The 55,850-nt window shown below is 74.2% G+C and carries 58 protein-coding genes and 1 pseudogene; 40 read left to right on the top strand and 19 right to left on the bottom strand.

All coding sequences use genetic code 11. The features are described 5' to 3' along the window. Positions 1–38: 38 nt before the first annotated feature. The gene (locus ABZW17_RS27525; protein ID WP_354820158.1) at positions 39–641 is read right to left on the bottom strand and encodes a response regulator transcription factor; all 603 of its coding nucleotides are present in this window, start codon (positions 639–641) and stop codon (positions 39–41) included. Then, on the bottom strand, positions 638–1,753 hold the full coding sequence (locus tag ABZW17_RS27520) for a histidine kinase (protein WP_354820155.1): 1,116 nt from the start codon (positions 1,751–1,753) through the stop codon (positions 638–640). The genes ABZW17_RS27525 and ABZW17_RS27520 overlap by 4 nt, the downstream gene beginning before the upstream one ends. Positions 1,754–1,907: 154 nt before the next feature. Between ABZW17_RS27520 and ABZW17_RS27515 the strand changes: the two genes are divergently transcribed. From ABZW17_RS27515 to ABZW17_RS27505, 3 genes are read left to right on the top strand one after another with little or no spacing between them, the layout of a single operon-like run. Continuing rightward, positions 1,908–2,792 carry an ABC transporter ATP-binding protein gene (locus tag ABZW17_RS27515; RefSeq protein WP_354820152.1) on the top strand — a complete coding sequence of 295 codons (885 nt, stop codon included), beginning with the start codon at positions 1,908–1,910 and terminating at the stop codon, positions 2,790–2,792. A gap of 10 nt (positions 2,793–2,802) precedes the next feature. Then, entirely contained in the window at positions 2,803–3,522 is a 720-nt protein-coding gene (locus tag ABZW17_RS27510) for an ABC transporter permease (protein ID WP_354820149.1), read from the top strand. Between the two features lie 32 nt (positions 3,523–3,554). Next, the gene (locus ABZW17_RS27505) at positions 3,555–4,991 is read left to right on the top strand and encodes an alpha/beta hydrolase (protein ID WP_354820378.1); all 1,437 of its coding nucleotides are present in this window, start codon (positions 3,555–3,557) and stop codon (positions 4,989–4,991) included. Positions 4,992–5,008: 17 nt separating this feature from the next. On the opposite strand, the gene ABZW17_RS27500 is transcribed toward ABZW17_RS27505, so the two are convergent. Next, entirely contained in the window at positions 5,009–5,431 is a 423-nt protein-coding gene (locus tag ABZW17_RS27500) for an ATP-binding protein (RefSeq protein ID WP_354820146.1), read from the bottom strand. Between the two features lie 36 nt (positions 5,432–5,467). Beyond that, positions 5,468–7,471: a glycosyltransferase family 4 protein gene (locus ABZW17_RS27495; protein ID WP_354820143.1), complete on the bottom strand. Its 2,004-nt coding sequence runs from the start codon at positions 7,469–7,471 to the stop codon at positions 5,468–5,470. Between the two features lie 56 nt (positions 7,472–7,527). Between ABZW17_RS27495 and ABZW17_RS27490 the strand changes: the two genes are divergently transcribed. Further along, a complete protein-coding gene (locus ABZW17_RS27490; protein WP_354820140.1) occupies positions 7,528–8,898 on the top strand; it encodes a glycosyltransferase in 1,371 nt (456 codons plus the stop codon). 191 nt (positions 8,899–9,089) lie between these two features. Then, on the top strand, positions 9,090–9,398 hold the full coding sequence (locus ABZW17_RS27485; protein ID WP_354820137.1) for a VOC family protein: 309 nt from the start codon (positions 9,090–9,092) through the stop codon (positions 9,396–9,398). Positions 9,399–9,402: 4 nt separating this feature from the next. On the opposite strand, the gene ABZW17_RS27480 is transcribed toward ABZW17_RS27485, so the two are convergent. Beyond that, on the bottom strand, positions 9,403–10,077 hold the full coding sequence (locus ABZW17_RS27480; RefSeq protein WP_354820134.1) for a GDSL-type esterase/lipase family protein: 675 nt from the start codon (positions 10,075–10,077) through the stop codon (positions 9,403–9,405). Positions 10,078–10,345: 268 nt separating this feature from the next. Here ABZW17_RS27480 and ABZW17_RS27475 point away from each other — a divergent pair, with 268 nt between their 5' ends. The 5 genes from ABZW17_RS27475 (at position 10,346) to ABZW17_RS27455 (ending at position 15,842) form a co-directional block, all read left to right on the top strand. Further along, positions 10,346–10,633, top strand: a complete 288-nt coding sequence (locus tag ABZW17_RS27475) for a hypothetical protein (RefSeq protein WP_354820131.1) — start codon at positions 10,346–10,348, stop codon at positions 10,631–10,633. A gap of 206 nt (positions 10,634–10,839) precedes the next feature. Then, positions 10,840–13,653: a BTAD domain-containing putative transcriptional regulator gene (locus tag ABZW17_RS27470; protein ID WP_354820128.1), complete on the top strand. Its 2,814-nt coding sequence runs from the start codon at positions 10,840–10,842 to the stop codon at positions 13,651–13,653. A gap of 31 nt (positions 13,654–13,684) precedes the next feature. Further along, positions 13,685–14,128, top strand: a complete 444-nt coding sequence (locus ABZW17_RS27465; RefSeq protein WP_354820125.1) for a MarR family transcriptional regulator — start codon at positions 13,685–13,687, stop codon at positions 14,126–14,128. Further along, entirely contained in the window at positions 14,125–15,525 is a 1,401-nt protein-coding gene (locus tag ABZW17_RS27460; RefSeq protein WP_354820122.1) for an MFS transporter, read from the top strand. Before ABZW17_RS27465 ends, ABZW17_RS27460 begins: the two co-directional genes overlap by 4 nt. A 23-nt stretch (positions 15,526–15,548) precedes the next feature. Further along, the gene (locus ABZW17_RS27455) at positions 15,549–15,842 is read left to right on the top strand and encodes a DUF1330 domain-containing protein (RefSeq protein ID WP_354820119.1); all 294 of its coding nucleotides are present in this window, start codon (positions 15,549–15,551) and stop codon (positions 15,840–15,842) included. Positions 15,843–15,863: 21 nt separating this feature from the next. Here the strand turns inward: ABZW17_RS27455 and ABZW17_RS27450 are convergent, their stop codons facing one another. After that, positions 15,864–17,006 (bottom strand): NAD(P)/FAD-dependent oxidoreductase, encoded by a 1,143-nt coding sequence (locus tag ABZW17_RS27450; protein WP_354820116.1) that lies wholly within the window; start codon positions 17,004–17,006, stop codon positions 15,864–15,866. Then, positions 17,003–17,707 (bottom strand): TetR/AcrR family transcriptional regulator C-terminal domain-containing protein, encoded by a 705-nt coding sequence (locus ABZW17_RS27445; protein WP_354820113.1) that lies wholly within the window; start codon positions 17,705–17,707, stop codon positions 17,003–17,005. The genes ABZW17_RS27450 and ABZW17_RS27445 overlap by 4 nt, the downstream gene beginning before the upstream one ends. 342 nt (positions 17,708–18,049) lie before the next feature. Here ABZW17_RS27445 and ABZW17_RS27440 point away from each other — a divergent pair. The 3 genes and pseudogenes from ABZW17_RS27440 to ABZW17_RS27430 all read left to right on the top strand — a co-directional run. Next, positions 18,050–18,553 (top strand): annotated as a pseudogene (locus ABZW17_RS27440) (discoidin domain-containing protein); the annotation flags it as partial. A gap of 189 nt (positions 18,554–18,742) precedes the next feature. After that, positions 18,743–19,405, top strand: a complete 663-nt coding sequence (locus ABZW17_RS27435) for a glycoside hydrolase family 64 protein (RefSeq protein WP_354820375.1) — start codon at positions 18,743–18,745, stop codon at positions 19,403–19,405. Positions 19,406–19,485: 80 nt separating this feature from the next. Next, positions 19,486–19,941 carry a hypothetical protein gene (locus tag ABZW17_RS27430; RefSeq protein ID WP_354820110.1) on the top strand — a complete coding sequence of 152 codons (456 nt, stop codon included), beginning with the start codon at positions 19,486–19,488 and terminating at the stop codon, positions 19,939–19,941. Here ABZW17_RS27430 and ABZW17_RS27425 read toward each other — a convergent pair whose 3' ends face one another. Then, complete coding sequence (locus tag ABZW17_RS27425; RefSeq protein ID WP_354820107.1) at positions 19,942–20,346, bottom strand: VOC family protein; 405 nt, start codon at positions 20,344–20,346, stop codon at positions 19,942–19,944. A 98-nt stretch (positions 20,347–20,444) separates the two neighbouring features. On the opposite strand from ABZW17_RS27425, the gene ABZW17_RS27420 reads away from it, so the two are divergent. The 3 genes from ABZW17_RS27420 (at position 20,445) to ABZW17_RS27410 (ending at position 23,508) form a co-directional block, all read left to right on the top strand. After that, the gene (locus ABZW17_RS27420) at positions 20,445–21,416 is read left to right on the top strand and encodes a YafY family protein (protein ID WP_354820105.1); all 972 of its coding nucleotides are present in this window, start codon (positions 20,445–20,447) and stop codon (positions 21,414–21,416) included. A 110-nt stretch (positions 21,417–21,526) separates the two neighbouring features. Continuing rightward, complete coding sequence (locus ABZW17_RS27415; RefSeq protein WP_354820102.1) at positions 21,527–22,207, top strand: response regulator transcription factor; 681 nt, start codon at positions 21,527–21,529, stop codon at positions 22,205–22,207. Further along, positions 22,204–23,508: a HAMP domain-containing sensor histidine kinase gene (locus ABZW17_RS27410; RefSeq protein WP_354820099.1), complete on the top strand. Its 1,305-nt coding sequence runs from the start codon at positions 22,204–22,206 to the stop codon at positions 23,506–23,508. The genes ABZW17_RS27415 and ABZW17_RS27410 overlap by 4 nt, the downstream gene beginning before the upstream one ends. Before the next feature lie 3 nt (positions 23,509–23,511). Here the strand turns inward: ABZW17_RS27410 and ABZW17_RS27405 are convergent, their stop codons facing one another. After that, on the bottom strand, positions 23,512–24,720 hold the full coding sequence (locus ABZW17_RS27405) for a DUF1501 domain-containing protein (protein ID WP_354820096.1): 1,209 nt from the start codon (positions 24,718–24,720) through the stop codon (positions 23,512–23,514). After that, positions 24,717–26,018, bottom strand: a complete 1,302-nt coding sequence (locus tag ABZW17_RS27400) for a DUF1800 domain-containing protein (protein WP_354820093.1) — start codon at positions 26,016–26,018, stop codon at positions 24,717–24,719. Before ABZW17_RS27400 ends, ABZW17_RS27405 begins: the two co-directional genes overlap by 4 nt. Positions 26,019–26,138: 120 nt before the next feature. Between ABZW17_RS27400 and ABZW17_RS27395 the strand changes: the two genes are divergently transcribed. After that, entirely contained in the window at positions 26,139–26,699 is a 561-nt protein-coding gene (locus ABZW17_RS27395) for an RDD family protein (RefSeq protein ID WP_354820090.1), read from the top strand. Here ABZW17_RS27395 and ABZW17_RS27390 read toward each other — a convergent pair. Beyond that, complete coding sequence (locus ABZW17_RS27390; protein WP_354820087.1) at positions 26,580–27,230, bottom strand: response regulator transcription factor; 651 nt, start codon at positions 27,228–27,230, stop codon at positions 26,580–26,582. The genes ABZW17_RS27395 and ABZW17_RS27390 overlap by 120 nt on opposite strands. A gap of 20 nt (positions 27,231–27,250) precedes the next feature. Further along, a complete protein-coding gene (locus ABZW17_RS27385; protein WP_354820084.1) occupies positions 27,251–28,420 on the bottom strand; it encodes a histidine kinase in 1,170 nt (389 codons plus the stop codon). A 154-nt stretch (positions 28,421–28,574) separates the two neighbouring features. Between ABZW17_RS27385 and ABZW17_RS27380 the strand changes: the two genes are divergently transcribed. Continuing rightward, positions 28,575–29,045: a hypothetical protein gene (locus ABZW17_RS27380; RefSeq protein WP_354820082.1), complete on the top strand. Its 471-nt coding sequence runs from the start codon at positions 28,575–28,577 to the stop codon at positions 29,043–29,045. An 18-nt stretch (positions 29,046–29,063) separates the two neighbouring features. On the opposite strand, the gene ABZW17_RS27375 is transcribed toward ABZW17_RS27380, so the two are convergent. The 3 genes from ABZW17_RS27375 to ABZW17_RS27365 form a co-directional block, all read right to left on the bottom strand. Further along, the gene (locus ABZW17_RS27375) at positions 29,064–29,903 is read right to left on the bottom strand and encodes an SDR family NAD(P)-dependent oxidoreductase (protein ID WP_354820079.1); all 840 of its coding nucleotides are present in this window, start codon (positions 29,901–29,903) and stop codon (positions 29,064–29,066) included. Between the two features lie 47 nt (positions 29,904–29,950). Next, positions 29,951–30,775, bottom strand: a complete 825-nt coding sequence (locus tag ABZW17_RS27370) for a helix-turn-helix transcriptional regulator (protein WP_354820076.1) — start codon at positions 30,773–30,775, stop codon at positions 29,951–29,953. 105 nt (positions 30,776–30,880) lie between these two features. Continuing rightward, a complete protein-coding gene (locus tag ABZW17_RS27365; protein ID WP_354820073.1) occupies positions 30,881–31,624 on the bottom strand; it encodes an SDR family oxidoreductase in 744 nt (247 codons plus the stop codon). Between the two features lie 92 nt (positions 31,625–31,716). Between ABZW17_RS27365 and ABZW17_RS27360 the strand changes: the two genes are divergently transcribed. Continuing rightward, positions 31,717–32,559, top strand: a complete 843-nt coding sequence (locus tag ABZW17_RS27360) for a LysR family transcriptional regulator (RefSeq protein WP_354820070.1) — start codon at positions 31,717–31,719, stop codon at positions 32,557–32,559. 99 nt (positions 32,560–32,658) lie between these two features. Here the strand turns inward: ABZW17_RS27360 and ABZW17_RS27355 are convergent, their stop codons facing one another. Further along, entirely contained in the window at positions 32,659–32,868 is a 210-nt protein-coding gene (locus ABZW17_RS27355; RefSeq protein WP_354820067.1) for a CsbD family protein, read from the bottom strand. Between the two features lie 184 nt (positions 32,869–33,052). Between ABZW17_RS27355 and ABZW17_RS27350 the strand changes: the two genes are divergently transcribed. Genes ABZW17_RS27350 through ABZW17_RS27330 form a run of 5 tightly spaced genes read left to right on the top strand, consistent with a single transcriptional unit; the run spans position 33,053 to position 35,209 of the window. Next, positions 33,053–33,511, top strand: coding sequence for an Asp23/Gls24 family envelope stress response protein (locus ABZW17_RS27350; protein ID WP_354820064.1), 459 nt, complete (start codon positions 33,053–33,055; stop codon positions 33,509–33,511). 59 nt (positions 33,512–33,570) lie between these two features. Next, on the top strand, positions 33,571–33,747 hold the full coding sequence (locus ABZW17_RS27345) for a hypothetical protein (protein WP_354820061.1): 177 nt from the start codon (positions 33,571–33,573) through the stop codon (positions 33,745–33,747). A 3-nt stretch (positions 33,748–33,750) separates the two neighbouring features. Continuing rightward, positions 33,751–34,125 (top strand): Asp23/Gls24 family envelope stress response protein, encoded by a 375-nt coding sequence (locus tag ABZW17_RS27340; RefSeq protein WP_354820058.1) that lies wholly within the window; start codon positions 33,751–33,753, stop codon positions 34,123–34,125. Then, entirely contained in the window at positions 34,122–34,649 is a 528-nt protein-coding gene (locus ABZW17_RS27335) for a DUF6286 domain-containing protein (RefSeq protein WP_354820055.1), read from the top strand. Before ABZW17_RS27340 ends, ABZW17_RS27335 begins: the two co-directional genes overlap by 4 nt. Beyond that, positions 34,646–35,209: an alkaline shock response membrane anchor protein AmaP gene (locus ABZW17_RS27330; RefSeq protein ID WP_354820052.1), complete on the top strand. Its 564-nt coding sequence runs from the start codon at positions 34,646–34,648 to the stop codon at positions 35,207–35,209. The genes ABZW17_RS27335 and ABZW17_RS27330 overlap by 4 nt, the downstream gene beginning before the upstream one ends. A gap of 20 nt (positions 35,210–35,229) precedes the next feature. Here the strand turns inward: ABZW17_RS27330 and ABZW17_RS27325 are convergent, their stop codons facing one another. Together ABZW17_RS27325 and ABZW17_RS27320 are read right to left on the bottom strand one after the other, a co-directional pair. Continuing rightward, positions 35,230–35,739: a hypothetical protein gene (locus tag ABZW17_RS27325; RefSeq protein ID WP_354820049.1), complete on the bottom strand. Its 510-nt coding sequence runs from the start codon at positions 35,737–35,739 to the stop codon at positions 35,230–35,232. A 94-nt stretch (positions 35,740–35,833) separates the two neighbouring features. Then, entirely contained in the window at positions 35,834–36,571 is a 738-nt protein-coding gene (locus ABZW17_RS27320) for a GAF and ANTAR domain-containing protein (protein WP_354820046.1), read from the bottom strand. A 174-nt stretch (positions 36,572–36,745) separates the two neighbouring features. On the opposite strand from ABZW17_RS27320, the gene ABZW17_RS27315 reads away from it, so the two are divergent. Continuing rightward, positions 36,746–36,910: a hypothetical protein gene (locus ABZW17_RS27315; RefSeq protein ID WP_354820043.1), complete on the top strand. Its 165-nt coding sequence runs from the start codon at positions 36,746–36,748 to the stop codon at positions 36,908–36,910. Positions 36,911–36,979: 69 nt separating this feature from the next. Here the strand turns inward: ABZW17_RS27315 and ABZW17_RS27310 are convergent, their stop codons facing one another. Continuing rightward, positions 36,980–38,272: a condensation domain-containing protein gene (locus ABZW17_RS27310; protein ID WP_354820040.1), complete on the bottom strand. Its 1,293-nt coding sequence runs from the start codon at positions 38,270–38,272 to the stop codon at positions 36,980–36,982. 543 nt (positions 38,273–38,815) lie between these two features. Between ABZW17_RS27310 and ABZW17_RS27305 the strand changes: the two genes are divergently transcribed. The 15 genes from ABZW17_RS27305 to ABZW17_RS27235 all read left to right on the top strand — a co-directional run. Then, on the top strand, positions 38,816–41,779 hold the full coding sequence (locus ABZW17_RS27305; protein WP_354820037.1) for an AMP-binding protein: 2,964 nt from the start codon (positions 38,816–38,818) through the stop codon (positions 41,777–41,779). After that, positions 41,776–43,311, top strand: coding sequence for a histidine ammonia-lyase (hutH, locus tag ABZW17_RS27300; RefSeq protein ID WP_354820034.1), 1,536 nt, complete (start codon positions 41,776–41,778; stop codon positions 43,309–43,311). The genes ABZW17_RS27305 and hutH overlap by 4 nt, the downstream gene beginning before the upstream one ends. Continuing rightward, a complete protein-coding gene (locus ABZW17_RS27295) occupies positions 43,311–43,550 on the top strand; it encodes an acyl carrier protein (protein ID WP_354820031.1) in 240 nt (79 codons plus the stop codon). Before hutH ends, ABZW17_RS27295 begins: the two co-directional genes overlap by 1 nt. Positions 43,551–43,552: 2 nt before the next feature. After that, positions 43,553–44,662 (top strand): hypothetical protein, encoded by a 1,110-nt coding sequence (locus ABZW17_RS27290; RefSeq protein ID WP_354820028.1) that lies wholly within the window; start codon positions 43,553–43,555, stop codon positions 44,660–44,662. After that, positions 44,659–45,585 carry a TauD/TfdA family dioxygenase gene (locus ABZW17_RS27285; RefSeq protein WP_354820025.1) on the top strand — a complete coding sequence of 309 codons (927 nt, stop codon included), beginning with the start codon at positions 44,659–44,661 and terminating at the stop codon, positions 45,583–45,585. The genes ABZW17_RS27290 and ABZW17_RS27285 overlap by 4 nt, the downstream gene beginning before the upstream one ends. Next, positions 45,575–47,041 carry an AMP-binding protein gene (locus ABZW17_RS27280; protein ID WP_354820022.1) on the top strand — a complete coding sequence of 489 codons (1,467 nt, stop codon included), beginning with the start codon at positions 45,575–45,577 and terminating at the stop codon, positions 47,039–47,041. Before ABZW17_RS27285 ends, ABZW17_RS27280 begins: the two co-directional genes overlap by 11 nt. Further along, complete coding sequence (locus tag ABZW17_RS27275) at positions 47,038–47,991, top strand: TauD/TfdA family dioxygenase (protein ID WP_354820019.1); 954 nt, start codon at positions 47,038–47,040, stop codon at positions 47,989–47,991. The genes ABZW17_RS27280 and ABZW17_RS27275 overlap by 4 nt, the downstream gene beginning before the upstream one ends. Next, positions 47,988–49,019, top strand: a complete 1,032-nt coding sequence (locus tag ABZW17_RS27270) for a hypothetical protein (RefSeq protein ID WP_354820016.1) — start codon at positions 47,988–47,990, stop codon at positions 49,017–49,019. Before ABZW17_RS27275 ends, ABZW17_RS27270 begins: the two co-directional genes overlap by 4 nt. Before the next feature lie 17 nt (positions 49,020–49,036). Continuing rightward, entirely contained in the window at positions 49,037–51,028 is a 1,992-nt protein-coding gene (locus tag ABZW17_RS27265) for a carbamoyltransferase C-terminal domain-containing protein (RefSeq protein WP_354820013.1), read from the top strand. Then, entirely contained in the window at positions 51,025–52,425 is a 1,401-nt protein-coding gene (locus ABZW17_RS27260) for a condensation domain-containing protein (protein ID WP_354820010.1), read from the top strand. Before ABZW17_RS27265 ends, ABZW17_RS27260 begins: the two co-directional genes overlap by 4 nt. Next, positions 52,418–53,926: an AMP-binding protein gene (locus tag ABZW17_RS27255; RefSeq protein ID WP_354820007.1), complete on the top strand. Its 1,509-nt coding sequence runs from the start codon at positions 52,418–52,420 to the stop codon at positions 53,924–53,926. Before ABZW17_RS27260 ends, ABZW17_RS27255 begins: the two co-directional genes overlap by 8 nt. After that, positions 53,907–54,131: an acyl carrier protein gene (locus ABZW17_RS27250; protein WP_354820004.1), complete on the top strand. Its 225-nt coding sequence runs from the start codon at positions 53,907–53,909 to the stop codon at positions 54,129–54,131. The genes ABZW17_RS27255 and ABZW17_RS27250 overlap by 20 nt, the downstream gene beginning before the upstream one ends. Beyond that, positions 54,119–55,318: an MFS transporter gene (locus tag ABZW17_RS27245; protein ID WP_354820001.1), complete on the top strand. Its 1,200-nt coding sequence runs from the start codon at positions 54,119–54,121 to the stop codon at positions 55,316–55,318. The genes ABZW17_RS27250 and ABZW17_RS27245 overlap by 13 nt, the downstream gene beginning before the upstream one ends. Continuing rightward, complete coding sequence (locus tag ABZW17_RS27240) at positions 55,315–55,533, top strand: hypothetical protein (RefSeq protein WP_354819998.1); 219 nt, start codon at positions 55,315–55,317, stop codon at positions 55,531–55,533. The genes ABZW17_RS27245 and ABZW17_RS27240 overlap by 4 nt, the downstream gene beginning before the upstream one ends. Positions 55,534–55,621: 88 nt before the next feature. Then, a partial coding sequence (locus ABZW17_RS27235) for a hypothetical protein (protein WP_354819996.1) occupies positions 55,622–55,850 on the top strand: 229 nt, incomplete at its 3' end.

The raw sequence follows: 55,850 nt of genomic DNA, 5'->3' as shown, positions 1-55,850 counted from the left end.
GCGTAACGACAACCAGCCGTACGGCGAACCCGCAAGCCTCACAGCCAGTCGTGCTCATGGGCGTAGCGGGCCGCTTCGTGGCGGGTGCGGGTTTGGGTTTTCCGCATGGCGTTGGACAGGTAATTGCGCACCGTGCCCTCCGCCAGATGCAGCCTGCCCGCGATCTCCGCCACCGAATACCCCTCGCGTGTCGCGCGCAGGACGTCGAGTTCGCGTTCGGTCAGGGGGCAGTCGTCGACCACGGCGAGGGCTGAGACGTCCGGGTCGATCCAGCGCTTGCCCGCGTGCAGGGTGCGGATCACCGCCGTGATGTGCTCGGGTTCCGCGGCCTTGCTGACGAATCCCTGGACGCCCAGCTTCAGCGCCTGCCGCAGCACGCCGGGGCGGGCGTGGCGGGTCAGCATGAGGATGACCTGCCCCGGCCGCGCCCGCCGGATCTGTGCGACCGCTCCCAGACCGTCCACTGTGGGCATTTCGAGGTCGATGACGAGCACGTCGGGCCGGTGCCGCAGGGTGGCCGCCACCGCCTGCTCGCCGTCTTCGGCTTCGGCCAGCACGGTGATCCCGCCCTCCAGCGGCAGCAGGGCCGCCAAGGCCTTGCGCAGCAGGACTTCGTCGTCGGCGAGCACCACGGTCGTCATCGGGCCGCCCCCGCGGGGAACGCCGCCGCCGTCAGGAACCGGCCGTCCTCGTGGGACACCTCGAGCTCGCCGCCGTTCTCCGCCAGCCGGTGCCGCAACGCCGAAAGCCCGCCGAGCGGGCCCGGCTCGGCCGCGCCGTCGTTGACGATCGCGATGCCCGTGCGGCCCAGCGTGATCCGCACGTGCCGGGCCTCGGCGTGCCGCAGGATGTTCGTCGTCGTCTCGCGCAGGACCTGGCCGAGCAGCTCGCCGACGCGCGTGTCCGGCTCGGCTTCCCGGTCGAGGCGCACGTGGATGCCCGCGGCCTCGAACAGGTTCTTCGCGTTTTCCAGCTCCGCGGCCAGGTTGAGCCGCCGCTGGGCGTAGGCCAGCTCCTTGGTCTGGACGATCGTGTCGCCGACGAGCGTGTGCACCTCCCGCAGCTCCTCCCGCGCGCGGCCGGGGTCGGCGTCCAGGAGCTTCTCCGCCAGCGCCACCTTCAGCTTCACCACGTGCAGCGTGTGCCCCTGGATGTCGTGCAGGTCGCTCGCGAAGCGGACGCGCTCGCGGGCGACGGCCAGTTCCGCGTCCCGCTCGCGTGCCTGTTCCAGCTCGGCGACCAGGTCGAACAGCCGCTGGGTGGCGAACATGAACCCGACCGAGATCAGCACGGCGATCGGCGGGACGGCGACGTACTGCAGCAGCCGCGGCCCGGTGGGGCCGGGGTGCACGAGCACGTTGGGCAGGCCCAGCACCGCGACCAGCGCGGCCAGCCCGAAGAGGGCCGCGAGCCGGTGGCGCCGCAGCGGCGGGATGAGGAACGACCCGACGATGGACACGCCGTAGAACGCGGCGGTGTCGTTCGTCAGCGCCCCGGCCAGCCAGACCACGGCGGTGACGGCCAGGCTCGGCCGCGCCACCCGGAGGTAGTCGCCCGCCGTCCAGCGTTCGGCGGTCGCCAGGGCCGCGACGAGCCCGACGACCTGGATGCCCACGTGCCACCAGGACCGGGCGGTGAGCGCCAGCAGCAGCACGCCGACGAACGCCAGCGGCGGCATCGTGGTGATGAGGTTGAGCCGGCGCAGCCGGTCCTGCACGGCTCCGCCGGACCACCTCCGGCGGGTCTCGGACATGGTCCTCCGGGTCGGCGCGGTCTCCCGCCAGCATGCCCCACCGGCCGGGGCCCCACCAGTGACGCCACGTCATGCCTCCGGGGCCGTGATGTCACGGTGCGGTGGTGACGCGGGCGCACTGCCGCCTGGCCGCGATCGGCGCTGGAATGGCCGCATGTCCACGACACCGGTCATCGACGTCGATCGCCTCACCCTCACCTACGGCGGGTTCACCGCCGTGCGGGACCTTTCGTTCCAGGTGGAACGCGGAGAGCTCTACGCCCTGCTCGGCACCAACGGCGCCGGCAAGACCTCCACGCTGGAAACGGTCGAAGGGCACCGCGCGCCCACCTCGGGCGCCGTGCGGGTGTTCGGGAAGGACCCCCGCGACCGCGCCGCCGTCCGCCCGCGGACGGGGATCATGCTGCAGGAGAGCGGGTTCTCCCCGGACCTGACGGTGCGCGAGACCGTCGGCCTGGTCGGGCGGCTCTCCGCACGGTCCGACGACGTCGGCCGTGTGCTCGGCGTCGTCGACCTGACCCGCAAGGCCGGGACCGCGGTCGGCCGGCTCTCCGGCGGCGAGAAGCGGCGGCTGGACTTCGCCACCGCCGTCTACGGCACGCCCGAGCTGGTCTTCCTCGACGAACCGACCACCGGCCTGGACATCCAGTCCCGCGACGCGCTGTGGGACGCCGTGGACCGGCTGCGCGAGGACGGCTCGACCGTCGTGCTGACCACCCACTACCTCGAGGAGGCCCAGCAGCGCGCCGACCGCATCGGGCTGATGCACCAGGGCACCTTCCACCGCGAAGGCACCGTCGCCGAGCTGACCCGCACGCTGCCCGCCACCATCCACTTCGGACTGCCGCCGCACGCGCCGGAGCCGCCGTTGCCGGCTTCGCGGGGCGCGGACGGCCGGTTCCTCGTCGAGACCTTCGGCCTCCAGAAGGACCTGCACACGCTGCTCGGCTGGGCCCAGGACCACGCCGTCGAGCTGCGGGACCTGCAGGCCGGGCCGACGCGGCTCGACGACGTCTTCCGCGCCATCGAACACCCCTGAGAGGGACACCATGCTCACGATCGCTCGTGGCGAGCTGATCCAGATCTTCCGCAACCGCCTGGTGCTGGTCACCGCCCTGGTGCTGCCGGCCGCGCTCAGCGCGTTCTTCATCACCAAGCACGACCTCTTCACCGAGCTCGGCAGCCTCGGCTACATCGCCACCCTCACCCTGTTCTTCGTGGCGGGCATCGGCCTCTACACGACGTCGGTGACCACGCTCGCCTCCCGCCGCCAGAACCTCTTCCTCAAGCGCCTGCGTTCCACCGCGGCGGGTGACGCGGGCATCCTCGCCGGGCTGCTGCTGCCGATCACCGTGCTGTCGGTGGTCCAGATCGCCGTCATCCTCGGCGCACTGGCCGCGGTCGCCGGTACCCCGGCGGATCCGCTGCTGCTGGTCGCGGCGGTGGCGTCGGTCGTGGCCATGATGCTCGCGCTGGGCCTGGCCACCGCCGGCCTGACGAACTCGCCGGAGCACGCGCAGGTCACCACGCTGCCGGTCAGCCTCGGCGTGCTCGCCGTGGCCGGCTGGGTCGGCGTCACCGGCACGGGCGACCTGACGCTGCTCAAGCGCCTGCTGCCGGGCGGGTCGGCGACCGAGCTGGTGCTGAACGCCTGGAACGGCGGTGTCCCCCTCGCCGGCTCGCTCGTCCTCTTCGCACCGACCCTCGCCTGGGTCGTCGTCGCCGTGGCGCTGGCCGCACGGCTCTTCCGCTGGGAACCGCGCCGCTGAGCCCGCGGCCGGACGAAAGGACAACCACGATGCTGCGCAAAACCCTGCTCACCGCCACGGTCGCCGTGCTCGGCGTGACGGCCGTGTCCCCGGCGTCCGCCGCGACCGGCCCGGCCTGGGGCCCGTGCCCGGCCGGCGCCTTCCCGGTCCCGGACCTGCAGTGCACGACGATGAAGGTGCCGCTGGACTACGGCGACCCGGCCGGCGCCACGATCGACCTCGCCGTGTCGCGCATGGCGAGCAAACACCCGGAGAAGCGGCGGGGCGTGCTGTTCACCAACCCGGGCGGCCCCGGCGGAGCGGGCCTGGACTACCCGCAGGTGCTGAAGTACCTGAAGCTGCCCCAGAGCGTCCTGGACGCCTACGACGTCATCGGGTTCGACCCGCGGGGGGTCGGCCGCAGTACGCCGGTGACGTGCGACCTCACCCCGGCGCAGCTGGCGATCGGCAACCTGCCCTACGCCACCGGCCCGGCCGACGTCGTGAAGCAGGCCAAGCTGGCGAAAACCGAGGCGCAGCAGTGCCGGGACGCCGCCACCGGCCCGATGCTGCCGCACGTCACCACCGCGAACACCGCCCGGGACATGGACCGCATCCGCCGGACGCTCGGCGAGTCCACGCTCTCGTACCTCGGCGCGTCCTACGGCACGTACCTTGGCGCGGTGTACACGACGATGTTCCCGGACCGCAGCGACCGCGTCGTGCTCGACAGCAACCTCGGCCCCGGCGGCTACGACCTCACGGCCATGCGCGCCTTCGCGCGGGGCATGGAAGACCGCTTCCCGGACTTCGCGAAGTTCGCCGCGGCGCACCCGGAATACGGCCTCGGCCGCACGCCGGCCGAGGTGACGGCGAAGTTCCACGAGCTGGCGGCGCGCCTGGACCGGGCCACGGTGGCGGAGGTGACGGGCTCGATCTTCCGCGGCCTGACGTTCAGCGGCCTGTACCCGGCGGACCTGACCGGACTCGCCGAGGACTGGCAGGCGCTCGACCAGGGCCGCGCGCCGCAGTCGCCGGCCGAGCCGGGCTCGGTCGAAAACCTCTTCGCGTCCCGGTTCGCGGTCATCTGCGGGGACTCGGCGTGGCCGCGATCGGTGGGGACGTACCAGGTGAACGTGGCCGTCGACCGCCTCCGCTACCCGCTGCTCGGCGCGGCCACGGCGAACATCTCGGCGTGCGCCTACTGGGCGCCGCCGGCCGCGCCGCCGGTGCGGATCACCGACCGCGGCCCGGCGAACGTGCTGATGGTGCAGAACGAACGCGACCCGGGGACGCCGTTGGTCAACGCCCTCGAGCTGCGCTCGGCGTTCGGCGACCGCGCCCGGCTGGTGACCGTCGACCAAGGCGGCCACGGCGTGTACCTGGGCCCCAACCAGTGCGCGAACGCGGCGGTGACGGACTTCCTGGCGACCGGACGGCGGCCCGCGCACGACGGGCACTGCGCGGCTCAGCCCGGCGGGCGTTCCTGAGAGCCGCTCGCCCGGCGCTACAGCGCGGCCGGGAAGCGGTCCAGGGAGACCAGGGCCCACACCACTTTGCCGTCGGAGTCGGCGCGGACGCCCCAGTCCACGGACAACTGGCTCACCAGCCGCAACCCGTATCCGAACGCCCGCGGCCGGACCGCCTCGGTGACCGGGTCGCGGTCGCCGACCTCGATCAGCACGTTTTCGCGAGATCGGCCGACGCGCAGCGACCGCGGCGTCGTCGCGTGCCGGTAGGCGTTGCTCACCAGCTCGTCGACCACGAGGAGGACGGCACCGAAGCGGTCGTCCGGCTCCGCGTCGAGGCTCAGCGTGCCGTCCACCACCGCCCGCACCGCCCGCAGATCCGGCCGGCCGCCGAGGTCGACCTCCGCCTCTTCGGTCGCGCTCGCACCGCGCGTGGTCCCGCTACCGTCGTTGGTCTGCACGCACCCGGTCCTTCCACTCCACCTGCTTCTCTTTCGTCACCGGCGGGGAAGCGGATGGGTGGCCGCCGTGCGCCGGTAGACGTCGGCGAAGCGGGCGGCGACCTGGGTGATGCCGAACCGGCGCCGGACGGTGTCGCGGCCGGCGTCCGCGGCGGCGCGGGCCCGCGCCGGGTCGTCGGCCGCGGCGCGGACGAACGCGCTGAGGGCGTCGCCGAACGGTTCGAGGCCGGAGGTGTCGGCCAGCAGGCCGTTGTGGCCGTGGTCGATGTAGTGCCGGAGCCCGCCGCGGCGCGGGCCGAGCACGAGCAGCCCGGCCTCCATCGCTTCGAGGACCGCGATGCCGAACTCCTCCTTGCGGCTGGGGCAGACGTACAGGTGCGGCGATGGGGCGGGCAGCAGGCGGGTGAGCCCGTGCTCGAGCAACCGGACGTCGTCGTTGCCGAGCGCGGACAGCACCGCCAGCCGGCCGGCCGCCTGCGGGTGCTCCCGGTGCAGCGTGCGGATGCGGTCCAGCATCCGGGCCTCGTCCTCGTTCGGGCGGGCGGTGTCACCGCCGACGAGCACCAGCGCGGCCCGGCGGTGCAGGCCGCGGGTGAGCCAGGCTTCGACCAGGAGGTCCTGCTGCTTGACCGGGTGGAGCCGCCCCACCGACAGCACGATCGGCAGGCCGCGGGCGTCCCGGCCGAGCCGGGGCAGCCGGTCGTCCGGCGCGAACAGCGAGTCGGCGAGCTGCTGCTGCCGGGCCTCGTCGGCGGTGACCCGGGGCAGCACCGTGATCCCTTCGGCCGGGGACTCCGGCTCGGGACGCCCGCGCAGCGCGGGGAAGTACGCGGGCAGTTCACCCGGCGGGCGCCCGGGCAGGCCGAGCAGCGTGTCCGCCGTGGCCACCAGGCGGTCGGCCGCGTACACGCGGTGCAGGTCGGAACGCGCGCTCGCCGAGGACTCGGCGCTGCCGGGGCGGTGCCGCTCGGCGAGGGAGCGGTGGGGATCCGCGGTCAGGGTGAAGACGGTCCGGGCGCCGAGGGCGACGGCGGCGTCGGCGATCGCCCGTGATCCGTCGTCGGAATAGCGGACGTGCACGACGTCGGGGCGGCAGCCGGTCAGCCACAGCAGCCGGCGCGCCAGGAACGTGATCGCCGCGCGGTGCCGGGACAGCTCGAGCTGGGCGGGCGCGGCCGGCGCGTCGACCGGTATCCGCAGCACGACGTGCCCGGCGCCGTCGGCTTCGGCCAGCGCGGGGCGGGCGGCGAGCTCGTCGTGCCCGGCCAGGGTCAGGGTGACGACGCGGGCGATGCCGTCGAGCTGGGGCAGGGCCGTGCCGAGGTGCCGCAGGAGCACGGTCAGCCCGCCGCTCGCCCCGGCGCCGGGCTGGTCGAACGAGCCCAGCAGCATCGACTGGGCGACGACCAGCCCGGCGCGGTCCGCCGGGGGCACCGTCCACAGGGGAGCGTCGGCCGGGGTGGCGCGGCAGATCGCCGCCAGCGCCCGCTCGTACGGGTCCTGGTCGCGCTCGCGCGTGATGGCGCCGGTGTGCCGGGTGAGGTACCGCCACCCGGCGTGCCTCAGGGCGCGGTCGTGCTCGGCGCCGCCGGCCACCTCGGCGGCCGGGAGGCCGCCGATCGCGTGCCGTTCGGCCAGCTCCAGCAGCAGCGCGCGACGGCGTGGCGATGCCGTGCCGAAGGCGGCGCGGATCGCGGTGGCCGCGGCCGTCCGGCCGTGCGCGGCGGTCGCGTCGGAGAAGAGGTCCAGCGCCACGGAGGCGCTCAGGTCCGCGAGCACACCGCCGGCGTCGGGGACGGCGGTCAGCACGTCGGCCGGTGCCGGCGGAACCGGCGCCCGCGCGAAGGCCCGCAACGCGGCCAGTGCCGAGTCCTCGTCGCCCGCCGCCGGGCCGGCACCGGCGTATTCGACCGACGCCGGGACGCCGAACGCCGGGTGGAAGCGGCGGCGGACCTCGTCGAGGCGGGCGGAGCCGGCGTCGGGCGGCGAGTCGCGCAACGCGGTCAACGCGTCGGCGGGGGTGGTGTCGTGGATGATCACGGCAGTACCTCTTGCGATAGGGCCGCCGGGACGGCGACGACGACGGGGAGAAGCGGATGCCGGAAGCGCGGATCGTGGTGGTGAGCCCGCCGTTCGCCTCGCACGCCCAGCCGCTCGCGACGGTGGCGGCGGCGCTCGCGGCCGAGGGCGCGGACGTGACGTTCGCGTGCGACCCGGCGTTCGCGGGCCTCGCCGCGCAGCGGCGGCTGCGGTTCGAGCCGCTGGGGTTCGGGGACAACGCCAACACCGGGATCGCCGAGCGCACCCGACAGCAGGCGGCCGGCGCGCGGCGGCTGACCGAATTCCTCGAGTCCACCCGCGCGGGTGCCGTGCCGGCCCTGCTGACCCAGGCGCGGCACCGCCGGGCGGACATGCTGCCCGACCCCGGCGGCGTCCACGCCGCGGTGCGGCGCCTGGACGACCGGCTGCGGCCGGACTGGTACCTCGTCGACCAGCTGGCCTACGCGGTCACGCTGGCGGTGTACGCGCTGAACCGGCGCTGGGCGGCGTTCTGCCCGGGACACCCCGGCTACGTCCTCGACGGCCCGGGCCGCTTCTTCGGGCTGCCGCCCTACTGGCCGGCCGCGATCACGCCCCCGGCCGCCGGACTGGCGGCCCTGCGGACCGAGGCGGAGGCCAACGACCGCCTGTTCACCGAGCTGTTCGCGCGGTTCCTCGCCGAGCACGCCCCCGGACGGCCGGCCCCGCGCAGCGCCTTCGGCCTGACCTCGCCCGAGGCCGTGCTGTTCAACTACCCGCGGCTGCCGTGGCTGCCGTCGTTGCCGGCCGGACCGGCGCTGCTGTTCGCCGGACACTGCAGTGACGTCGGCGAGGCGGACCTGACCCCGGACTGGCGCGCCCGCGTCGAGCGGCTGACCGGCGGCGGACGGCGGCGGCTCGTCCTCGTTTCGTTCGGTACGTTCCTCTCGGCCCGCGACGACGTGCTCGCCACCGTCGTCCGCGGCCTGGGGGAGGTGCCGGACGTCTCGGTGCTGGTCTCGGCCGGAAACCGGGCGGATGCGCTGAAGGCGGCGTTCGCGGCGGATCGCCGGATCGAGGTCCACGACCACGTGCCGCAGCGGGCCCTCCTGCCGGAGGTGTCCCTGGTCGTGCACCACGGCGGCAACAACACGTTCACCGAATGCCTGGCCGCCGGGGTGCCCGCGATCGCGCTGCCGTTCTCCAGCGACCAGTTCGCGGTCGCTCATGACCTCGAACGCATTCCGGCGGGCCGCGTGCTCGATCCGCACCGCCTGACACCGGCGGCGGTCACCGCGGCCGCGGCCGCCGTGCTTTCGACCGGTGGCCTCGTCCGCGAAACCGCGGCACGGCTCCTGGCCGGGAGCGGGCCGGAGACGGCGGCGCGCGGGGTGCTCACAGCGATGGACCGCCCTCTCGGGATGGATGCACTATCGATGCAAAGCTAGCTCTTCGATCGCTGTCCCGCCGGGGGAGTTGCGGCGGTGAAGGCCCGTCTTCCGGTGAAAAAGTGGTGATCCGGTGCGGTCATCGCAGCTAGGATGCTTTTTCCGGGATCGGTGGACGGCCCGAGAAGGCATCTCCGTTTGCATCGATACTGCATCGCATTGTCGGCCGTCGGCCACGAGAGGAAAGCACCATGGACACCCCCGGCGGGTCCGTCGTCCACTCCGAAGCCCGCCTCGGCTCGGTCGTGCTGATGATCGCCACCGCGGACGCGGAGTACGACCGGCCGCGGCTGCTGGGCCGCAGCACCGGGGACGGGCTCTACCTGTGGTTCGACCGGAGCGACCTGGTGGACGACTGGTGCACGCGGGCCGTCGCCGCCGGGGCGCGGTCGGTGATCGCGCCGGAGGACACCGAGTGGGGCACCCGCCGCGCCCGGGTGCTCGACCCGCAGGGCAAGGAGTGGAGCGCCGGCACGTACCGCCCGGGCGCGAGCTGGTAGGGGATCACCGCGCCGCGGCGCGTACGGGGGCTTCGAACAGGTCCGCGATGCGGGCGTAGCCGACGTCGTTGGGGTGGAACCAGTCGTCGGCGAGACTGCCGCGGACCGGGCTCAGCGCCGGGCCCCGCAGCTCGGCGAGGTGCACGCGCCCTTCGGCGGCCGCGGCGTCGATCAGCGCGTTGACCGCGCGGGCGGCGGTGTTGCCCCGCGGCAGGGTGGCGACCACCGACCGGCCCGGCGGCAGCTGGGCGAGCAGCCGGGCGAACCGGTCCGCGGTCCCGCGGCGGCGGGCCGGCGTGAGCATGTCGTTGGCGCCGACGAGGACGGTCACCAGGGCCGGCGGCGCGGGCAGGGCGAGCATCCGGGGGAGCTGGTGGTCGAGGACGTCGGCGATCCGGGCGCCGGACGCCGACAGGTTGAGCACCGCGAACGGCGGGTCGAGCCGGGCGTTCACCCGGGGAACCCAGCCACCGTCGACGTCGTCGGCGCCGATGCCCTGGGTCATGGAGTCGCCGAGCGCGACCCAGAGCGGCCGGCCCGAGGCGAGGGCGGTGCGGTTGGCTTCGTCCCACGCTCGCGCGAACGGATTCTTCTGCGCTCGGACCCGGCGGACGCCGGGCAGCACGGCGGCGGCAGCGTCGAGCAACCGGCCCGACCACGTCCGGCTCGGCAAGGGCACGTCCTCCTCATCGCCTTTACCCGGCATTCGGAGCCGGCGGCGCCGCGGATGGGAGCGCCATCTTTCTACTGGGATGACCCTCGTTGGTGGATGGGTTCCTCCGTGTGGGTGGCGGCCGCTACACGGTGGTGTGGTTATCGGCCGAGAAGCGCGCAACGACCTGGCCAGGCGAATCCATCGAGGGAATGATGTGGCGACACTGCGTCACGAGAGACGGGAGATCGGCGACCGAAGTCCGGTGGTGTGTCGAGATGATGGAGGGCCCAGGGTGAGCGCACGTCAGCCCCTGTTCGGAATGCTGACCTATCGGCCGCGGCACGCCCGCCCGCACTGGCGGTGGCAGCCCGTGGTGGTGTTGCCGGCCACCGCCGCGGTCATCGGGATCGCGGACACGCCGACGGGAGCCACCGTGTTCGGCGTGACGGCGGCGCTCGGCGCGGGGTTCGGCCTGCTGCGCTGGCGATGGCTGCGAGCGGCGGCGCGGCTCGAGGAGATCATCGAAACCGAACTCGCGGTGCGCGAAACCCCCGGTGCCGCGGGGTCGCCGGAGCTCTGACCCCGATATGTCCACAGTGGACACTGGTGAGCGCCGTTTCCTCGTGGCGGTAAAGGTCTTTTAAAGCAGTGGTCGCGTATTCGCCATCGTCTTGAGCCCGGCGGACCTCGGATTCACCCGGATGGATCATATCTGGTTTTCGATCACCGCCTCCTGTTCGTACCGGCGCAGGCGGGAAGGCCCGGTACGAGCAACGAGGGGGACCGTTGGGCGTCGCCGATCGTCTCGAGTTCCGGTTGCTGGGGCCGGTCGAGGTCTGGCGGGGACCGGAGCGGCTGGCGATTTCCAGCCGGCACCAGCTTTCCGTGGTGGCCGCGCTGGCCCTCCAGCCGGGCCGGGCGGTTTCCGTCAGCGCGCTCGTCGACGCGGTCTGGGAAGCGGAACCGCCGCCTTCGGCACGCCGTCAGGTGATCAAGCTCGTTTCCCGGCTCCGGGGCACGCTCGGGGCCGCGATTACCACCCGCCTGGGCGACTACCTCCTGGATGCCGAGCCGGACCAGGCCGACGCCGGGGTTTTCGACTCGGCGGTGGCGCGGGCCCGGCACCTCGCGGTCACGGACCCGGCGGGTGCGGCCGAGGCGATCCGGCAGGGCCTGCGGCTGTGGCGGGGCCCGGCGCTGAGCGGCGTCACGCCGGGACTCGCGGCCCAGGCGGCGCGGTTGGCCGAAAGCCGCCTCACCGCGCTGGAGGACGGCATCGACTGGGGCCTGGCCGCCGGCGGGCACGCGACGCTGGTGGCCGAGCTGACGGTCCTGGTCGCCGAACACCCGCTGCGGGAACGGCTGGTCGGCCTGCTCATGCTGGCGCTGCACCGGTCGGGACGCACCGCCGAGTCGCTGGAGGTGTACCGGCGCACCCGCGATCGGCTGGCGGACGATCTCGCGCTGGCCCCCGGTGCGGAGCTGCAACAGCTGCACCTGGAGATCCTCCGCGACGACTCCGTCCCGGTGCCGCCTCCGGCCCCCGCCCCGCGCTCCGCCGCCCGGCCGGACGTCGCCCTGTCCCGCCAGCTGCCCGCCGCGGTCACCGGCTTCACCGGCCGGGTGGCCCAGCTCGACGCCCTCACCGGACTGCTGGACCGCACCGACACCGTGGTCATTTCGGCGATCAACGGCACGGCCGGCGTCGGGAAGACGAGCCTCGCCGTGTACTGGTCGCACCAGGTCGCGGACCGGTTCCCCGACGGGCAGCTCTACGTGAACCTCCGCGGGTTCGACCCCGGCGGTCTCCCGGTCCGGCCGGCCGAGGCGATGCGGGGTTTCCTCGACGCGCTCGGCGTCCCGGCCCAGCGGATCCCGGCCGGGCTGGCCGAGCAGGCAGCGCTGTACCGGTCCCAGCTGGCGGGCCGGCGGGTCCTCGTCGTGCTGGACAACGCCCGTGACACGAGCCAGGTCCGGCCGCTGCTGCCGGGCTCGGCCGGCTGCCTGACCGTCGTCACGAGCCGCGACCACCTCGGGGGCCTGGTCGTCAGCGAAGGGGCGCGGGCCCTGCCCCTGGACCTGATGACCACCGCCGAAGCCCACGACCTGCTGGCGAGCCGGCTCGGTCCCGGGCGGCTGGCGGCCGAACCGCAGGCCGTCGGCGAGCTCGTCGAGTTGTGCGCGCACCTGCCCCTGGCGCTGAGCATCGTCGCCGCGCGAGTCACCCTCACGCCGGCGCTGTCCCTGACCGAGCTGGCCGGGCAACTGCGCGACGTCCGCGATCGGCTGCCCGCCCTGGACATCGGGGACGCCGACGTCGGTGCGGTGTTCTCCTGGTCCTACCGGACGCTCGGCGCCGCCGCGGCGCGGATGTTCCGGCTGCTGAGCGTGCACCCCGGCCCGGTCATCTCGCTTTCCGCCGCCGCCAGCCTGCTGGGAACCGGGCGCGAGACGGCGCGCGCGGCCCTGTCCGAGCTGGTCAAGGCCCAGCTGCTCACCGAACCCGGCGCCGGCCGGTTCGCCTACCACGACCTGCTGCGGGCGTATTCGGCCGAGCGGGCACGCACGGAGGAAACCTCGCAGGCGCGGCGCGCGGCCCTGCACCGGATGCTCGACCACTACCTGCACACCGCGCACGCCGCGACGCTGTTGCTCAACCCGCCCAACGACCGGCTGTCCCTGGCCGCACCCCGGCCGGGAGCCGTCGTCGAAGAACTCGCCGGCGACGAGCAGGCCTGGCAGTGGTTCACCACCGAGCGCCCGGTGTTCGCGACCGCCGTCGACCGCGCCGCCGAAACCGGGTTCGCCACCCACGCCTGGCAGATCGCCTGGAGCACGGCGAGTTTCTGCATCCGCGCCGGCCACTGGGCGCAGATGGTCACCACCCAGCAGGTCGCGGTCGCCGCCGCCGGACGCGCGGGTGACCCGCACGGGCAGGCGTGGTCCCTGCGCGAACTGGGCCGCGCCTACATCCGGCTCGGCCGCCATCCCGACGCCCGGGCCAGCCTGCGGCGCGCGCTCGAGCTGGACGAGCGGCTCGGCGACCTGGTCGGCCAGGCACGCAGCCACAACAACCTCGGCATCGTGTCCTACGCGCAGGGCGCCCACCCGGAGGCGCTGGAGCAGAGCAAGACGGCCTACGCCCTGTTCCACGCGGCCGGGCACCGGCCCGGCCAAGCGGAGGCCCTCAACGCGATCGGCTGGATGCAGACCCAGCTGGGCCGGCACGCCGAAGCACTGCGCGACTGCACCCGGGCGCTCGAACTCCACCGAGCGGTCGGCAGCAAGCACGGCGAGGCCGACACCTGGGACAGCCTCGGCTGTGCCCACCAGAACCTCGGCGAGCACCGGCCCGCCATCGCCTGCTACCGCAACGCCCTCGACCTGTTCGAGCAGCTGGGCAGCCGGCACCCCCAGGCCGACACCCTGATCCGCCTCGGCGACACCCACCGGGACGCGGGCGACGTCCCGGCCGCCCGCGACGCCTGGCTGCGGGCCCTGCCCATCCTCGAGGACCTGCACCACCCCGACGCGGCGGCTTTGCGCGCCCGGCTGGCCGAGCACCCGGCGGCCCGGACGCCCGATCCGCCATTTGTATAAACGATGAATATAAATCTGCTATGTTTCCGGGGTGAGCCGCGAAGACACCGCCGCCCTCGGCGCCGCCCTCTACGGCCTGGCCACCAGGGCCGCGAGACGCCTGCCCCGGGACATGAGCCTGACGTCCGCCGCCACCCTGGCCACCCTCGACCGCACCGGCCCGCGGCGCATCACCGATCTGGCCGCGGTCGAGGGCATCACCCAGCCCGCGATGACCACCCTGGTCCGGGTGATGGAGGAGGCCGGCCTGGTCGAGCGGCGGGGCGACCGGTCCGACAAGCGGGTCACGCTGGTGTGCCTGACCGAGGCCGGCGCTTCCTACGTCCGGCAGCGGCGCCAGGCGGGTGTCCACGCGTTCGAGCGGTTGCTCGGCGAACTCACCGGCGACGAGGTCGAGGCGCTGGTGGCGGCCCTGCCTGCGCTCAAGCACCTGGCCGAGCTCGAAAGCCAGGACCGCGAAGGGCCGAAGCGATGACCGGCGGCCGCGTGGTGCCGGAGGCGCGGCTGCTGGTCCCCGCCCTGATCTTCGTCGCCCTGGTCGTGGCGGCGGTCGTCAGCCTCGGGACGCCGCTCATCACCAGCGTGGCGACCTCCTTCCGCGTCTCGCTCGGCAGCGCGCAGTGGACGCTGACCGTCACGCTGCTCAGCGGTGCCGTGGCCACGCCGGTCCTGGGCCGGCTCGGGGCCGGCCCGCACCGGCGGGCCACGATCCTCGCCACGCTGGCGATCGTCGTCGCCGGCAGCGCGCTCACGGTGCTGCCGCTGCCGTTCGCCTGGCTGCTCGCCGGCCGAGCGGCCCAAGGCGTCGGGCTCGGGCTCACGGCGCTGATGATGGGCGTGGCCCGCGACCACCTTCCCGAGCAGCGCGGCGCGGCCGTCATCGCCCTGATCTCGGTGGTCTCGATCATCGGGGCGGGCGTCGGCTACCCGTTGGCCGCCCTGCTCGCCGAGCTCGGCGGGGTACGCGCCGCCTACGGCCTCGGCCTGGTCGTCACCGCCGCCGCCCTGCTGACCGCGTGGCGCTCCATGCCCGAAGCGCCCGAAGGCCGCTCCGCCCGCGTGGACGTGGCAGGCGCGGTCGTCCTGGCCGCCGCGCTGGTCCTGGTGCTGTTCCTCGCCGGCGAACGGGAGCTGTGGAGCCGGCACCTCGCCGTGGCGGCGGTGCTCGCCGTCGTCGCGGTCGTGCTGCTCGGCGTCTGGGCCGTCATCGAGCTGCGCAGCGCGACGCCCCTGGTCGACGTGCGGGCGGTGCGGCACCCGGCGGTCGCCGGGGCGAACCTCGCCATGTTCGCCGGCGGGATCGGCATGTACCTCCTGCTCACGCTCATCACCCGGTACGCGCAGACGCCGTCCGGCGCCGGCTACGGCTTCGGGCTGACGACCTTCGCCGCCGGTCTGGTCCTCATCCCGTTCTCGGTGCTGGGGTTCGCCGCGGGCAAGCTCGCGCCGCGGGTCCGGACGCGGATCGCCGACCCGCTGCTCCTGGCCGGCAGCGCCGTCGTGGTCGGCGGCGGGTTCGCCCTGTTCGCGGTGGCCCGGTCGGACCTGGCCGAACTGTTCGTGGCCATGGGCGTGCTCGGCTTCGGCGTCGGCGGCTTTTCGGCCGCGATGCCCGGCGTCATCCTGGCCGTCACCCCCCGGAGCGAAACTTCGAGCGCGATGAGCTTCAACTACGTCGTCCGCAGCGTCGGCTACTCGCTGGGCAGCGCGATCGGCGGCCTGATCCTCGCCGCGGGCACCGGCCCCGGCCGCCTCTTCCCCGACGACCGCGCCTACACCACCGCGGCGCTGGCCGGCATCGGCGCGATGGCGATCACTACGCTGGCAAGCCTCGCGCTCGCCCGTCGGCGCACGTCCGAGACCACCCGTTGAGTCATTCCCACACCGGAGGTTCCATGCCCAAGGGCTACTGGGTCAGCGTCTACCGCACCATTGCCGACCCCGGGAAACTGGCTGCCTACAACAAACTGGCCGGTCCGGCGGTCCAGGCCGCGGGCGGCCGCACGTTCGTCCGCGGCGGCCGGGTCGTGTCCTACGACGCCGGAATCGCCGAGCGCACCATCCTGATCGAGTTCGACAGCTTCGAGCAGGCCGTCGCGGCGCGCGAAAGCGAGGCCTACCAGAAGGCGCTGGCCGTCCTCGCCGACGGCGTCGAGCGCGACTTCCGCATCGTCGAAGGCATCGACTGACCGAGGGGTGATGTCCGGAGGTCAGCGCTCGGCGGCGTGCGAGGCGAACATGTCGAGCAACCCCTGGGGTGAGTCCGCCCGGAAGAGCATTTCCAGGCTCCGGGCGGATTCGCCGGCGGCCTCGGCCGACCGCGGGAAGAGTGCGGCCTCGTAGGCGGTGAGGGCCGCCTCGGTGTCGCCGGGGTGTTCGGCGATGGCCAGGGCCAGCGCCATTCCGTCGTACATGGCCAGGTTGGCGCCCTCGCCGGCGAACGGCGACATGACGTGGGCCGCGTCGCCGAGCAGCGTCACGCCGGGGACGCGGTCCCACGAAATGCCGACGGGCAGTGCGGCGATGCGGCGGGGCGTCAACCCCGTGTCGGCGTTGCCGATCAGCCCGCGCAGGGACTCGTCCCAGCCTTCGAGGTGGGCGAGCACCGCCTGCTCGGCCGCCCGGGTGTCGGCCCAGTCGACGGTGTCGATCCAGTTCTCGGGCACCCGCAGGCCGAGGTAGACGTGCAGGCTTCCGTCGGTCTCGCGGTGGCCGAGGATGCCGGTGCCGCCCTGCAGGGCGAACAGCATGCCCGCGCCCATCGCCGCGGCTTGCGCGGGGTGGCGGGTGGCGGCGTCGTGCAGGTCGGCCTGGACGAAGGAGATCCCGGTGTAGGCCGGCCAGGCGTCGGTCAGCCGGGGGCGGACCTTCGACCAGGCGCCGTCGGCACCGATGAGGAGGTCGGTGGTGATCGTCTCGCCGTCGGCGAACCGGACCTGCCACCGCCCCTCTTCGACCCGGGTGACGCCGGTGGCGCGGCGGCCCCACCGGATGGTGCCCTCGGGCAGCGAGCCGATGAGGATGTCGCGCAGCCGGCCGCGGTCGACCTCGGGGCGCCTGAGCTCGCCGTCGTCCTGTTCGTCGAACAGGACGGTGGCCCGGGAGTCGAGGATCCGGGTGGCTTCGCCGCCGCGGTGGATGATCGCCGCGAACTCGTCCCACAGCCCGCCGGCGCGGATCGCGTGCTGGCCGTTGTGCTCGTGGATGTCGAGCATCCCGCCCTGCACCCGGGCCTCGCGGCCGGGCTCGAGCTCGAAGACGCTGCTGGGTATCCCGTGGACGTGCAGGACCCGCGCGGCGGTCAGGCCGCCGAGGCCGCCGCCGATGACGGCGATCGGGTGGTGGGTGCTCACGGCCGGTCCTTTCCGGACAGCGGGGTCGGCACGACGTCGGCCAGCAGGACGTCCAGCGCCCACGCCCATCGCTGGCCGGGGGTGCCGCCGAGCGCCACGGCCGAAAGCCGGGACAGGTGCGGGTAGGTGCCGACGTCCGCCGTGCGCACGGCCTCGAAGAGGGCTTGGCCCGCTCGGTCCCCGGTTCCGGTGGCGTCGCCGGCCGGGGGCCGGGCGTGCTCGGCGGCGAGGGCGGTCGCGTAGAGCACCACGAGGTCCGCGGTCCAGGCGGCGCGGTCGTCGCCGAACCCGGCCTCGGTCAGCAGGCCGAGCAGGGTGTCCAGGAAGCGCAGGGTGTTCGGCCCCGACGGGCGGAGCACCAGCGCCGAGCGGGCCAGGCCGGGGTGGGCCAGCAGCAGGTCGCGGTAGCCGGCGACCAGTTGCCGCACGCGGGCCCCGGCGTCGCCCGGGCCGGGGGTGGGCAGCGTGCCCATCAGCTCGTCGAGGACGGCGGCGTGCAGCTCGGTCGTGTTGGCCACGTAGGCGTAGAGGGAGGACTGGCCGGTGTCCAGGGCCTGCGCCACCCGCCGCACGGTCGCGGCCTGCAGGCCGTCCCGCCGCATGATTTCGAGGGTGGCGGCGATGATCCACTCCCGCGAGAGGGCGGGCTTGGCCGGGCGGGTGCGGCTGCTCACCGGGGTGCGTTTGCCGGGAGTCGTCATGCCTGGCGCTCCTCTCGGGTTGACGAACATGTTCGTCAACATAGCACCTGACGAACACGTTCGTCACGAACATGTTCGCCGCAGGGCCGACTCAATTACGCGGAAAGTGCCTCGAAAACCACCGGAGCGGGCGAAGGGCCGGCGAGGTGGAACCGGTTCCGAGGATCGCTTCGCCGGGGTGTCGTGTCAAGGGTTGACAGGCGGGGTGCGGTGGTATGAACCTTTTCACCGATCGTCCCCGCCGGCCCTCGTGGGCATCCGCCCGGCGTTCAGGTGACGAGCCGGACCACGCCGTTCCCCGGCCGGGCGGCGAGTCCGCTGACGTCCCAGCAGGGAGAAACGATGTCCACGACAGCTCCGCCGCGGCGCCGTCGCCGCGGTACCCGCCCGGCGATCCTGGCGGCGGTCCTCACGATCGCCGCGCTCGGCTTCGCCGTTCCCTCGGCGGCCGCCGCCGACACGCTGATTTCCCAGGGCAAACCCGCCACCGCGTCGTCGGTGGAGAACGCCGGCACCCCGGCGGCCGCCGCGGTGGACGGCAACACCGGCACGCGCTGGTCGTCGCAGTTCAGCGATCCCCAGTGGATCCGGATCGACCTCGGCGGCACGGCCACCGTCAGCCAGGTCGTGCTGCGCTGGGAGGCGGCCTACGCCACCGCCTACCAGATCCAGTTGTCCGGCAACGGATCCGACTGGTCCACTGTGTACCAGACGACCACGGGCACCGGTGGGGTGCAGACGCTGAACGTGACCGGCACCGGGCGGTACGTGCGGGTGAACGCGACCGCGCGGGCCACGCCCTACGGCGTCTCGCTGTGGGAGTTCCAGGTCTACGGCACCGGTGGCGGGACCACGCCACCCGGCACCGGCGTCCCGCCCGATTCGTTCTGGGGCGACACGAGCACCATCCCGGCCGCGCGGAACGTGCTCACGGTCAAGGTGCTCAACCGGACGAACGGCAAGTACCCGGACAGCCAGGTGTTCTGGAACTTCGGCGGCCAGACCCACTCGATCGCCGAGCAGCCCTACCTCGACATGCCGGCCAACTCGGCCGGGCGGATGTACTTCTACCTGGGCACGCCGAACGGCCAGTACGCCGACTTCATCGAGTTCACCGTCGGTCCGGACGTGTTCAACGGCAACACCACCCGGGTGGACGCGTTCGCGCTGAAGCTCGCCATGCGCCTGCACGCGCACGACGGCTACGACGTGCAGGTCGGCGACGACTACCCGACGTTCCAGGAGGACCGCTCGGCCACGTTCGCCAAGTTCCAGGCCGAGGTGCCGGCCGAGTTCAAGGGCCTGGCGACGGTGAACGCGCCGTACCGGATCCCGGCTCCGGGCAGCGCACCGGACTTCCGCACCGGCGGCAGGTACGCGAACTACTTCACCGCCTACGCCCAGTCGGTCGGGGTCAACGAGCCCACCTCGAACATCACCGGGTGCGCCGGGTCGCTGGCGGGCAACCCCGACATGTGCGCGGCGCTGAACCGGCACACGGCCCACCTGCCGCAGTCGCAGTGGCAGGACCCGTCGCGCTACTACCAGGCGGCACCGGCGAACTACTACGCGAAGTTCTGGCACGACCACGGGATCAACCAGCTGGCGTACGGCTTCCCGTACGACGACGTGGCCGGCCAGTCCTCGTTCGTCTCGCACGGCGACCCGCAGTGGCTGGTGGTCGCCGTCGGCTGGTAACCGGCGCTCCCCGCGGCGGTGGCTCCGGGACCGGAGCCACCGCTTCGCGCCCGGAGGAACGGGCGTGACATCCTGAATCCGTGCCCCCACGTCGCAAGGGCCGGCCGGTTCAGTCCCGGCGCCGGCCCGCACGCTTCAACTGGGCGGCCTTCATCGTCAACGCGGTGCTTTGCGGCGGCACCGCGGTGGCCCTGCTTTCGATCGGTGTGTACAAGTGGCAGCAGGCGCCCGCCGAGCCCGCTTCGGCCACCGCGACCGTCGTCGCCTGCTACACCGCGACACCGGGGAACGCCTGCAGCACGGGTGACGCGGTGTTCACCGTCGGTACCACCACCTACCACACCGAGCGGGCCATTCCGTACGACGCCCACGTCGGAGACCGCTTCACGATCGGCTACGACCCCGGCGATCCCGAGCGCAACGGCGACACCCGCACCACCGCCGTCACGTCCTTCGCGGTGGGCGGTGTCGCGCTGATCCTGTTCGTCCTGGTCCTCGCCGGCCTGGTCCGCCACCACCGCCGGCGAGCCGGCTGATCACCGGGCCAGCCTCGCGCGGGCCTCGGCGGAGAGCGGCGTGAAGTAGTTGACCAGGTTGCCGTCGGGGTCGCGGAAGAGCAGCGAGCGGTTGCCCCACGGCATGGTGGTCGGCTGCTGCACGATCTCGGGGTGGCCGGGCAGGGCCGTCAGCCGCTCGTGTTCGGCGTCGACGTCCTCGACGAGGAACTCGAGGATCGCGGACCGGTTGGCTTCCGGAACGGCGGCTCCGGGGCCGAAGAGGGTCATCGTCTCGGCACTGCCGATCGCCAGCGTGCAGCCGGGGGTGACCAGTTCGGCGAACGAGTCGGTGAGCCGCCGGGCGGTGACACCGGTCACCTGCTCGTAGAACCCGGTCAGGCGGTCGACGTCGTGGGTGATGACGCGGACTGAGGCGAAACGCACGGGGGATCCTTCCGGTGCCGGAGGCGGTTCCTCCGGGGACAGGGCCACACTAGGAGCAATAGCGGACAGGAACCGCCCGGTTTCGAAAGGAGATTCCCGTGCCCCGGCCGATCGCCCGCGTCCTGGCCTTGCTGGAGGTCCTGCAGCGGGGCGGGACCTGGACCGTCGCCGACCTGGCGGGGCGGCTGGAGGTCGACGAGCGCACCGTTCGCCGCTACGTCGGCCACCTGCTCGACCTGGACATCCCGGTGCGCTCGGTGCGCGGCCGGTACGGCGGTTACCGCCTGGCCCCGGGGTACCGGCTGCCGCCGCTGATGCTGACCGACGACGAGGCGCTCGCCGTGCTCCTCGGGCTCGCCGTCAGCCGTCGCGCCGAAGGGGACGGCACTGCGGCGGCTGCCGAGAGCGCGGCCGCGAAGATCCGGCGGGTGCTCCCGGAAAGCCTCGGCCGCCGGCTGGCGGCGTTGCTGGAGGTCGCCGAGTTCACCTCGCCCACCCGGCCGGCCCTGAGCGCCGAGGCCCGTGTCCTGCTCACCGTCGCGGAGGCGGCGCGGGACCGGCGGCCGGTCGAGCTCGCCTACGTCGCCGCCCACGGCAACCCCAGCACCCGCGAAGTCCATCCCTACGGCGTCGTGGCGCATTCCCGGCGGTGGTACCTGACCGGGTTCGACTCCGCCAGCGGGCAGGTGCGCACGTTCCGCGTCGACCGGATCACCGGGGTCGGGGTCCGGACCGGAACCTTCGACGTGCCGGCCGGCTTCGACCCGGCCCGGCAGGTGCTGGCCGCCCTCGCCGAAGCACCGCACCGGCACCGGGTCTCCGTGCGGATCCAGGCGGCGCCCGAGCGGATCCGCGCCGTCTTCCCGCCGTCCGTCGCCGTGCTGGACGAGGACGGCGACGGCTGGGTGCGGGCCCGGATCCGGGCGGAACGGCTCGACTGGATACCGGCCCTGCTCGCCGCGCTCGACCGGCCGTTCGTCATCGAGGAACCCGACGCCCTCGGCGACCTCGTGCGTGACCTGGCCGGCCGGCTCGCCGGCTACGCCGACGCGCCCGCGGCGAAGCAGTGACATCGCCGATCGTGCCGTCCCGGCGAGCCGCTCGAGCCGGACGGCGTGGCTGCCGGGGCTTTCGGGCGATGGCTCCGGCTCGATCTCCCCGCTGCCTTTAGGCTGGCGGAGTGGATGAGCCGACTCCGCCGCGGGTGCTGGTGATCGAGGACGCCGAAGCGATCCGGGTGCCGGTCGAGTCCGCTCTGGCCGACGCCGGGTTTTCCGTGCGTTCGCGGCCCGACGGCGACGAGCTGGAAGGGGAGCTGGCCCGGACGCGGCCGGACCTGGTGGTGCTGGACGTCATGCTGCCCGGCCGGGACGGGTTCGAGCTGCTGCGGGTGATCCGGCGGACCTCGGCGGCCGGGGTGGTGCTGCTGACCGCGCGGGACGGCGTCGAAGACCGGCTGCGCGGGCTCGGCGAAGGGGCCGACGACTACGTGGTGAAGCCGTTCGTGCTCGCCGAACTCGTCGCGCGGGTGACCGCCGTGCTGCGGCGGACCGGGCGCACCCGGCCGACCGTCGAGGTGGGGGAGCTCGTCATCGACGTCGAGGGCGGCCGCGCCCGCTACGGCGGCACCGACGTGGAGCTGACCTCGACCGAGTGGAAGGTGCTGGTGTACTTCGCGCAGCACCGCGACCGGGTGGTGTCCAAGACCCAGGTCCTCACCGCGGTGTGGGGCTACGGCGACTCCGCGCCGAACCTCGTCGAGGTCAACGTCAGCACCCTGCGCCGGAAGCTCGAAGCGCACGGCCCGCGCGTGCTGCACACCGTGCGCGGCCAGGGGTACGTCCTGCGCGGCGAGCCGTGAGCCTGCGGACGGCGTCGCTGCGCCGCCGGGTCACCGTCACCGTGCTGGTGGTGCTGGCGGTGGTGCTGGTCGCCGTCGGCCTGGTGGTGGACGCGGTGTTCCGCGCGCAGGCCGAGCGGGACGTCAACGCCGTGCTCACCACCCGGGTCCAGCTCGCGCAGCAGCTGGCCAAGCAGAACGTGGCCCCGCTGACCCTGTTACGGCGCATCGAAACCCGCGGTGTGGCCGGCTCGCTGACCCTGCCCGACGGCTCGTTCTTCGGCGCCCCGCCGGGACCGGCCGACGCGCGGATCCGGCTGGTGCGCGCGACGCTGTCCGGGCCGCCGCGGATCAACGGCGCCAAGCTCACGCTCACCGCCGACGAGTCCCTGATCGCGGCGGCCGAGCGCAGCCTGCGGTCGGTGCTGCTGGCCACCGGCGTCGCCGCGCTGGCCGTGGCCGCGGCCGCGCTGCTGCTGGCCGTCCGGTTCGCGCTGGCGCCCCTGGACGCGATGACGCGGCTGGCGCGGTCGATCGTGTCCGGCGAGCGCGGCGGCCGGCTCGCTCCCGAGCGGACCGGCACCGAACTCGGGCGCGCGGCGGCCGCGTTCGACTCCGCCCTCGACGCGCTCGAAGGTGCGGAAGGCGCGGCGCGGGCGTCCGAAGAACGGACGCGGCGGTTCGTCGCCGACGCCGCCCACGAGCTGCGGACCCCCTTGGCGGGCGTGCAGGCCGCGGCCGAGGCGTTGCTGCAGCAGTCCCCGGACACCCCGCACGAGCAGCGGGAACGGTTGCAGCTGCTGGTGGTCCGCGAATCGCAGCGGGCCGGCCGGCTCGTCGCCGATCTGCTGGACCTGGCCCGCCTCGACGCGGGCGCCGAGCTCGAGCGGGCCCCGGTGCCGCTGCGGGAGCTGGCCGAGGCCCAGGCCGAGCAGCTCCGGCTGACCGCACCGGACGTTGTCGTCGAGGTGACCGGGCCGGACGCGACCGTGGCCGGTGACCGCGCGCGGCTGACCCAGATCCTCGCCAACCTGACCGGCAACGCCGTCCGCGCCATGGCCGGCCGGGGCACGCTCACCCTCGAAGTCACCCCCGACGGCGTGACGGTGACCGACACCGGACCGGGCGTCCCGGGCGCCGAACGCGAGCGGATCTTCGACCGTCTCGTCCGCCTCGACGCGGCTCGCAGCCAGGCCGGCTCGGGCCTGGGCCTGCCGATCGCCCGGGGCTTCGCCCGGGCCCACGGCGGTGACCTGTGGTGCGAGGCCGCGCCGGGCGGGGGAGCGCGGTTCCGCCTGGCCGGCCTGCCGCCCGTGCCGTGACGCTCAGGCGAACAACCCGTCCAGCCGGCCGCGGTGCCCGGGCAGCACCTGGCCCGCGTCCGTGCCCAGGACGTCCTCGACGAGCGAGGCATAGACGTCGCGGAAGTCGGTGCTGAGCTTCAGATCGCCGTCGTCGAGGTCGGTCAGGCTGGGCTCGGCGCCGTGGAAGCCGCCCTTGACCTTCGAGCCGAGGACGAACACCGGCCCCGCCGTCCCGTGGTCGGTGCCCTGGCTGGCGTTCGCCGTCACACGCCGGCCGAACTCCGAGTACACCAGCACCGTCACCTGCTTGCCGCGGTCGGTCTTTTCGAGGCGCTGCACGAACGGGGTCAGGGCACCGTCCAGTTCGGTCAGCAGCCGCTGCTGGGTGCCGCGCTCGTCGGCGTGGGTGTCGAAACCGCCCAGCGACACCGAATACGCCCGGGTCGGCACGCCCGCTTCGACCAGCCCGGCGACGACGTCGAGCTGGGCCGCCAGCTCGCCCTTGGCCTTCTGCCCGTCCTTCGCCGGCTTCCCGAGCGTCTGCACGGCCCGGTGCAGGTCGGTCACCGACCGGGCGGCCCGGGCCTGCCAGAACCCTTCGCCGGGTTGTGCCGCGCCGAGGTCGGCGAACGCCCTGCCCAGCGCGCCCTCCGGCAGCTTCAGCCCGCCGACCGGCAGCGACGCGGCGGCGGTGCGCTCACCGGCGAGCAGCGGGGGCAGGACCGGGTCGACCGAAACCGCGCGCAGCGGGTCGTCGCCGGTGGCGTCGAGCCAGCGCCCGAGCCAGCCGGTCGGCACCGCCGTCTCCGGGGAGGCCGTCTGCCAGATCGCCATCGACCGGAAGTGGCTGTGGTCGGGTTTCGGGTAGCCGACCCCGCGCAGCACGGCGAGCTTTCCGCCGTCCCAGAGGGATTTGAAGCCCTTCAAGCCGGGGTTCAGGCCCAGTCCTTCGCCGAGGTCGAGGACCTCTTCGGGCCGGTACGCGAGGTCCGGCCGCGCCCGCTGGTAGGCGGGATCGCCCGCGGGGACGACGGTGTTGAGCCCGTCGTTGCCGCCGTAGAGGGTGACGACCACCAGCACACCGGCGCCGGGGTCGAGCGGGTCGTCCTGGGCGGCCGACATCAGCCGGCCCCAGTCGACCTGCGTGGCGCCGGCGGCCAAGGCCGCGGCGGCCGTCACGCCGGTCGCGGTGAGGAACCTGCGACGGTTCACCTGCTGCACGATCGTCACCCGCTCACGGCGTATTCGGGGGCACAAGCGGCCACTGTGGACAGTTGGCGGACGTTGCCGGCGACGCCGGACAGCGCGGTGCGCGTCCGGTCCGACCAGGCGTCGACGCCGAGCAGGTCGCCGATCGCGGCGACCTTGTCCCGCGCCTTCGCCACCGCGCCGAGATCCGCGTGCGCGGTGACCAGCTGGGCGGCGTGCAGCCGCGCGACGCCCGCCGACGTCGTCAGCCACGCCCCGCCCGCCGCCCAGCCCCCGACGCTCGGCGGCTGGAACGGCACCTGGCCCATCCCGCGCAACGCCGCCAGCAGCTGGGTGCGGGTCTTCTCGTCGAGGCCGCCCGGCCGGACGCCGAGCGCGCGCAGCAGCCCGGCCAGCCACTCGACCGGCTGCTTGACCAGGGAAGTGGCGCTGTCGTGGAAGGCGGCTTCGCCGGTGATCGCGCGCAGCAGAGCGGTGATGTCGCGCCGGCTGCCGTAGGCGGCCACGAGCCGGCTGAGCGTGTCCGGGGGCGGCGGGGTGGTGGACACCAGCCGGGACCAGATCCGCCCGACGACGAACGGGGCCGACTCCGGCCGCCCCAGCACGAGGTCCACAAAGGACTCCGCGTCGAAGTCGCCGCCCGCGCCCAGGATGTGCTTCACGCCGTTGTCGTGCCGCTTGGCGACCAGCTGCGCGCCGGTGGCGTCGCGCCTGGCGGTCCAGCCGGTGAGCGCGCGGGCGGCTTCGCGCACGTCGTCTTCGGTGTAGTGCCCGATGCCGAGGGTGAACAGCTCCATGAACTCGCGCGAGAGGTTCTCGTTCGGTTTGCCGGCTTTGTTGCTGTTGCCGTCGAGCCACAGCAGCATCGCCGGGTCGACGACCATCGCCCGGGCCAGGTCGGTGAAGCTGCCGAGCGCGTGTTCGCGCTGCGTCCCGTTCTGCGCGAGCATCAGCCGCGGGCTGCGCACCTTCTGCTCGCCGGTGGCGAAGTGCCCGTGCCAGAACCAGGTCAGCCGTTCCACGGACGCGAGGTCGGCGGCCACCATCCGGTCGAGCCACCAGCCGACGGCCTGCGTCGCCTGCGCCTGGACCGTTGTGCGGGCCTGCTGCTTCGCGGCCTGGTCGGCGTTCTTGCCCGGGCGGTCCGGCGGTGGCGCGAGCTCGGGCATCGGCGTCGCGGCCGCGCCGGGGTCCGGTCCGCCGCCCAGCAGCCGATCGCGGGTCTCGGCGAACCCGCGGTCGAGATCACCGGCCCGCGGCCCGAAGCCGAGCCGGTCGTGCAGCCGCCGGACGGCGGCCCGTTCGGAGAGCACCACCATGGGAACCGATGGTGCCGCCCGCACCGGGCCGGCCGCGAGGCCAGCCCGCGTTTCTTAAGCCGATCCACAGGCGGCCCGGCTCAGCGCGCGCCCGGGCGCGCGGGCCGACATCATGGCCCCATGACCCGTCCGGGACCCGGTACCGTGTGGCGCCGCCTGGTGCAGTTCCTGCTGGACGAGCTGCTCGTCTTCGTCCCGGTGCTGCTGCTCGCGATCGCGGTGGCCTGGCTGTTCCACCCGCACGGCCCCGGCCTGCTCGCGTTCCTCCGGGTCGTGCTCTACACCATGCTGGGGCTGGACTTCCTCGGCCTGGTCTTCGTCATGGTGTGGTGGCCCTACCGGCACGGCGGCCAGACACCGGCGATGCGCTGGCTGCGGCTGCGGGTCGAGACGGCCGAGGGTGCTCACCCGTCGCTGGGCGCGTTCGCGCTCCGGCAGCTGCTGATGCTCGTCGACGGCTTCGCGTGGGGGCTGGCCGGGCTCGTCGTGATGCTGTGCACCCCGCGGCGGCAGCGGTTCGGCGACCTCGTCGCGCGCACGGTGGTCGTGCGCGTCCCGCGGTCAGCGCACCACCCCGGTTTCCCAGGCCCAGATGGCGATCTCGGTGCGGTTGCGGGCGCCGAGCTTGCGCTTGGCCGCGCCGATGTGCGTCTTGACGGTGGGCAGCGACACCACGAGTGAGCGGCAGATCTCGTCGTTGGTCTCGCCGCGGGCGACCGCCTTCACGACGTCGAGTTCGCGCGGGGTGAGCGGGTTTCCGGATTCTCCGGTGCGCCGGGGCGCGCGGCGGGCGAAGTGCGCGAGCAGCTTCGTCGTGATGGCGGGGGAGACGAGCGCTTCGCCGTGGGCGGCGGCGTGCACCGCTTCGATCAGCAGGTTCGGCCCGGCGTCCTTGAGCAGGAACCCGCAGGCACCGGCGCGCAGGGCCGCGTGCACGTTCTCGTCGAGCCCGAACGTCGTCACCATCACCACGTGCAGCGGGTCGGAGACGTCCGGGCCGGCCAGCAGCTCGGTCGCCCGCAGGCCGTCCACGACGGGCATCCGGATGTCCATCAGCGTGACGTCCGGGCGCAGCTCCCGGGCCAGGCGCACGGCCTGGTCGCCGTCGGCGGCCTCGCCGACGACCTCGAGGTCGGGTTCGCCTTCGAGGATCAGCCGGAACCCCGCGCGGACCATCGCCTGGTCGTCGGCGATCAGCACTCGCGTCGGCACCCGGCCCGTCCCTTCCCCGCTCACCCCGGTTCGAGGGGCAGCTGCGCGACCACGCGCCAGCGCCGCCCGTCCGCCGGTCCCGCCTGCACCGTACCGCCCACCGCCGCGACCCGCTCCGCCATCCCGAGCAGGCCGTAGCCGCCGCGGCGGGCCGGCCGGTCGGCGCCGTCGTTGACCACCTCGATCCGCAGCTCGCCCGGGGGCTCGTGGCGGACGAGCACCCGGACCTCGCGGGCGTCGGGGGCGTGCCGGCGGACATTGGTCAGCGACTCGGTGAGCAGCCGGTGCGCGGTGGTCACCACCTCCGGCGCCACGGTGACCGCGGCGAGGTCGGCGCCGAGTTCGAGGTGGACGCGGTCGTCGTCGGGGACCGCGCTGTCCACGACACCGGGGAGGTCGGCGGGCGGGACGAAGAAGTCCTCGTCGCCGGTGCGCAGCGCGCCGACGAGCCGGCGCATCGACGCCAGCGCCGTCGCCCCGGCGGCCTCGAGCTCGGCGAACGTCGTGGCGTCACCGCCGGTGCGCTCGGCGACCCGGTGCGCGGCCTGGACCCGCACGACGATGCCGGTGACCTGGTGGGCCACCAGGTCGTGCAGCTCACGCGCCAGCTGCAGCCGTTCGGTGGCGCGGACCTCGAGGACCGCCACGCGGTGGCGGACGTCGGCGTCGCGCAGGACGAGACCGCCGGCCAGCGCCCCGCCCCAGACCACCGCCGCGCCGGCCGAATACAGGGCGGCCGGGCCGCCGGTGCCGTAGCGCAGGATCGGGCCCAGGGTGACCGCCGCGCCGCCGAGCAGCGCCTGCACGGTGGCCGACCGGGGCGAAAGCCGGTGGCAGCACGCGCCGACGAGCAACCCGATGGCGAGCGTCTCGGCCGCGCCCGGCTGGGGCGGCAGCCGCGAGCCCGCGGCGGCGACGCCGGCGGTGATCGCGGTGCCCAGCAGGGAAAGCCCGGCGACACCGGTGGCGAGCGCCGCGACGTGACCGGGGAACCGCCGCCGCAGCACCGCCAGCAGCGCCACGACCGGGCCGGCGCACGGCGCGAACTCGATCGCGAGGACGGCCAGGCCACCCTGCGCCGGGCCGGCCCGGGCCGCGAAGACCAGGTCGAGCACCACGAGTGCGCCGAGGACGACCGCCTCGGCCACCAGCGGGCCGCGGCGGCCGGTCCACGGGATCCGCGCGATCAACGCGGGCCGTCCGGGGTCATGCGCCGATCGTGCCGCACTCGGCGTCCTCGCGCCGCCTCCGCACGGTGATCTCGTACCCCGGTATGAGGTTTCCGGCCGGATCTCGTGCTCCCGGCCGATCGCCGCGCCGCCGGATCCGGTGAGACTGGGCGCCATGGTCGAGAACCAAGGGATTCCGATGCGGGAAAACGACTTCGTGACCGGACCACGCGCCCCGGGCGAGCGGGTCGAGGGCCTGCCCTGGTGGTACTTCGTGCTCATCGGGCTGCTCGTCGCGAGCACCGACCTGAGCCAGCAGTTCAGCGATCGCTACAGCTGGGTCGCCTTGCTGCCGGTGGCGCTCGTCGCGGTGCACCTGACGCTGTGGTTCACCCTGCTGAACCGGCGGCGCAGGTACCTGCGCGCGATCTGGCGCAGCAAGCAGGCGCTCGTGCTCGTCGCGGTCCTGTTCGCGCTGCGGCTGCTGCTGCAGGTGGGGCTCGCGAAGCTCACCGACGAGGCCGCGCCGCTGCACAGCTACCGGCACCTGGTCATCGGCCTGGTCATGCTGGTGGTGACGACCGCGGGCGCGTGGTTCGACCAGTGGCTCGTGCTGCGGGTGGTGAACAAGGACCCGGCTTCGTGAGCCCCCGCCGCCCTGAGGTCAGCCGTCGCCCGGAGGCTCGGCGAACCCGGTGGACGACGCCAGGGCGCGCCACCGGTGGAGTTCGCCGGCGACCTGGGCGAGCTTGCCTTCGACCAGCCGCACGCAGTCTTCGCCCAGCTGCACGCGCAGGGGCGGTTCCGCGGCCGCCGCGACCGTGCGGATCGCGGCCACGGCCTGGGCCGGGTCGCCCGGCTGCCGGCCGTCGCCGCGGGTGATCGCGGTGTGCAGGGTGCCGACGGTGGCGGCGTAGGCGGGCTCGGTGACCGCGGTGCGGCGCCGGCTGGTCGTGCCGAGGAACCCGGTGCGGAACGATCCCGGTTCCACGATCGTGACGTGGATGCCGTGGGGCGCCAGCTCCTGCCGGAGGGCCTCGCTGAGCCCTTCGACGGCGAACTTCGAGGCGCTGTAGAGCCCGCGTCCGGCGCCGGAGGCGAAGCCGGCGCTGGAACTGATGGTCAGGATGCGGCCCGACCGCCGCGCCCGCAGGGCGGGCAGCGCGGCGCGGGTGACGTTGAGGACGCCGAAGACGTTCGTGTCGAACAATGCGCGCACCTCCGCGTCGGAGGCTTCTTCGACGGCGCCGAACAGCCCGTAGCCCGCGTTGTTGACCAGGACGTCGATCCGGCCGAACCGGGCGATCGCCGCGGCCACCGCCGCTTCGGCCTGCGCCGGATCGGTGACGTCGAGCCGGACGTCCAGCCGGGCGGCGTCCTCGCGGTCATCCGGGCCGGGGCCGGCCCGGGTGGCCGCCACGACCTGGTCGCCGGCGGCGAGGGCGGCCTCGGTCAGGAGGCGGCCGAAGCCGCGGGACGCGCCGGTGATGAACCAGACGGACATGGGGGTACTCCGGGTTCCTGCTCGGGTGGGGTGGGGGCCGGGGCGGGTCAGCCGGCCGGGGTGCGGGTGTGGCCGGCCAGCAGCTCGAGGGCGCGGGCCGCGGCGCTGCCGGGTTCGGCGTGGTAGACGACGAGGTGCTGGTCCGGCGCGCTGGTGACGGTGAGGTTTTCGAACGCCAGGGTCAGCTCGCCGACGGCCGGGTGCCGGAAGTGCTTGACGGTGGCGGTCTTCGCGCGCACGTCGTGGCGCCCCCACCACCCGGCGAAGGCGGGGCTGCGGACGGCCAGCTCGCCGACGAGGTCGGCCAGCCGGGGATCGTCCGGGTCGGGGTTGGCCGCCCGCAGCGCGGCCACGCAGCCTTCGGCGATCCGCTCCCAGTCCTGGTAGAAGACCCGCGCCTGCGGGGTGAGGAAGATGCCGCGGAGCAGGTTCCGCTCGCCGTCGAGCCAGGAGAACAGCGCCGTCCCGAGCGCGTTGGCGGCCAGGAGGTCGAAGTAGCGGCCGTAGACCAGGGCCGGGGTGCCCGGCCACGCGTGCAGCAACGACACCAGGCCGGGCGCGGCGCGCTCGGCCTTCCGGCGCCGAGGCTGCGGTGGTGCCGCCAGCCCGCGCAGGTAGGCCGCGGCTTCCTCGTCCAGCAGGAGCGCCTCGGCCAGCGCCTCGAGCACCCGCGGCGAAGGATGGGTGTCGCGCCCCTGCTCCAGGCGGACGTAGTAGTCGGTGCTCACCCCGGCCAGCAGCGCGACCTCGTCGCGGCGCAGCCCGGGGGTGCGCCGGTCCCCGGCCGGGATGCCGTGCCGCTCGGGCCGCGTCAGCGCGCGGCGAGCCCGCAGGAACTCGCCCAACCGCGGGCCGACCTGCCGATCCGTCACTTCGCCACCTCCGGGGAGCTCGTCGTCCGCGCCGACGTTAGGTGCGGGTGCGCGGCGCTGGGTAGCTCTGCCACACCCACCCATGGTGGGGGACGGGAGCGCGGCTCACAGCTGGGCGGCACCGCCGTCCACCGGGATTTCGGCACCGGTGGTGAACGTGGCCTCGAACGCCAGGTAGGCCACCGTGGCCGCGACCTCGGCGGGCTCGCCGAAGCGCCGCATCGGGTTCTGGGCTTCCATCTCGGCCCGGGTCCGTGCGGCGACGTCCGGCGGCAGGGTCGCGTCGAGGATGCCGGTGGCGATCGGCCCGGGGCTGACGGCGTTGACGCGGATCCGGCGGGGCAGCAGTTCCCGCGCCAGCGACCGGGTCATCGACCGCAGGGCCGCCTTGGTCGCGGCGTAGACGCTGATCAGGTCGAGGCCCTTGACGTCGGCCACCGACGTCGTGAGCACGACACCGGCGCCGTCGCGCAGCAGGGGCGCCAGTTTCTGCACGGTGAAGTACGGGCCCTTGGTGTTCACGGCGAACAGCCGGTCGTACTGCTCCTCCGGAACGGACTCGAACGGCGCGAACGCGGTCATCCCGGCGTTGACGAACAGCGCGTCCACCTCGCCGAACTCCGCGCGGACCACCCGGGCCAGCTCCTCGACATCGGTCATGGCCGCGGCGTCGCTGCGCACGGTCGTCACCCGCTCGCCCAGCCGCCGGCGCGCGGCCTCGAGCTTCCCGGTGTCCCGGCCGGTGATCAGCACCCGGGCCCCGCGGGCCACCAGCAGTTCGGCGGCCGCGAGCCCGAGCCCGCTGCTGCCGCCGGTGATCACGACGTTCTTGCCTTCGTAAGCGGTCATGACTTCGAGTCAACCGCCGGTCCGCCGCCGGCGTCCAAGGCCCGTTCCGCATGCCGCCATACCGCCGGTGCATGGCGGCGTAGGCTCGAACCGTGGATCTCGACCTGCGGCTGGTCCGGTACTTCACGGTCGTCGCGGAGCACGGCACCATCGGCCGCGCCGCCGCGGCGCTGCACGTCGCCCAGCCGTCGCTGAGCCGCCAGATCCAGCGGCTGGAGCACCGCCTCGGCGTGCGGCTGTTCGCGCGTACGCCGCAGGGGACCAGCCTCACCTCCGCCGGCGCGGCGTTCCTGCCGCGGGCCCGCGCCATCCTCGAAGCCGCCGAAGACGCCGTGTCGGTCGCCCGGGCCGCCGACCCGCCCCGCGAGCTCACCATCGGCTACGCCGAGGGGCTGGTCATCACGCCCGCGGTGCGGGCCCTGCGCCGCCACCACCCCGACGCACGCATCCGGACGCGGCTGCTGCGCTGGCACGATACCCGCGCGCTGGCCGACGGCCGCGTCGACGCCCTGGTCGCCCGAGAGCCCGTGCCGTTCCCGGCGACGGTGACACCGTTGTACGAGGAACCGCGCGTGCTGCTGGTCCCCGCCACGCACCGGTTGGCGGGCAAGGAAGTCGTCTCGGCGGACGACCTGGCGGACGAAGAACTGGTGGCGTGCGCGGTGACACCGACGCTCTGGAGCGTCCCGAAGGACGGCTCACCACCGCCGGCACCGGACGACAGTTTCGAGGACAAGCTGGACCTGATCGCCTCGGGGAGCGCGGTGGCGATCCTGCCCGCCGGCGACCACCGGCCCGGGCTGCGCGAGGACGTGACGACGATTCCGATCGAGGGCTTCGGGCCCTGCCGGGTGGTGGTGGCTTCGCCGCTGCGGGACCCGAACCCGCTGGTGGCCCCGTTCCGCGAGGCCGCACGGCTGCTGCTCGTGGGCTGACGACGGCGTTCAGCCGCCGGAAACCCTTCGCCGCACTGACGTCGGCCCTGGCGGTGACCGGCGCGCTCCCTCCGACCGCGCCGGCCACCCCCGGTGGGCTCAGTCCTTCTTCAGGACGCCCCTGACCTTGTCGACGGCGTCGCCGACCGCGTCCTTGACGTTCTCGACGGCGTCCTTCAGCCCGGCCTTGGCCTGGTCGGCCTGGCCTTCGGCGCGCAGTTCGTCGTCGCCGGTGGCCTTGCCCGCGGCCTCCTTGGCCTTGCCGCCGAGGTCTTCGGCCTTGTTCCCGATCTTGTCGCCCAACGACATGCTCGTTGCTCCTCCCGTGCCGGTCACCATCCCCTGTGGACGGTCCTGACCAGCAAGACACCGCATGGGGCCGTTCGTCACTTCCCCGGCCGCGTGACGCTGTTCACTCGAACGTGAGCGTGACGATCTCCCGGCCGCCCGGGTCTTCGAGGCACAGCAGTTCACCCGACGAAGGAGGAACACCATGGCCGAGACGACCACGAAGACCCTCGCCCCGACGACGCCGAAGGACGCGTCCGGTGCGCTCGTGACGAGCCAGGGCACGACGACGATCGCGGACACCGTGGTGCAGAAGATCGCCGGCCTGGCCACCCGTGAGGTGCCCGGGATCCACGCCCTCGGCGGGGGTGCCGCCCGCGCGTTCTCCGCGATCCGGGAGCGCATCCCCGGTGTGACGGCCTCGGTGGGGCAGGGCGTTTCGGTCGAGGTCGGCGAAAAGCAGGCCGCGGTCGACCTGGAGGTCGTCGTCGAGTACGGCGTGTCCATCGCCGACGTCGCGCGCGCGGTGCGCCACAACGTGATCACCGCGGTCGAGCGGACGACCGGGCTGGAGGTCGTCGAGGTCAACATCGCCGTCGGTGACCTGTTCCTGCCCGGCGACGACACCGGCGACCAGGGCGCCGACACCGGCCGGGTGCGGTGACGCCGGGCCGCGACCGGCCCGTGCGCGTGTCCACCCACCCCTTCCCGACGGAGGTTCCCATGAATGCCACCCGGACCGGGTTGCTGACCGGTCTCGTGCTCGGCCTCGCCCTCGCCTTCGGCGGGTTCGGCGCGTTCCTGGCCGTCCTGGTGCTCGGCGCGATCGGCTTCCTGATCGGCCGCCACCTCGACGGCGACATCGACCTCGCCCGGCTGTTCGGCCGGGACCGGGGCTGAGCCATGACCACCACCGTGCCCGCCGAAGAGCGGGGTCAGCTGGTCATCTCCGGCCACGCCGTCGAACGGATCGCCGCGCACGCCACCCGCGAGGTCGGCGACGTCGGGGGCGCCGCCGGGCGCGTCCTGGGGGTCGCGCTCGGCGGCGAGAACGCCGACCGGCCGGTGAAGGTCGCCGCCGAGGTCGACGGCGGGCGGGTGCGGCTGGCCGCGCGCCTGTCGGTCGCCTACCCGGCCTCGGTCGCCCGCACCACCGAGCACGCCCGCACCCACCTGCGCGACCGGGTGAGCGAGCTGACCGGGCTCGACGTCGAGCGGGTGGACATCACCGTCACCGCCCTGCACCCGCCGGTCCGGTCCTCGGGGAGGGTCTCGTGAAACGACGTCCACGCCGCAGCGTCCCGGCAGCCGCGGTCGCGCTGGTGCTGACCGCGGCCGGTGCCCTCACCGCGGTCGTGGCCGGCCAGCTGCTCCTCGGCGAGCGCCCGTGGCTCGACTACGGCGCGGCCGCCCGGCGGCTGCACGACCTGCGCTGGGGTGACCTGCTCGTCGTCGGCACCGGCGCCGCGCTCGCCGCCCTCGGCCTGGTCCTGGTGCTCGCGGCGCTGCTGCCGGGCAGGCCCACGGTGCTCCCGCTGCACGGCGAGCCGGACTCGGGGGTTTCCCGGCGCAGCTTCGGCGCGGCCCTGCGCACGGCCGCGGCGCGGGTCGACGGGGTGGAGAAAGTGCACCTGAAACTGCGGCGGCGCAGCGTCCGCGTCCGGGTGCGGACCCGCCGCACCCGGCCCGACGGGATCGCCGACTCGGTCCGCGCCGCCGTCGCGGCCCGGCTGGACCGGATCGACCCGGTCCGCCGCCCCGACGTCAAGGTCCGCCTGCGCACCTCGAGGAGCACGTCGTGAACCGTCCCGCCGGTCTCAACCGGACCCTGCTGGCCCTCGCCGGTCTCCTGCTGATCGCGGCCGGGGCGATCCCGGCGGCGATCCGCTTCCGGTGGCTGCCCGCCCTCGGCGGCGACCGGCCGGTCGTCCCGGGCGACGCGCTGCCGCCCACCTGGGCGCTGTACGTGACCGCAGCCGCCGGGATCGTCGTCGCGCTGGCCGGGTTGCGCTGGCTGGCCGCGCAGCTGGTCCGCAAGCCCGGCAGCCGCACCTGGCGCTACGAAGCCGGCTCCGGCGCCGGGAGCACCGAGCTGGCCACCACCGCGGCCGTCGCGCCGTTCGCCGAGGAACTGCGCGGCTACCCGGGCGTGCGCACCGCGACCGCGTCCCTGACCGGCACCCGCGACCACCCGGAGCTGTTCGCGGTGGTGTCGCTCGAGCAGGACGGCGACCCCGCCGGGATCCGCGACCGCATCCGGAACGACGGCGTGCCGCGGCTGTGCCAGGCCCTCGACCTCGACTCGCTGCCCACCCGCGTCGAACTGCGCTTCACCACGACGACCGGCGCTCGCGTCGCCTGAGCCGGGACTGTCCCGCCCGGTCAGCCCTTCGAGCTCCGATGGTCCAGACCGGCGACGGTGCAGCCGGCCATCCGTTCGGTCACGTCGCGCAGGTGGGCGCCGCACATCCTCGCCGTGACGCCGTCTTCGTCGGTGACGACCGCGGTCGCCGGCTCCGCACACGGGGTGTGGAGCCGGTCGTAGTCCCACTCGCCGACGCAGCCGGGGGCGGTGCAGAAAGCGCGGTCTCCGCTCGCCCGCAGGGTGACGCCGTGGGCCGGGCAGACGCCCCACGGGACGTCGCACAGCGAGGGGTCGCGGGCCACCCGGACCCGGGCCAGGTCTTCGGCCGTGCGGACGACCTCGTCGGTGTAGTCGCTCAGGTCGTGGGTCGCCTTCGCGATGGGACGCGCGAGGCGCTGCAGGGTGCCGTCGGGGGCGGCCCGCAGCCGGGTGGCGACCTCCGCGGTCCGGGTCGCGAGCGCCTCGGCCTCGGCGGCCAGCGCGCGCAGTTCGGCCGGCAGGGGTTCGGGCGTGGTCCGCTCAGACATGCTGGTCCTCGAAGGTCGGGTACCGCTCGTACCGCTCGGCGAGCGCGGACTGCGCTGGTACCCCGAACCCGGTTCCGTCAACCACGGGCGGTTTTCACCGCTGTTTCGTCGCCTCGGTCACGAAGGTCTGCGCGACTTCCCGCAGTTTCAGGTTCTGCTCCTGCGACGCCCTGGTGAGCAGGTCGAACGCTTCCTCCGACGGGATGCAGTGCAGCGCCATGAGAATGCCCTTCGCCTGGTCGATCACCGCGCGGGACGTCAGCGCGGTGCGCAGCTGCCCCATGGTTTCGCGGGCGGCCTGGTGCCGGCGGGTGCTGCGCAGCGCGGATTCGGCGGCGGCGGTGTACAGGTCCAGCAGCGCCGCGTCGAACGCGCCGAAGCTGTTGCCGCCGGTGTCGTAGAGGTTGAGGGAGCCGTGGTACTGGTGGTCGACGACCAGCGGGGCGGACAGGGCGGCGACGACCGAGGTCCCGGCCGCGGCCGAGGCGAACGCGGGCCACCGGTGCGCCACTTCGGCCACGGCGACCCGCTGGAGTTCGCCGGTCCGGGCGGCCTCCAGGCACGGCCCTTGCCCCGCTTCGTACTGCGCCGAATCGACGCGGTGCGCGCTGTCGTCGGTTGCGGCCGCCGTGTACGGGACACCCTCGCGCAGCAGCGTGATGCTCGCGATTTCCGCGTCCGGGACCGCGTGGATGACCTGCCGGCACACCCGCTGCAGCACCACCGGCAGCTCCTCGTCCTCTGCGAAGTCGTCGGCCAGCCGGTCCAGCGCGGTGGTGACGTCGTCCACTCTTCGCACGGCGTCCCGCTCCCGCAGCAGATTCTCGTCCACGTGGTGCTCCCTCGAGGTCATGGCCCAGCCGCCGAGGAAACCACAGTAGGCGCCGCCGCGTCCCCCGGCAGTCCCGGAGCCCGATGATTGCCGCGGGCGCGGACGGGGTAGTCCCCGTCGACTGCCGAAGGTGTACCAGGAAGGTCTGCTGTGCGGATTCGCAAGAGGACGGCTGTGCCCGCCAACGACGTCGACCGCGCGGTCGCCGTGCTCGCCGCGCGCGGAATCGGTGCCGAGCGGGCGGCGGCCGAGCTGCGGGAGATGGCCCGCCGCCGCCACATTTCCCTGGGCCGCTGCGCGGCCTTGGTCGCCACTTCCGCGATCCGGCCCGCTCGCTGATCGGTTCCCGTGGCCGGCCATCGGCAGTCCCTGCCGGCGGTTGGGCTTCCCGGCCTGCGCTGACGGCGGTCAGCGGGTGAGCGTGCTTTCCGCTTCCTGCCACAGTTCGAGCAGCCGGTCGAGGTCCTGCTGGCCGACCGCGCCCGCCGCGCCCACCAGCAGCAACTCGGTTCCGGCCGGGCGGTCCGTGACGTGGATGCGCAGCTCGTTGGCCGCCTGCGTGCGCTCGATCTCCTTCGGTTGCACCTCCAGGCCCTCCAGCGCCCAGCCTTGGCCGGCGTCCTCCGTCGAGTGGATCAGCACCACCTGGTAGAGGGGGTTGCGGTACCGCTTCCCGGCGCGCTGGGCCGCGGCGTGGGTGATCAGGGAGGAGATGGGGTAGTCCCGCCGGCGGAAGGTGTCGCGCATGATCGAGCGGCATTCGCGGACCGTCTGGGCGAGGCCCGCCGCGCGGGGCGCGCGGGAGCGCAGGAGCGCCAGGTTCTGGTAGTAGCCGACCGTGCGGAAGTCTTCGGCTCGCTGCCGGGTGTCTATCGGCGCCACGACGCTGACGTCGTCGGTCCGGGTGAACCGCTTGAGGGCCCACATCACCGCCGCCATGTGCAGGACGAACCGCGTGCAGCGCAGGCGCCGCGCCGTGGCGTCCAGGCGGCTCGACGTCGTCTTGGCGAGCGGCTGCGCGGCGGTCAGCGGCCGGAAGGCGTCCGGGTCGGTTTCCGGTGCCGGACTGGCGAGGAGCCGGGGCGGCAGGGGGGTGAGGAGCTCGCGCAGCGCCGGCGTCTCTTCGATGCTCGGGAACGAGGTGCGCACGGCGTCCGGGTCGAAGGGGTGCACCTCGCCGAGGTTCTCGGGCCGTTGCGCGTACAAGGCGGCCAGCTCGCGCTGGAGGATGACCCGTGAGCGCTCGTCGATCGCGACGTGGTCGACCGCGAAGAGCAGGCTGTGCAGGTTTTCGCCGTGGGGGAGCAGGGCCGACTGGAGAATCGAGTGGCGGTTCGGGGCGAGGAAATTCCGGGAAAGATCTTCGAATGCCCGTGCCGCGTGCTCGTGGATGGCACTTTCGTCGGAAAGCCCAGTGCGCGGCGCCACGTGGAACACGTCGGGACCTTCGTTTTCGTGCACGATGGCGAGTACTTCCTCGTCGTCGAGCATCGCGTAGTTGGTTCGCAGGATAGGGTGCCTGCGCACGAGTTCGGTGAGGGCCCGGCGAAGGCGGTCGACGTCCAACGGGCCGCGTAGCAGGAGATGCACGGCCACGATTTGACTCGGCACACCACCTGGTGCGTGCCGCATTGTGATCAACCGGCGCTGGGGTGGTGTCGCCTTGTAGACGGTGGCGCGTGACGGTGATTCTGCCGTCATTTTCGATCACTCCATACTGACGTGCAAAGATCAAACAGATCGTTCGCGGAACCCCCGTCCCGGCAGCTTAGCAACAGTGCCGGTGACTTTGCCACACGGTGTGCGTGAAGTTGGTTGGCGGGTGAAATGCCGGTGAAGGTTCATTGGCCGGATGTCGTGGGCGTGCGTGACCGGTGTCCGTTTTCGGCTTTGTGCCCACGCTGGTCGGTCGAACGGTGAGCCGCCATTTGGCCCCTTTCGGATCCGTGAATTCGCCAGTATTTACCGATGATCGACATTCTTGCCGGGTACGGGGAAACGTTGCGTGTTCTTCCGGCTGGCGACGGGTGGCCCGATTGGACCTTTCAGGGGTGTTTCCGCTCTCGGCGGCTCCCGGTTGTGATGGGTGTGCCTGCCGTTCGAGTGGGTTACGGTGCCAGCGGTGGTCTTCGCCACCGGTCGGCAGTAAGAATCGGTGAGTACGCCGGGATCGGCACCGGATCGGGGGTCCGACCGCGCATCCCGTCTCCTTTCGGTTCGTTCTCCGCGAAATCTTGAGGATCAATGTCTGCTGCATTCATGCCCACCGGCGTCGCCGTGTGCGCTGACGAAGACGAGCACGTCACCGCCGGTTTCCGCCGCCACCTGCGCGAAGCGCGGGACGCCGTGGCGCTCACCGACGGCCGGAGCTCGTTGACCCGCTCCCGGCTGGCCGGGCTCGGCGACGCCGTGCGCGGCCACGCCCGGCTGCGGGACGCCGCCCGGATCGCCGTCGTCGGCACGCAGTCGCTGCGCCTGGCCGCCGTCCTCGCCGCCTGCCACCTGGCGGGCCGCGAGTTCGCCGTCGTCGACGCGGGCGAGGATCCGGCCGTGCTCGGCGCGCACCTCGAAGCGCTGCACCCGGACGCCGTCGTCGCCGTGTCCGAACCGGACTTCGCCTGCGGCAAGCCGGTGGTGCGCGCGGAAGACCTGTTCGCCGCCGCGGCACCCTCCACTGAGGACAGCCGGCCGGCCGCGCCGTACGCCTACACCGTGCGGACTTCCGGCACCACCGGACGACCGAAACTCGTGCAGCTCTCGCGTCCGGCCTTGGGCCAGTACGTCGCCGAGTTCACTGCGCACTACGCCGTGGGTGCCGGTTCCCGGATCGCCGTCTGGGCCGCGCCGACCTACGACGCCCACCACAGCCAGCTCTTCTCGGCGCTGGCGGCCGGTGCGGTCGGCGTCGTCGCCGAACCCGCGGTGCGCCGCAGCGGGGACAGCGTGCTGGACTGGCTGACCACCCACCGGATCACGCACTTCGAGACGACCCCGTCGATCCTGCGCGGTCTGGTCGCGGCGGCGGCCACCCGCGGCCTGCCGCCGGACCTGGTCCACCTCATGTGCAGCGGCGAGCGCTTCGACCCCGGGCTCGCCCGGGCGGTCGCGGCGCTGGGCGGCGGGCTGCGGCTGTCCAACGAGTACGGCCCCACCGAATGCGTCCTGGCGACCTGGCACGAGCTCACCCCGGCCGACCTGGACCTGCCCGACCTGCCGGTGGGCACGGCGATCCCGGGCCGGGAGGTGAACGTGTGCCCGCCACCCGGCGCGGCCGCCGCGTCCCCGGGCGACCCCGGGGAGATCGTCATCCGGTCGCCGCACCTGTGCGCAGGCTACGGTCTCGACGGCGCCCTCGCCGAAGCGTTCCCGGTCGGCGAAGACGGCGTGCGGACCTACCGGACCGGCGACTTCGGCTACTTCGACGAGCGCGGCCTGCTGCGCCTGACCGGCCGCCGCGACCGCACGATCAAGCGGCGCGGAGTCAAGATCGACCTCGACGACGTCGAGCGCGCCGTTCGCTCGGTCCCGGCCGTCACCGACGCCGCCGCCCGCGCGGAGAACGACGGGACCGCGGTGTGGGTGTGGGCCGTGGCTCGTGGCCGTACCGCGGAGGACCTGCGCGCCGACGTCATGCCGTTGCTGGCGGCGGCGAGCGCGCCCGAACGGATCGTGCTGGTCGACGCGCTGCCCCGGTTGCACTCCGGCAAGGTCGACTACGCCGGTCTGCCCCGGCCCGCGGCGGCGACGGCCGGCGACGCGGCCGGCGACGCCGCCGCCGCGACCGGGACCGAAGCGGACGTGGCCGCCGAGTTCGCCCGCGTGCTCGGGGTGCCGGAAGCGGCACCGGACGCCGACTTCTTCGCGCTGGGCGGGCATTCCCTGCTGGCCCTCGACCTCAACCAGAGCCTCGGCCGCCGGTTCGGCGTCGCCGTCACCCTGGCCGACGTCCTGCGCCATCCGCAGGTCCGGGCCCTCGCGGCCCTGATCGACCGGAAGCGCGCCGAGCGGCCGGCCACCGGCCCGGCCGACCGGCCGACCGGCCTGACGGCGGCGGAACGGCCCCTCTGGTCGTGGAGCCAGCTCTTCCCGGCCGACGGCTCGGCCAACGTGGTCGCCGGTTTCCGCACGACGCTCCCGATCGGCGGAACCGAGGTCGCCGAAGCCGCCGGACGGCTGGTGCGCACCACCGCGCAGCTGCGGCTGGGCTACCCCGCCGCCGGGCGCCCGGAGCGGGTGGTGCACCCGCCGCGGCCGGTGGACGTCCGCACGGTGACGGTCACCGGCGATCCCGGCGACGGCACGCGGCCCGAGGTGCGCCGGGAGCTGTACCGGCCGTTCGACATCGCCCGCGACCAGCTCGTGCGGGTCGTGCTCGTGCGCTCGGGGACCGGGACAGCCGTGTTCCTCGTGGTGCACCACATCGTCTGCGACGGCATCGGTCTCGCGACGCTGCTCGCGGACCTGCACCGGCTGCTGGCCGGCGGGGACGCGGGCCCGGGCGCACCGGCGCCCGCGGTGATCGCCGGGCCGCCCGCGCCGGCGGCCGGGCAGTACTGGCAGTCGGTCAAGGACCGCCTGCGGACGATCCCGTGCACCCTCGCACCGGAGCCGGGTGCCGTCGCCGGACCGGAACCCTTCGCCGTCCCGAAGTCCACTGTGGACGCGGCGCTGTCCGGCGAGGACCTGCGCCTGTCGGTGGTGCTGGTCGAATACGTCGCCGAAGCGCTGCTGCGGGTGACGGCTTCCGACGCGGTCGTCGTGGAGGTTCCGGTGTCCCTGCGCACCCCGGAGCAGGCCCGTGCCGTCGGCAACTTCGTGGTCGACGTGCCGGTCGTCGTCGACCGGAGCACCCCGGACGGGCGCGCCGGGCGCCGCAGGCGGCTCGCCGCCGACCTGCTCGACGCCGTCGACGCCGCGGCGGCCGCGCCCGGCTTCGGCGGGCTGCGCCCCGGCCAGGGCCTCGCCCCGCCCGGGGACGCCGTGGTCGTCCTCGACCACCCGCCCGCCACCACCGTCCCCGGCCTCGTGCCGGTCCCGGGCTCGCCGCCGCGCAACCCGGTCGCCGTCTACGTGACCGCGGCCGCCGACGTCCTCGAATTCCGGGTGCTCGGCCGGGGCGGCCCGGACCTCGCCCGGACCATCGCCACCCACCTCCGCACAGTGACGGCCGGGCCCGCGGGCCCGCCGGTGAGACAGGAGCACCAGTGACCACTTTCGTGATCCAGCCCGACGACCGGTGGACCCTCGCGGGCCTGCTGGCCGCGTCCGCACCGGGCACCGAGATCCGGCTTTCCGAGCACACCCGGCGGGTGATCACCCGGACCTCGGACTGGGTGGAGCGGCTTTCGGCCGGCCCCGACCTGGTGTACGGGGTGAACACCGGCTTCGGCGCGCTGGCCGACGTCCGGGTCCGCGCCGGTGACGAGCACGAGCTGCAGCTGAGGCACGTCCTCTCGCACGCCTGCGGCGTCGGCGGCCCGTCCCCGCGGGCCGTCGTGCGGATGATGATGCTGGTCAAGCTGCTGACGTTCCGCTCGGGCCAGACCGGGGTGTCGCTCGCGGTGGCCGAACGGCTCGCCGACATGCTCAACCACGGCGTGCACCCGGTCGTGCCGGAACGCGGCACCGTCGGGGCCAGCGGCGACCTCGCCCCGCTTTCGCACCTCGCGCTGCCCCTGCTGGGCCGCGGCAAGGTCGAGTACGAAGGCCGCGTCCAGGACGCGGCCGACGTGCTGCGCCGGCTGGGCTGGCCGCCGCTGCGGCTGACCGCGAAGGACGGCCTGGCCCTGACCAACGGCACGCAGTACATCGCTTCGGTGGCCCTGGTGGAGCTGGGCCGGATCGTCGCGCTCGCCGAGACCGCGGACCTGGTGGCGGCGATGAGCCTGCAGGCGTTCAGCTGCGCCGAGCGGTTCTTCGACGAGCGCTACCACCGCCGCTCCGGCAACCGCTGGCGCGGCGCGGTGGCCGGCGCGCTGCGCGAACACACCCAAGGCAGCAACCACGCGAAGCTGCCCAGCGCGGTCCCGTCGATGCAGGACCCGTATTCGTTCCGGTGCATCCCGCAGGTGCACGGCGCGGCCCGCGAGCACATCGACAACGCGGCCACGTCCGTCCTCAACGAGGTCGACACGGTCGCGGACAACCCGCTGTTCTTCCCCGACGACGAGATCGCGCTGTTCGGCGGCAACCTGCACGGCGAGTCGGTGGCCATGTCGGCCGACCTGCTGGCGATCGCGGTGACCGAGCTGGGGTCGATCTCCGAACGCCGCACCTACCAGCTGCTGTCCGGGCGGCGCGGCCTGCCGGACTTCCTCACCACCGACCCGGGCGTGAACTCCGGGCTGATGATCGTGCAGTACACCTCGGCGGCGCTGGTCAACGAGATGAAGACGCTGTGCCACCCGGCCAGCGTGGACAGCATCCCGACCTGCCAGCTGCAGGAGGACCACGTGAGCATGGGCGGCACGTCGGTGCTCAAGCTCCGCCAGGTCGTCAGCGACTTCGAGACGGTGCTGGCGGTCGAGTGGCTCACCGCGTGCCAGGCGGTGGACCTGCGCCCGGACCTGGTGCTTTCCGCGCACTGCCGGGCGCTGCACGAGACCTACCGCGGCCTGGTCGGGCGCCTGGACGAAGACCGCGTGCTCAGCGACGACATCGAGCGCACGGCCGAGTTCCTGCGCGGTGTCGAGCTCCGCCCGAGCCAGGAGCGCGCGCTGGTCGGACAGGGGGTCGGCTGATGCCGGGAACCACGGTGCTCGCCGAGGTCGAGGCGTGCTGGCGCGGGGTCGCGCCGGAGGCGGGGCGGCTGCCCGCCGCGGACGACAACCTGTTCGAGCTGGACGTCGACTCGTTCGTGTTCATCCAGTTCGTGCGGGAGCTGGGGGTCCGGTTCGGGGTCGAGCTGCCGCTGGTCGAGATCTTCCGGAGCCCGACCTTCCGCACGGTGGCCGGCCACGTCGAGCGGGCGAAGGAGTAGCCGTGTCCGACGTGGTCACCCGGGCGACCCGCGAGGAGTTCGGGCTCTGGTACGAGGAACAGGCGGGCACGCCGGTCCGGCGGCTGCTGTGCGCCTTCGCCGCCGCGCTCGCCACCCCCGCCTCGCCCGGCCGGGTCGCGGGGGCGCTCGGCCGGGTCGTGGACCGGTACCCGGAGTGCCGGACGGTGTTCGCCCCCGACGCCGGCGGCACGCTCGTCCGGCTCCCCGGGCCGGGCCCGGCGCCCACCGTCCACTTCGGACCGGAGTGGCCGGTGGCCGGAGCGGCCGCCGCGCTGGCCGGTGAGCCGGTGTCGGCCGAGACCGGCCCGGTGCTGCGGCTCGGCGTCCTGACCGGCCCGGCGGGCGAGGTCCGGCACGTGGTCGGCGTCGCGCACCACGTCGTGTGGGACGGCCGGTCGGAGGAGCTGTTCTGGGCGGCGCTGGCCGGCGAGCTCGCGGAACCCGGCCCCGACGGGCCGCTGCGGCCGCCACCGCCGGCGGCGCCGGAGGAGGCGGCGGACCCGCAGTGGCGGGCCGAGCCGGCCCCGGGCGTGTGGGACGCGGCCAAGCGGCAGGCCCGGGCCCACGGCGTCACCCCGTTCAGCTGGCTCGTCGGGCACTTCGCGGCCGCCACCGCGGACGCGGGGGCGCGGGCCCTCACCCCGTACATCGACGTCGACCTGCGCGTGCTCGACCCGGCGTCCCGCGAGCGCGTCGGCTACTTCCAGACCCAGCGCGCGCTGAGCGTGGTCGCACCCGGTACGCCCGGGCCCGCCGCCGCCCGCGCGGTGCTGGCCGACATCGGCGCGCTGGCCGCGCTCGCCCTGACCACCGGCCTGCCGCCGGAGCCCGAAACGGCCGGTGCCGGCTGCAAGTTCTACGTGCGCGACCAGCCGTCCGCGCTCACGGCCCTGACACCGATCGACACCGCCCTGCCCGTCGCCCGCAACGACCTGGCCGCCGGCCTGACCGCGGCGGGCGGCCGGGCCCACCTGACCGTCACCGCCCGGCGCGGGGCAGCCGGCCCCGCGCCCGCCGGACTGGGCGCCGCCCTGCTGGCCGCGCTCGACCGCGCCGCGCACGGCGGCCCGCGAGGAGATGAGGAAGCATGAAGCAGTTCACCGTCGACCGCCCGGTCGGCGCGTGGTGGCCGGTCCACGGCGAGGGTGTCGACGCGGCACTGGAGCACGACGGCGGGGCCGTCCTCGACGGCCCCGGCCTGGCCGGCACCGCCGTCTTCCAGGACCTGGCCGAGCGGGCGTGCGGCCCGCTGTCGCGCGACAACCCCGAGCACCGGCACGTGACCGACGACCCGACCGGCACCGTCAACACGCCGGTCGACTTCTCCGGCGCGCGGAAGCTGCTGTGGCACAACGAAAACACCTTCGCGGCGCACTGGCCGCGGCGGATCGTGTTCGGCTGCGCCCGGCGCGCCGCCACCGGCGGCGACACCCCCACCGTGGACATGGCCGCGGTGTACGACCTGATGGATCCCGGACTGCGCAGGCGGTTCGAGGACACCGGCGTCACCTACACCCGCCGGCTCGGCGGCGACCTGGGCCTGGACTGGCGGACCCTGTACGGCACCGAAGACCGCGCCGAGGCCGAATTGGCGTGCACCCGCGAGGGTGCCCAGTGGCACTGGGACGGGGACGTGCTGGTCACCCGGCAGCGCCGGGCCGCCGTGGCCGGACTGCCCGGCGGCCGCCGTTCGTTCGTGGCCCAGGTGCTGCACTGGCACCACCGGGCCATGGACGCCGACGTGCGCGAGTCGATGGCGGCCCTGATGCCGCCGGAGGAGTTCCCGAAGGACTGCACCTTCGGCGACGGCGAGCCCGTCCCGGACGCCGCCGTCGACGCCCTGATCGCCCTGTGCACGCGGCTGGAGGAAACCGTGCCGTGGGCCGAGGACCGGGTCGTCCTGCTGGACAACCTGCGCCGGGCCCACGCCCGCAACCCCTACACCGGCGAACGCCGGCTGCTCGTCGCCATGGGCCGCGCGCTCGGTCACGCGGAGGCCGGCCGTGTCGCCTGAACTCGCCGCCGCGATCCGCGCCGGGCGCGGGGACGCCGTGCTCGAAGGCGCGCGGCGCACGTCGTACTCGCAGCTGCTGGACGACGCCGCCACGCTGGCCGCTTCGCTGCGCCGGCACGGCGCCGGGCCCGGGACCGTCGTCCCCGTGCAGGGCGTCGGCACCACCGAAACCGTGACCCAGATCGTCGCGGTGCTGCTGACCGGCGCCGCCTACGCCCCGGTCGACTCGCGCACCCCCGACCGGACCGTCGCCGCCTTCGCCCGGCTCTGCGGCGCTTCGGTCGTGCTCGGTTCCCGGCGGGACACCGCACACGGCGTGCGCCGCCTCGACTCGGCCGGAGTCGTCGCGGACGCCGGGCGCGAGCCGTGGACGAAGAGAACCGTGCCCGGGACGACCGCGTACGTCATCGCCACCTCCGGCACGAGCGGCGCGCCGAAGGGCGTCGTCGTGCCGGAGCCGGCGGTGCTGGCCTACCTCGGCTGGGCGATGGCCGAGTACGGCGGCGGGTACGGCGCGCCGCTGTTCACCTCGCTCGGCTTCGACCTGACCGTGACCAGCCTGCTGGGGCCGCTGGTGTCCGGCCGGACCGTCGCGGTGCTCGACCCGGTGCGGTGGCCCCTGGACGTCGCGACCGACCCGCGTCCCTTCGACGAGGCCGGATTCGTCAAGCTCACGCCCAGCCAGCTCGACATCGCCTGCCGCCTGATGACCGAGACGGGCACCCGCTCGAGCGCTCCGGTGCTGGTCGTGGGCGGGGAAGCGATGCGCGGGGCGGCCGTCGCCCGGTGGCGCGACCGGTTCCCGGACGCGGCCATCGTCAACGAGTACGGCCCGTCGGAGGCCGCGGTCGGCTGCTGCCGCTACACCGTTCCCGACGGCTTCACCGGCGCCGACGTCCCCATCGGGACGCCGCCGCCCGGCGTCGGGCTGGAGCTGGCGCCGCTGCCCGCGGGCCACCCGGGCCCGCGCGAGCCCGGCGGCGAGCACGGCGAACTCGTCATCACCGGCCCCCAGGTCGCCACCGGCTACCTGGTTCCCGACGCCGAAGGGCGCGGGGTGCTGACCCCGTTCGCCGCCCGCGCCGGGCAGCGCCGGTACCCCAGCGGCGACCACGTCTCCCGCGGGCCCGGCGGCCTGTTCACCTACCACGGCCGGATCGGCCGCGAGGTCAAGGTGAACGGCTTCCGGGTCAACCTGGCCGCGATCGAGTCGCGGCTGGCGGACTGCCCGGGGGTGCTCGCCGCCGCCGTCGCCGCCGGGTCCGGCGGGCTCACCGCCCACGTCACCGCGAGCGGCCCGGCGGTCACCGCCCGGACGCTGCGGCGGTACCTGCTCGAGTACTTCCCCGTCTACGCGGTGCCCGCGGAGATCGCCGTCGGCTCCGAGATCGCCGTGACCGAGCGCGGGAAGCTCGCCACGGCCCTGTCGTCCACCCACCCCGAGGACCGGTCATGACCACCCTGCCCCTCCGCACCACCCCGGCCACGCTGACCCCCGGCGACCTCGGCCACGACCTGCGCACCACCCCGCCCGAAGCGGCCGAGGCGCGCGTGCGGGCCGAAGTGGCCGACGCGGGCGCGGTGCTGTTGCGCGGGTTCGGCGTCGACGGCACCGACGACTTCGCCGCCGTCGTGGCCGCCCTCGGCGGCGAACGCCTGGAGTACACCGAGCGCTCGACGCCCCGCAAGTCCCTCGGCGGCCGCGTCTACACCTCCACCGAGTACGCCAAGGACAAGGAAATCTTCTTCCACAACGAAAACTCCTACCAGGCGTCCTGGCCGCGCCGGCTGTTCTTCTACTGCAGCGTCCCGGCCACCAGCGGCGGGGCCACCCCGCTGGCCGACATCCGGGAGGTGACCCGGCTGCTCGACGCGGACGTGCGGGCGGAGTTCGCCGCCCGCGGCTGGCTGCACGTGCGCACCTACCAGCCCGGGTTCGGCCTGCCCTGGCCGGAGGTGTTCGGCACCGAAGACCGCGCCGAAGTCGACCGCTACTGCGCCGCGGCCGGGATCACCGCGACCTGGCGCCCCGACGGCGTGCTCCAGACCCGGGCCCGGCGGGCGGCCTTCCACCGGCACCCGGACACCGGGGAATCCCTGTGGTTCAACCACATCGCGTTCTTCCACCCCAGCACCCTGCCGCCGGCGGCGCTCGCCGTGCTCACCGACATGCTCGGGCACGACAGCCTGCCCAACGACACCTGCTACGGCGACGGCGAGCCCATCCCCGACGGCGTGTGCGCGCACATCCGCGACTGCTACCGGCGGGCGTCCTCGCGGTTCGACTACGAACGCGGCGACGTCCTGCTCGTGGACAACATGCTCGCCGCGCACGGCCGGGAGCCCTACGACGGCGACCGGAGCGTCGCGGTCGCCATGACCGGCCTGGTGCGGGGGACCGCGTGACCGCCGTCGCCGCACCCGGGGCGGCCGTGCGCGTCCGGCTGCCGGTCAACGAGGACGTGACCACCCGCGCCTACCAGTTCTACGCGTTCCCGGTGTCGATCATCGAGGCCCACGACCCGGCGAAGGCCGAGTGGACGCTGACGAACTTCATCCACCTGGCCTACGACCGGCGGCCGGGCACGCCGGTGCCGATGTGCTTCTACATCTTCGACTACGCGGCGAACCCGCACCTGGAGACGATGCGGACCGACGCGGAGCTGATGCACGACCTGCTCGGCTCGCGGCTGTCCGGGTTCGCCGCCCGGCAGCTGGCCCAGGGCTGGTACCTCTACCTCAACGTCGACGAGCACCACATCCCGCGCCGGTACGCCTTCGGGCGCAAGCGGATGTCCCACGACCTGCTCGTGCACGGCTTCGACGCCGAAGCCGGCACGGTCGACGTCCTGGGCTACGACGAGAACCCGGTCTTCCGCTCGGTGACCATCCCGGCCGCCGCGCTGGACCGGGCGTTCGCCGAGCACCGCGGGCTCGGCAGCGGGTGCCGGCAGTTCGTGATGTACCGGTACCTGCCGGAGAGCACGTTCGCCTTCGACCGGGACTTCGTCGCCGGGGAGATCCGCACCTACCTGCGGTCGGAGAACCCGACCGCCGCGCTGCGGGCGCTGCGCGAACCGTGGGACCGCGTGTACGGGCTGGCCGTGTGGGACTGCTTCGCCGAGGAACTCGCCGCCGCTCGGGCGGGCGAACGCGAGTACGACAACCGGTCGGCCCGCGTCCTGTTCGAGCACTCGAGCCTGATGCTCGACCGGATCCGGCTGCTGCTCGCCGACGACCCGGCGGCCGCGGCGGAGGCCACCCGCGCCTACCGGCCGGTGGTCCGGTTCTGCCGCAGCCTCTGCTACGCCGTCCTGGCCGCCGCGACCGCGGGCGACCACTCCTCCCTCGACCGGCTCGCCGGTGAATTCGCCGGTGTCACCGACCGCCACGCCGCCGTGCTGCGGGCGCTCGCCGGCCCGGACACCCCCTGACCGCAAGGAGATCTGTCGTGTACGTGTTGGGAATCAGCGGGCTGAACCGCAGCGAACCCCGCATGCGCCGGGAATTCCCCGGCCTGGAGCGCCGGCAGTACCGGCTGGCGCAGGGCGCGGATTCGGCCGCCGCCCTGGTGACCCCGGACGGCATCGTCGCCGCGGCCGCCGAGGAGCGGTTCGCCCGCGACAAGGGCACCGGCCGCTTCCCCCGCCAAGCCGTGGACTTCGTGCTCGCCGAGGCCGGCATCAAGCCACGGGACGTCGCGTTCGTCGCGCACAACTTCGACTTCGCGCCCTACCGGCCGTTCTTCGAGGCCGAAGGCACGCTCGCCGAGTACGACGAGGTGTACTCGCCCGAGGCGGTGGCCCGCGACCTGCACGCCGAGCACACCTGGGACCCGGCGATGCGGGTCGTCCCGGTCGCCCACCACCTCGCGCACGCCGCCAGCGCGTTCTACTGCTCGGGCTACCCCGAAGCCGACGTCCTCGTGGCCGACGGTATCGGCGAGTTCGAGAGCACGTCCCTCTACCGCGCCGACGCCGACGGGATCCGCACCACCGCGCAGATCCGCGGGCTGCACTCGGTCGGCCTGGCCTACGGCCTGGTCACCCTGCACCTGGGCTTCTGGATGAACATGGACGAGTACAAGGTGATGGGCCTGGCCCCCTACGGCAACCCGGCGCCGATGCGCGAGGCGGTCGCCGAGATCGTCCGGCTGCGCGAGGACGGCACCTACAGCACGCCGTTCACCTACCTCAACCGGACGCCGCGGGAGCGCGCCACCTACACGCGTTCGCTGGAATACCTGGCCGAGCTGCTGGGGCCGGCCCGGCGGCCCGAGGAGCCGATGGAGCAGCGGCACCTCGACCTCGCCGCCGCCCTCCAGGAAGCGACGGAACAGGCGATCCTGCGGTTCCTGTCGGCCGAGCGGCCGCGCGCGGACTCGCTGTGCCTGGCCGGCGGGGTGGCGCTCAACTGCGTGGTCAACAAGGCGATCCGGGAGACCGGACGCTACCGCCGCCAGTTCGTGCAGCCCGCCGCCGGCGACGACGGCACCGCGCTCGGCGCGGCCCTGGCCGTGCTGCACCGCGCCGACCCGCGGCTGCCGGAGGTCGCCACCCCGGCGCGCCGCACGTCCCGGCTGGGCCCGCCCTACCTCGGGCCGGCCTACGGCCCGGGCGAGGTCGCGGCCGCGCTGACCGGCATCGACGCCACGGTGACCCGGCCCGGTCCCGGCGCGCTGGCCGCCGAAGTGGCGCGGCTGCTCGCCGACGGCCGCGTGGTCGCGCTGTTCCAGGGCCGCATGGAGTACGGGCCGCGGGCGCTGGGCAACCGGAGCATCCTCGCCGACCCGTCCACCGCGCAGATGCGCGACCGCATCAACGCGATGGTCAAGCACCGCGAAGACTTCCGGCCGCTGGCCCCGGCGGTCCTCGAAGAGTACACAAAGGACTGTTTCGTCGTCGACGACCCGGCCGAGTTCCTCTGGATGGTGGAGACCGTCGACGTCCGTCCGGAGTGGACGGAGCGGCTCGGCGGCGTGACGCACGTCGACGGCTCGGCCCGCATCCAGGTCGTCCGCCGGGCCGACAACGAGCTCTACTGGCGGATCATCGACGGGTTCCGCGAGCTGACCGGCACGCCGGTCGTGCTCAACACCTCGTTCAACGTGCGCGGCGAGCCGGTCGTCTGCTCGCCGTCCGACGCGGTGCGGACCTTCCTCTCCAGCGACGTCGACGCCCTCGTGCTCGGCGACCACCTGGTCGTGCGCCGGAGCGACGACGTCGAGCAGGTCATCGGCCGGCTCTGGGAAGAGATCCTCGGGATCGACCCGCCGGGCCCGGACAGCCGGTTCTTCGCCGTCGGCGGCGACTCGATCACGTCGGTCCGGTTCGTCGCGCTCGCCCGCGGCGAAGGGCTGTCGCTCACCCTGCGGGACATGCTCGCCGACGACCGCCTGGACGTGCTCGCCGGCCACGCGCGGCAGCGGGCGGCGGCGTCGTGACCGCCGCCGCGCACGAGGTCGCCACCGACCCCGCCGACCTGCCGGACGACCACTGGACCGGGGTGCCCGCGTTCGGGCTGCTCGATCCCGCCGACCGGGCCCGGGTGCCCGCCGGGGCCGTCGACGCGTTCCCGATGACCGCCCAGCAGATCGCGATGGCCGCGCAGCTGGTGCTCGGCTCGGCCCGGCGCCGCAAGGGCGCGGCGGACGTGCCGCCCTACCACAACGTGGCCATGTCGCGGATGTCCGTGCCGGAGGTCGACACCGCGGTGTTCGCCGCGTGCGCCGAAGCGCTCGTGGACCGGCACGAGATGTTCCGTTCCGTACTGGACCTCGACACGTTCTCGCGGCCGATGCAGGTCGTGCTGGCCCGCGCGCCCGAGCCGGTACTGACCGTGCACGACCTGCGGGGGCGGGAGGCGGCCGAGCAGGAGGCGGAGCTGGTGCGGTTCGCCGCGGCCGAGAACGCCAAGACGCTGTCGCTCACCGCGGCGCCGCTGACCCGGTTCACCCTGCACGTGCTGAGCGACCGGGACATCGCGTTCACCATCACCGAGCCGCACGCCGTCGCCGACGGCTGGAGCACGCACCTCAACCTCGTCGAGTTCTTCGACACCTACGTCGCCGCGCTCGGTACCGGCCGCGCGGCGGCCCCGCCGCCGTCCGCCCGGCTGCGCCACCACAGCGCGCAGCAGGACGCCATGCTGAAGTCCACAATGGACAACGAGTGGTGGCGGGACCGGCTGCGCCCGTGGACCGAAGCCACCGCGCCGGTCCCGGCGGCCACCGGCCCGGCCTGGCACACCACACTGGCGATCACCGGCGCGGAGTGCGCCGCGCTGGAGGAGCTGGCGCGGACGTCGGGCACCGGACTGAAAGCCGTCCTGCTGACCGTGCACCTGACGGCGGTGCGGGACCTCCCCGGCGCGGCGGGCACGCTGACCGGCGTCACGGTCAACACCCGGCTCGCCGTCGAGGACGGCGTCGACGCGCGCGGCATGTTCCTCAACGTCGTGCCGCTGCCGTGGACCGGGGCCGTCCCCGAGCCCGCGGCGGTGCGCGCGGGCCTGCTGGCGGCGACCACGCGGGGCCGGGTGCCGCTGGCCCACCTGGTCCGCACGCTCGGGCCGGCGGCCGCGCCCCAGTCGTTGTTCGTGTTCAACAGCTTCCACAGCATCGCCGGGGCCGCGCGGCGGCTGGGCGTGGACACCTTCGAGGAGGTGGCCGACTGGTCGCGCACCGACTTCCCGTTCGAGGCGAGCTTCAACCGCAGCGAGGAGGCCGCCGGCCGGATCGATCTGCAGCTCTACTCCGACGGCCGGTTCGCCGGCGAGCCGGACGCCGTGCGCGCCTACCGGGCCGCCGTCCGCGCGGTGGCGGGACTCGGCGATGACTGAGCCCAGCTGCGGGGCCACGCTGTGGCGGGCCCTCTGCGCCGCCGCGGCGGCCGCGCCCGGCCGCACCGCCGTCCGGGACGGTGCCCGCACCCTCACGAACCGCGAGCTCGTGACCGCGGTGGGCACCGCCGCCCTGCGGCTGCGCGAGATCCTGTCGCCGGGCTCCCGGGTCGGGGTGCGCCTGGCGCCCGGGACCGACCAGCACGTCGCCGTCCTCGCCACCGTCGTCGCGTCCTGCGTGTACGTCCCGCTCGACGTGACGTGGTCGGCGGAACGCACCGCCTACGTCTGCGGGGACGCCGAAGTCGCGCTGGTGCTCGGCGACGGGCCGGCGGGCACCCGCTCGCTGCCCTTCGCCGAACTGGGGGCGGACCGGCTGGCCGTGCCGGACGCGACGATCCCGGACCTCGGCGCCGCCGTCGCCCGCCTCGACGCGACCCCGGTGCCCCCGGTCTACGTGATGTACACCAGCGGGACCACGGGTGCGCCGAAGGGCGTCGAGACGACGTGGCCGGCCCTGCGCAACCGGCTGGCCTGGATGCAGGACGTGCACCCGCTCGGCCCCGCCGACGTGGTGCTGTCCAAGACCTCCTGCGGGTTCGACGTGTCCGTCTGGGAGTACCTGTGGCCCCGGCTGCACGGCGCGCGCACCGCCGTCCTCGACCTGCGCGCGGACGGCGGCTGGTCCGGCCTGTGGCGGGTGCTGCGCGAAGAAGGCGTCACCGTGTGCCACTTCGTGCCGTCGGTCGCGCGGGCCGCCCTGCGCGACCCGGCGGCCGGCCCGGTGCCGGGCCTGCGCATGGTCGCCCTCAGCGGGGAGGTGCTCGACCGCGACACGGCGGCGGCGCTGCAGCGGCTCGCCCCCGACGCGCGGATCGTCAACATGTACGGCCCGACCGAGTGCGCGATCGACGTCAGCCACTGGACGTTCGACGAGCGCGAGCACTGGGACCCCGTCCCGATCGGCGGCGGCGCGGCGGGCTGCGGGCTGACCCTGCGCCCGTCCGGCGAGCTGGTGATCTCCGGCGTGCAGGTGGCCGGCGGCTACCTCGGCGCGGCCGCGGGCACCGGCGGGTTCACCCCGGACGGCACCGCCTACGCCACCGGCGACACCGCGGTCGAGGTCGAGCCGGGCGTCTACGCCGTGCTCGGCCGCACCGACCGGCAGGTGAAGCTCAACGGGGTGCGCGTGGAGCTGGACGGCCTGGAGGCGGCGGTGCGGGCCCACCCCGGGATCGAGGACTGCGCCGCGCTCCTGGACCCCGGCGATCCGGGCGGCGCGCCCCGGGTGGTCCTCGCGTGCCGGCTGCGCGATCCCGGCGCGGCGCCGGGCACCCGCGCGGTCCGGGAGTTCGTCCGCGCCACCTCGGCGATGGAGGACGTCGCGTTCCGGCTGGTCCCGGTGGACCGCCTGCCGCTGACCGCCTCCGGCAAGACCGACTACCGGGCCCTGGCCCACGACGTACGAGAAGGGAGTCACCGTGGACAGCGCGTTCACTGACCTGGAACGGGAGTACACCGCGGTCGCCGGCCGGCCGCTCGACGAGCCGGACCTGGACATCTTCGACCTCGGCCTGGCCTCGATGGCCGTGCTGGAGCTGATGAGCAGGCTGCGCGGGCTGGGCTACGAGCTCCGGATGGACGACTTCGTCAACGCCGAGAGCATGCGCGAGGTCGCGCGGACGATGGCCGGATGCCGGCTGTGAGACTGCTGCGCGCCAACCCGCGGTTCCGGGTGCTGTGGGTGATCAACCTCGTGTCGTCGATGGTGGGCTGGTCACTGGGCATCGCGCTGTCGGTCCACGTCTACCTGCTGACGCAGTCGGCCCTGCTGACCAGCGTCCTGGCGGCGACGTCCACGGTGGCCGGCATCGCCTTCGGTGCCCTGGCGGGATCGACGGCCGACCGGCACGACCGCCTGCGCATCGTCCGGTCCGGCCTGCTGATCCGGGTGCTGCTGCTGGTGGCGCTGTTCGGCGTCGCGGAGTCGGGGCCGGGCCTGGTGGCCGTGGTGTTCCTGCAGGCGACGGTCCAGCAGTTCTACGGCCCGGCCGAGCAGGTGCTCATCGCGTCCTACGTGCCGGGCGAGGACCTGTCGGAGGCCAACGGGCTCAATTCGTTCGCCTCCAACGCGACCCGCCTGATCGCCCCGGCCCTCGGCGGCTTCGTCATCGCCTGGGCCGGGTTCCGCTGGACGGTCGTGGGCATGTCGGTGCTGATGGCGGTGTCGTTCCTGCTGAGCCTGGCGCTGCCGGGCGATCGCGCGAGCCGCACGGCCCGGGCGGGGACGGAGCCCGGCGGGGGAGTGCGCGAGCTGCTGCGCACCGACGCCCGCGTCCGCGGGCTGGTCCTGCTGCAACTGCTGGACGCGCTCAAGGAGGGCCCGCTGTCGGCGCTGTTCCCGGTCCTGATGATCGGCGTGATCGGCGCGACGTCGGGCGAGATGGGCACGGCCAACAGCGCGTTCGCCGTCACGGCGGTGATCGCGGGCCCGATCGTGGGCGGCACGGTCCGCCGCCTCGGCTACCGCCTCCCGGTGGTGGCCGGGGCGGCCATCGCCAACGCGCTGATCGTGGTGCTGGCGGTGTGGCCGTCGACGGCGATGGCGCTGGTGGTGTTCGCGCTGTCGGGGCTGCCGTTCACGCTGTCCTGGGTGGGCACGCAGACGTGGCTGCTGCTGACGGTCCCGGAGACCAGCCGCGGCCGCATCGTCGGCACGTCGGGGGCGCTGTACGCGGCGATCCTGCTGGTCACGATGCTGGCCGCGGGAGCGCTGGCCGACCTGGTCGGCGTCCGCTGGGTCCTGGGCGCGACGGCGGCGACGGCGGTCGCCGGCCTGCTGGCGGTCGACCGCCTGGTCCGCACCCCGCGGGAAAGCCCGGTCCCGGCGTGACCGCGCTCGGCACGGCACCCGGCCCGGCGGCGGTCGACGCCGAAACCATGTCGATGCGCCGGATCATCGCGCTCACCCGCGGCATCCGCGTCGGCGACGTCCCGGACGAGGTGGTGGCGGACGCGCTCCGGGCCGACCGCACCCCGATCTGCTGGACCTGCCACGAGGCCCACTTCAGTTCCGTGGCGCCGCGATGCCGGGTCCACGGCCCGTGAACCACCGGCCCGCTCGCGACGGCGCTGCCGACCCCCGGGCAGAGCGGTAGCCTGCTGAACGCCGCAGCCGCGGGACTTGGAGGTAACCGTGTTGCGCCAGCGAATCGGTGTGCTCGCCATGCTCGTCCCGCTCTGCCTGACCGGCGTCACCGCCGCCGCGGCGGCACCACGAGAGAGCGAAGGTCCGCTCGATCCCGCGTTCTCCGCGGGTTCCGCGGCCGGCGAACTGGTCACCACCACCCGCCTCGCCGACCGGCGCTCGTTGGTCACCGGGCCGGGGGCGTACGTGCTGGGCGACGAATCGGGCTTGTACCCGG

Origin of the sequence: Amycolatopsis sp. NPDC004625, from assembly GCF_040609695.1 — a bacterium.
Taxonomy (GTDB): Bacteria; Actinomycetota; Actinomycetes; order Mycobacteriales; family Pseudonocardiaceae; genus Amycolatopsis.
The sequence above is the reverse complement of the archived record's forward strand: the minus strand, read 5'-3'. Positions and strand labels throughout refer to the sequence as shown.

Coding starts and splice junctions, on each gene's coding strand:
- ABZW17_RS27490 (WP_354820140.1), top strand. CDS start 7,528: ATGCCGGAAGCGCGGATCGTGGTGGTGAGCCCGCCGTTCGCCTCGCAC.
- ABZW17_RS27400 (WP_354820093.1), bottom strand. CDS start 26,018: ATGGTGGTGCTCTCCGAACGGGCCGCCGTCCGGCGGCTGCACGACCGG.
- ABZW17_RS27380 (WP_354820082.1), top strand. CDS start 28,575: ATGGTCGAGAACCAAGGGATTCCGATGCGGGAAAACGACTTCGTGACC.
- ABZW17_RS27365 (WP_354820073.1), bottom strand. CDS start 31,624: ATGACCGCTTACGAAGGCAAGAACGTCGTGATCACCGGCGGCAGCAGC.
- ABZW17_RS27275 (WP_354820019.1), top strand. CDS start 47,038: ATGACCACCCTGCCCCTCCGCACCACCCCGGCCACGCTGACCCCCGGC.
- ABZW17_RS27245 (WP_354820001.1), top strand. CDS start 54,119: ATGCCGGCTGTGAGACTGCTGCGCGCCAACCCGCGGTTCCGGGTGCTG.
- ABZW17_RS27340 (WP_354820058.1), top strand. CDS start 33,751: ATGACCACCACCGTGCCCGCCGAAGAGCGGGGTCAGCTGGTCATCTCC.
- ABZW17_RS27395 (WP_354820090.1), top strand. CDS start 26,139: ATGACCCGTCCGGGACCCGGTACCGTGTGGCGCCGCCTGGTGCAGTTC.
- ABZW17_RS27525 (WP_354820158.1), bottom strand. CDS start 641: ATGACGACCGTGGTGCTCGCCGACGACGAAGTCCTGCTGCGCAAGGCC.
- ABZW17_RS27510 (WP_354820149.1), top strand. CDS start 2,803: ATGCTCACGATCGCTCGTGGCGAGCTGATCCAGATCTTCCGCAACCGC.
- ABZW17_RS27435 (WP_354820375.1), top strand. CDS start 18,743: ATGCCGGCCAACTCGGCCGGGCGGATGTACTTCTACCTGGGCACGCCG.
- ABZW17_RS27355 (WP_354820067.1), bottom strand. CDS start 32,868: ATGTCGTTGGGCGACAAGATCGGGAACAAGGCCGAAGACCTCGGCGGC.
- ABZW17_RS27345 (WP_354820061.1), top strand. CDS start 33,571: ATGAATGCCACCCGGACCGGGTTGCTGACCGGTCTCGTGCTCGGCCTC.
- ABZW17_RS27350 (WP_354820064.1), top strand. CDS start 33,053: ATGGCCGAGACGACCACGAAGACCCTCGCCCCGACGACGCCGAAGGAC.
- ABZW17_RS27460 (WP_354820122.1), top strand. CDS start 14,125: ATGACCGGCGGCCGCGTGGTGCCGGAGGCGCGGCTGCTGGTCCCCGCC.
- ABZW17_RS27455 (WP_354820119.1), top strand. CDS start 15,549: ATGCCCAAGGGCTACTGGGTCAGCGTCTACCGCACCATTGCCGACCCC.
- ABZW17_RS27445 (WP_354820113.1), bottom strand. CDS start 17,707: ATGACGACTCCCGGCAAACGCACCCCGGTGAGCAGCCGCACCCGCCCG.
- ABZW17_RS27325 (WP_354820049.1), bottom strand. CDS start 35,739: ATGTCTGAGCGGACCACGCCCGAACCCCTGCCGGCCGAACTGCGCGCG.
- ABZW17_RS27285 (WP_354820025.1), top strand. CDS start 44,659: ATGAAGCAGTTCACCGTCGACCGCCCGGTCGGCGCGTGGTGGCCGGTC.
- ABZW17_RS27255 (WP_354820007.1), top strand. CDS start 52,418: ATGACTGAGCCCAGCTGCGGGGCCACGCTGTGGCGGGCCCTCTGCGCC.
- ABZW17_RS27305 (WP_354820037.1), top strand. CDS start 38,816: ATGTCTGCTGCATTCATGCCCACCGGCGTCGCCGTGTGCGCTGACGAA.
- ABZW17_RS27375 (WP_354820079.1), bottom strand. CDS start 29,903: ATGTCCGTCTGGTTCATCACCGGCGCGTCCCGCGGCTTCGGCCGCCTC.
- ABZW17_RS27310 (WP_354820040.1), bottom strand. CDS start 38,272: ATGACGGCAGAATCACCGTCACGCGCCACCGTCTACAAGGCGACACCA.
- ABZW17_RS27515 (WP_354820152.1), top strand. CDS start 1,908: ATGTCCACGACACCGGTCATCGACGTCGATCGCCTCACCCTCACCTAC.
- ABZW17_RS27520 (WP_354820155.1), bottom strand. CDS start 1,753: ATGTCCGAGACCCGCCGGAGGTGGTCCGGCGGAGCCGTGCAGGACCGG.
- ABZW17_RS27485 (WP_354820137.1), top strand. CDS start 9,090: ATGGACACCCCCGGCGGGTCCGTCGTCCACTCCGAAGCCCGCCTCGGC.
- ABZW17_RS27295 (WP_354820031.1), top strand. CDS start 43,311: ATGCCGGGAACCACGGTGCTCGCCGAGGTCGAGGCGTGCTGGCGCGGG.